Below are 57,671 nucleotides of genomic sequence, written 5' to 3' on the forward strand. Positions count from 1 at the left end.
TAGCGCGGGTTCGGCGGCGAACGCCACGCTCGTGAATCCTGAGAAGGCGACCTTGACCGGCGTAGGAGTCAGGTTCAACCCCGACTCCTACGAGAGCGCCCTCGACGGCGCGTACGTGGCGCTGCCGAACGACATTACCGCCGGCATGTCCAACCTCACCGTCGACTATGACGTGTGGATCGACCCGGCGAACGTCGGCGAGCACCAGATGTGGGGCTTCGGCCGCAAGTCCGGCTCGTGCGACGTCGACACCGGCGCCCAGGGCTCCATCTTCGCGTCGAACACCCAGCGGTTCCGCGTCGCGGTGGGTCCGGCGAACCTCCAACAGAACCGGGTCCGCATGCTTGAGGGAGCGTGGACGCATGTCACCTACACCCAGTCACTGAACTCGAACGGTACGAGCTGGACCGGCAGGCTCTACCTCGACGGCGTGCTGCACGCGACGTCGACGAACCTGACCACGGCGCCGTCGGTGAACGCTGCGGGGACCAACTGCAACTTTCTCGGTCGCTCGCAGACGTCGGGCCACTACTCGTTCCGCGGAACGATCCGGGACTTCCGCGTGTACGACCGGGCAGTGAGTCTCGACGAGACACTCGTCCTGGCGGAGAGGACCGTCTCCGATGGCGTTCGCGCCGACGCCGCCACCATCGACCTCGGCCTGACCAGTGCGGTCGTACGCGACATCGTTCTGCCCAAGGTGGGCTCCGTGGCGGGCTCGGCCATCACCTGGAGGAGTTCGGACCCGTCGGTCGTCGAGGTCTACACCCCGCCAGCCCTCGCCAGCGCACGCAAGGTTGCGGTGACCGGTAGGATCACCCGGCCCGCGCAGGGGCAGCCCGACGCGACAGCCACGCTCACGGCGACTGTCCGCAAGGGCGCCCAACAGGTCACCACACGGGAGATCCCCGTCGTGGTGAAGGCCGAGTTCGACGATGCGCAGGCGGTCGACCGTGACACCTTCGACCTGACCCTGTACGCCACCGACGACGTACGCGGGAACCTCGACCTCGCTGCCAAGGGCGAGTTCGGATCCACGATCGCCTGGAGGTCGACGACCGACCTCGTCACCCCGACGGGTGAGGTAACCCGCCCGGCCTTCGGCCATGAGGATGTTGCCGCCACCCTGACGGCGACCATCACCAAGGGTACGGCCTCGCAGACGAAGTCGTTCCCGGTGACCATCACCGCCATGCCGCGTTCCGAGGAGTACGAGCGGTACTTCATGGGGTACTTCAAGGGCGAGGGAATTGCCGACGGCGAGCAGATCATGTTCGCCACATCCAACGGAAACACCGCTCTGGATTGGACCGGTCTGACCGGAGGTCGGCCGTCCCTCATCTCCCAGCTGGGCGACCAGGGGCTTCGTGACCCGCACATCGTCCGCTCACCCAACGGCGACACGTTCTACATGATCGCCACCGACCTGAACTGGTACGACCAGGGTGGATACGCAATCAACGACACCCAGTACATCGAGGTGTTCGAGTCGCACGATCTTGTGAACTGGACCCCTCAGCGGCACGTGAAGGTCGCGCCCGACAACGCGGGCAACGCCTTCGCACCAGAGTCGCTGTGGGTTGAGGAGATCGGCGCCTACGTCGTGTTCTGGGCCCAGTCGCTGTGGAACGACCCCGTGAACCGCACCGGTCAGGGGAACGCGCAGATGTGGTACGCCACGACGCGAGACTTCCAGACGTTCTCCGCTCCCCGGGTCTGGCAGAACCCGGCCCCGCTGTCGCGGATCGACACGACCGCGATCCGGGTCGGTGATCACTACTACCGCGTGACCAAGAACGAGGCCGGCAACCAGGGCTCGGACATCTTCTCGGAGAAGCACACCGACTTCCTGGACAGCAACATCGACAACTGGACGTTGGTCGCGCCGGCTCTGGGGCGCACGACGTGGGTCGCCAACCAGGGGTACGAGGGACCGGTCATCTTCAAGGCCAACCCCGGTGACACCACCTGCCCCGGCCAGTTCTACCTCTGGGGTGACCGGTACACGAACGGTGGGGGATACCAGGCCGCGTGCCACGAGAACATCGAGGCTCCGACTTGGAACGCCAAGGCGATCACGATGACCAACGCGGGTGTCGTCCGTCCGCGTCACGGCACCGTTATCCCGCTGACCGTCCGCGAGTGGAACGACATCCGCGGGATCCCGAACAGCGACGTCACGACCACCACCGAGGTGGCTGTCGAGCCGTACGCGAGCGGGGCCCAGACGACCAGGGCCACCGTAACAGTCACGGCAGCTGACGGGTTCGAGACCGGCGGTCAGGTGCGGTTCAGCATCGGCTCGTGGTCGGAGCTCGCCCACCTGAGCGACGGCGCGGCCACCGTCACGCTGCCGACGGGTCTGCCCGCGGGTGCCCGGACGGTCAAGGCCGAGTACCTCGGCTTCGACTACCTGAAGGCGTCGGAAGGTACGGCGTCGTTCGAGGTGCCCTCCGGCCCGGCCGCCGTCAAGGTCCAGGCGAAAACCGCGCCGGCGTCGGTTGTCCGCGGGGACACGTTCAGATTGAACGTGACTGTTGGGCCGGCGGGCGGGCGGAAGCAGAACGCTCCGACCCCGACCGGCGAGGTCACCGTCACCTTCGGCGGCAGGGTGCAAGTCGTGCCACTGGCGGACGGCAAGGCCGTCGTCGAACTGCAGACCGCCGATCTGCAGCCCGGGGCCTACCGGGTCCACGTTGCCTACTCCGGCAACCCGACCTACCAGCCCTACGCCGCCAACTACCAGGAGTTGACGGTGCGGTAGCCAGCATAGGCACTCCGAGGCGTGCTGAGATGCGCCACAAGAAGGAGCGGGCGAGATCATTGATCTCGCCCGCTCCCTACTGCACGGCCCAGCAACCGGACTATGGAGTGATCATGCCCTTCTCGACGACCAGGTTGTAGTTCTCCCCGAACACGTTGAGTTCGTGGACTCCGACCTTGACGGTCTCGGTCGTACCCAGGACCTTCAGCCTGACTGCGTTCGTCAGCACCCGGTCGAAGGTGACGTAGTCAGCCGTGTACGCGGTGGAGTTCGTACTCCTGTCGACCAGGGGCCGCCACGTGTTGGTGGGGATATCCTTGTACTCCAGCGTGTACTGCACCGCGTTGTCCTTGGTGAACGTGCGCCCGAGCTCCTTCCACTGGATCTGCGCAGCGGAGATGTGGAAAACGGTCCCGAAGCCCCTGATGTACGTGGGCGCGGTATCGCTGTCAGCCGGCTCCCACCACGTGGATAGGGATCGGTCTCCTCCGTAGTACGGGTTGCGCCCGGGCGCATAGCTGCTTGCCCAGTACGCCTGGCTGTTGGTGGCCACATTGTAGAGTCCGACGTCGTCCCTGCCCGAGATCTTCTTCCCAGGGGCCAGTTGCGGCGTGTTGGACAACTCGCAATCGATTGCTCCCTGTTGCGGACCGGCGGGAATCACGTTGCAGATGTCCATGCCCAGTCGTCGCTCGAAGAACTCCTCGTACGCGATGACATAGGTGTAGAAGAACACCAGGTTGCCGGACTTGTCGAGTACGAAACTGCCGTGCCCGGCGTTCGGATATACCGCACTCGGGTGGTTGTTTCCGTAGCCGATCGGGTTCTGCTGAGTGACTTCGAACCCGGAAAGCGGTTTGTCCGACGTCATCACGCCGGTCGCGTACGTGGTGAACTCCGTGCCACCGGACGCGACCGAGAGGTAATACGTGTCCCCCACCTTGAACAGCTGCGAACCCTCCACGTACCCATGCGTGTAGGTCGCCTTGTTGTCACCGATGTGCTGCCACTCCTGGCGCGGATCAAAAGTCCAGAGCACGACCGGGTCGCTGATGAGCTGCCGAGGATTTTTCGGGTCGAGTTCGGCGCCCATGATCGGCGAGCCGATGTTGTACGTCAAGTACAGCCGACCGTCCGTGTCGAGGAAGAACTGCACGTCACCAACGCTCAGGGTCTGGCCGGTCGGGCGCAGGAAGTTCCCCATGCTGGTCCACGGCCCGGTGGGCGAGTCCGCTTGATAGACCGGCGTGTTGTTGCCGGCCATGTAGAACTTGTCGCCGAGCTGCACGACGGTTGGTGCGACCAGGCCCAGGTTCATCTGATGGGGCGTCCACGTAAGGTAGTCGGTAGTGGACCAGACAGTGCGGTTGTTGTTCGGTGCATTCTGCATAGCACCGGACGCATAAAGATAGATGGTCCCGTCGACGTTCAGCGCGGACCAGTCCGCCCCGGTCCGTGCAGAGTTCTCCGAAATCCTGGTGAAACCGACGGTGGATCGGCTCGCGAGAGCCCGCCCGGATGCTGCCGTCCACGTCTCCAGGTCCAAGCTGGCCGGGATTTGCGATGTGTTTGCGACATTCGTGTCCGTAGGCGGCATCGTCCCTACGATGTTGCGCACGGCCATCCCGGGCAGATTGATCGGGTTCACATACGTCTGGGCCATGTCGACACCGGCCAGTGGCACCTTGGCGGACGGGGTTTGAGGTCCGACGCCCCGCGCCCCCGGCTGCACGGGCTTCTCCGCCGAGGCCGGCACGATCGGCGTCAGTTGACCCACCCCCACTCCTACCGCGAGAGCAAGGCCAATAGCCGCTAAACCTCGACGGCGATTGCCGGCAGTCCTCTCAATAACCATTAGTCCCACCTTCCGTCTGGGCAGTATTAGCGCTAACAACGGGCAGAAGTGTCCGATTTCCGGGACAACCGGCCTGGCGTGGTTAATTGCTGGGTGTGAGGCATCCTTCGAAGGTGATCACGAAGGGTGGAGAAAGCTCGTCCACTCGACCAGTTGGGCTTCCAGCGCACACGTCCATCGGCTCGGTCTCGTCCAGCGGGGATCAGCGACCGGGCGGCTGTTAGCGCTAACAATGTTGCGATGATGTTAACGCTGCTATCTGGATCGTGTCAAGAGCGTCAATGTCACGTGACCAGGTTGGTCATGGTATTGGGCTGTTGAGGTGGTTGCGGCTGGGGTGGTCGGGCGAAAGAGGGCTGCGGATTCGACGCCGGCCTCATTCCCCTCACCCTCGGCGAGGTCCGCCATCTCCTGGCGCACCTGATCACCACCGCACGACCCGGACGCGCCTCGGTGACCCGATCACGTGCACGCTCATGGCAGCTCATCGCGCGCTACCAACTACCACGACAGCCGGATGAAGCGGGGCCGGCAATGCCGACCTGTTCTGGCTTGGTCAGGTCCAGGCGTGGTCGAGGGCCAGTGCCAGCCGCCTGGTCCACTGCTCGGCGGTGCCCGTAATTCCGGAGTACTCGTCGGTGAAGTTGGACCAGTCGACCTCCCAGGACAGCACGGTCTCGGCCCTGAAGGTATCGGCTTCAGCGCCGAGTTCCGGTCGCATGAGCTGGCGGACGAGCGATTGGTCAACGGCGGTGTGTTCCGCGAGCAGGACCGCATCGTAGAGGTCCTTGCCTTGCGGGTACATATCGGTGGCCAGCCACAGCAACTTCCATGCCAGCGCCAGCGAGGCGGGAGCCGCCAGTAACGGCTTGTCGACGTCGGGCAGGATCAGCACCTCTGGTGGGAGAGGAAGTCGTTCGCCGAAGACGAAGTCGATCTGTACGTGGCCATCCGGTGCCTCCGGGGTGCTGAACGGGATGAGCAGGCGGCGCCCGTCCGCGCGTTCGTACGTCCAGATGGCGGACTCGGTGATCCGGTCTGACCGTACGCCGGCGCCCGTTGCGGTCCGGATGGCGATCTTGATGTCATCGAGCAGCGTGCGGGCGTCGGTGCTGTCGCTGGTAATGGTGTGCGGGATGACGACGAAGTCGAGGTCACCCGGCTCGCGGGCGGCGTCGCCGACCCAGGCCGCCATGGTGACGCTGCCGCGCAGAACCAGATGCTGACCCCAGGTGGTGGTGGCGATGGCCGCCAAGACGTGATTCATGGCGGCGCGTCGGGCGTTGGTCCACAGCTGGCCGGTGGCCGCCACGAGGAAGTCGGGCTCACCGGCGCGGTAGGCGTTCGGGTACTGCTTCAGGGCTGGGTCGAACGCCGCCCGCTGGCGCACGGTCGAGCCGGCGGGTAGTGGCTGGTAGGTCGGCGGGTAGCCCGGGGAGTCGGCCGACGCGGACCTCATCCTGTCCTCGCGCTCCAGTGCCCAACCGCTCGCGCCCGCCGTGGGCGAGTCCAGCCAGCCGTGGTCGTGGTGGAGGTCGCTGTCGAAGACGACGTACTCCTGCTCCACCGTTGCGGGCTCGTGGCCCGCGACCCGCAGGGTCTCGACGAGCTCGTCTAACCGCTGCCTCGCCGTGGCGAGCCCAGCACCGTGACAGCGCTGGTTGACGAACCGCTCCTGCGCACCGTCCGCAAACTCCCGGCGGGCGTTGCGTGACAGCCGCGCCCCGTGCGGCGCGACCAGATCGGTGAGAGCCACCAGATCCGCCACCGCCGTACTGGGTAGCAGCAGTTTGACGTGATGCTCGAAGTACCGGCCACCCGACTCGGCTGCCACCTGCTCATCCGACTGCGGTACGCCGATACACCATGGCGCCGCCTCGATCTTTGAACGGCACGGGTATATCCCCGCCTCACGCAGTTCACGTTGCCAACGCTGCACCACGTCCTGCTGCTCGGTCAGCGTGCCTCGCCCCGTCAGGGTGAGCATTGGTTGAGAGACGTACGCGCCACGGTCGAGCACAATATGGACGAACTTCACGCCATGCTCGCTGGCGAACGCCCACAGCTTGTCGGCCTGAGAAGCGTGAGCCGTAATGTGGATTTCGAAGTCCCCCGATACCTCAAGCACCGGCGGAGTCTATGGCACGGCCCTCAGGCCGGAGAACTCGATTCCCGGAGCGGCAGGGCGGAGCACCGCACGCATGAGCACCAGATCGCTAAACGACAAGGTGCACCGGGGATTGGTCGATCCACCGCGTTCCGCCGGCCACCACGAACTGCCCGACCGGAACAGCGACCCCGCCCCGGCCTACCAGAACGCCTGATAACCGCTGTAACAGTGACGAAGTATTGGGGCAGGATCATCGGCCGTGACACTTGTCCTGCCGCCGCGCCTGACAGCCTCGGCTGACAGCTTGCGCGACGCCGCTCACCGACGCGGACTACGCACCGTCCAGCTCCGCACTTTCGAAGTACCCGCCGGGTTGCGTGCTGATCACCTTCATGCGGGACCGAGCTTCGCCGACGTCGTCGCACCGCTGCTCGGGATCGCACCCCTGGAGGCTGAACCTGACTGGCCTTCCTCGTGAACTTACCCGCCGCGAGATCATGCTGGTCGCCATCGGCGAGGCCTACGAACTCCGTCGACCGGCGTTCATCAAGTCGCCCAACGACAAGAACATCCCGGCGATGATCTACACCGATGGCTCCCGCCTGCCCGGCCCGGACGCTGTCGACCGGCGGACTCCAGTGCTCGTCAGCGACATCGTCGACTTCACCGCCGAGTACCGGCTACACCTGCTCGACGGTGTTGTCTACACAGGCAGCCAGTACGCCGCGCACGGCCGGTTGCACCTCGGCCCTCCGTCGACCGACGCGCTAGCCTTCGGCACCGATCTCATCGGCGGATACGGGCACACGCTGCCCTCCGCCATCGTCGTGGACGTAGGACTGGTCGACGGCTGCTGGGCGGTGATCGAGGCAAATGCCGCATGGGCCAGCGGCGCCTACGTAGCGGATCCAGATCTTGTCCTCGATGTCGTCCTCCGAGCGGCCAGCCCAACGGCTTCGGTCACCGCCCGCGACCGACAGTTCATCCGACGGCCTCAGCTGACCGCTGCGCTTTAGGCTCTGTGAGCGCCGCCTCGTCGAGTCGAAGCGGAACGTGGAACCGCTATCCCGCTACCCGCGGCGACACCGTCCGACACCTGCTCACCAGCGTCTCCGGCTGTCATGGTTGTTTGCTGGTTGACGAGATTTCACGGTGTCTTGTGGCCCCTGTGTGCCCCGGGACCCCCGCTACGACTTCCGGCGCCATTCGAGGCGACCTCGATGCGCCACACCCGGGGCGTCCCCTCGCCGGACGTACAGCACCTCGTCCTCAACCCACCAGACGTCGTCGACACGAAGGAAGACTGGGTCCTCCAACGTCAGGGCAAGAAGACAGCCGCCGGAGCTGCCGGGCAGCCCTTCCAGGTCATCCACCAACTCCATCCGACGTGCGGTGACGGGCTCGGTCCTCACGCCACCATTCTGCGGGGCCCGTGCAGCTCGGACGACTTGCCCCCAGGCAACGACCAAGGCCTTCTGAGCTGCGGCCCGAGCCCTGTGTACAGCACCTGGGAGGCAAGTCGAGCCCGACCGTCCGATTTTCGGACCTAGTCGGCAGTGGCCGCAGGTATTCGGGCGGGTCTTGCTTCCTTCCCGCTGCCTCGGCCGCCGACCGCGCGACCCTCGGGGCGGTCAGTAACGGCCGAGGTTCTGGCTGGGCGCCATCACGATGCGTGGAGATGCGTCCGGATGCAGCCACTCCAGTACCTGGAGCAGGTTGGACTGTGCCAACGAGACACAGCCGGCGGTACCGCCGCTCCCCATGACGTGCAGGAAGATGCCGCTGCCGCGGGCCGGAGTGGCTGCCCTCGCCGGGATGTTGTAGTTGATGACCGCGAAGTAGTTGTACTGCGGCACGGTCTGCCACAGCGCCTCGCTGTACCCGCCCGGGTTTGTGCCGTGCACGAAGCTGTTGTACGTGGACGAACTGGGATTCTCATCCCAGTAGTCGTTCGCCACAAGCTGGTGGTAGCTGTACTTGACGCCAGGGTTGGCCTGCACGCCGTACATGGTGGAGCCGATGCCATAGACACCTGTGGGCGTCGTGGGGACGCCCTCCACATGGCTGTCGCTGAACCCCTTGGTGCCGATCCGCGCGCTCATCATCCCGAACTTCGGCCGCCACACGCCGTTCACCTTTTCGAACGTCTCGAGGGACGCGACGCTCGTACCGTAGCCGCTGCTGTGGACGACGATGAGCTGGCGGGTGCTGCTCGGAATGGTGCGTAGCCGGGAGGCGATGTTGCTCTCCGCGGCCGGCGTCGCGGCCTTGCTCGTCGGGACGTGCGACGGCGACCGGCTGGGAGACGCCTTCGTGGACCGGCTCGCCGAAGGCGACGGAGACCGACTAGCCGAAGGCGATGAGGAGGGACTTGCGGAGTCAGTCTGTCCGGGAGCGCCGGTCACCGAGGTATCGACCGGAGCCGACCCGGCGTCCACCGTGCCGTTCCGGCCCGAAGTTGCGCAGGACGTGAGTCCGAGCCCGCCGAGCAGCGCCACCGCGATGGCACCGAACACTGCCCGCTTGAATGGCGTTCGCATTACTACTCCTCCAATGGTTCTTGATGTCCGCCAACCCGCTCGTCTGGCCGTAGGCGACCGCGACTCAGGGGGTAGCTCTTGCCACGTAATTGGTCTGGGGGCCGGCCGCTGGATTGCACGGACCACCGTCCGCCCGAGTTGTCTCGGGCGGACGGCTACCCGCTCAGCTCTGGGGGACCAGGCCGGCGTCGACCACGTACTCGCCGCCGTGCACCGCTTCGAACTCGGCGCGGGCGACGAGCAGGGTGAGCTCGAACTGGTACGACGTCACCATGTCCAACTCGGTGGCGTCGTCACCCACGTCGGCGACGGTCCGACCGTACGCGCCGACGAGATTTCCGCGTTAAAGGTCTCGCCCTCCGCCGGGTTCAGCACGTTGGCCATCATGAGGTCGACGGCCAGATCGGGCTGGAGTTTCCCGGCCGCCACCGCGTCGGCCGGAGCGAGCACCGCCGCGCCCCGAGGGCGAGGGGGGCGAGGGAGCTAGAGAAGGTACGTCGGATCGAGCGGGACAGGGAACGAGGTCGCATAAGTTCCTTATGTCGCAGGTGACGACCTCGCGAATGGCGAGGGCCGCGGTGTAGATCAACTGACTCCACCCATCCGGCGTCGTCGGTACGGCCGGCGTTACATGTGAGGGGCGGCGCTCGCCGGATCGAGAGCATCGTCGGCGACGGGGGACGACTCGGGCCAGCTTCGGCCGCCATCGTTGATGTCAACGAGTGACGTCAGGCTCGTGCGGACGACCCGTGCCTTGCAGAGATCGCGCGGCCTGTCGGTCAGCGTCCGTCATGGTCGTTGACCTGGACCGATCGCCGGTCGGTGCCGTCCTCCCCCGCCGCACGTCGGCCGGCTTGGCTGCACCGATGGCTGTACCGCCACCATGTGCTCGGGTTGCTAGAGGTACGGATTCGAGGCTTGAGGGTCCGGTACCCCTGACCGGTCAGTGCGCGATAGCTCCCTGCCGGTGGCTGTCTCAACGATCGCTAGACCATCATCTCGGTGGATCCAACTATGTTCCGTGTACTGCCACACCGTGTGGTCAGCGATCACGTCAGCCAGGCTCTCCCGGGAAACCACGTCGTAGCTTTCGGCGCCGTCATCGTCGACAAACATGTCGTGTCCCGGCTGATGCTTTACACCTGCGTCCCACCTGATGCTTGACAGTGGCCGTGTTCGGCTTCTTGATCGTGTGATGTTTGCAGGCGCATCGGCCCAATTCGTGTCCGCATCAGGCGTCGCCGGAGGTGGAGCCGGCGGTGTGTGAGCTGCGGCGGGAACACCCGCGGTGGGGTGCACGGCGAATCGCATTCGAGCTGGGTCGCAACGGCTGCCCCGGTCCGGTGCCGTCGCGGATGACGGTTTATCGGATCCTGGCCCGGCACGGACTGCACGTGGCCGTCAAACGCCGCCGTCTCAGGGCAGGTCTTGATCCGCGGCGCCAGCGCTGGCGGATACGTCTCCGCCAAAGCGGGTCAGGCTCAGCAGGGAAAGGCCACGCCCGCCGTGATGACCACGGAGGACCTCGTCAACCCCCGACCCCTCCTAACCTACGGTGGCCAGATGACTATCCGCCGCAAGGTCGGGTTCTCACTCGCTGGATGCCGCCAGGTACGCGATCAAGACGCCAGAGCCCCTGGTCATCGCGGCTCAACCTGGCCGCCTGAGTCGGCTGCGGAAACGCCACCTCACCGGGTTCCAGAGGTCGGCAACCAGCTCTTCTGTGGCGTCTCGGATCTCTTCACGGCACTCGTCGCTCGTCTCGAAGCCATACTCGCCCTCGTGTACCTCGTCGTAGGCGCGCCGCAGTGCTTCACCGTAGCGGTTGACGAGGCTCCTGGGCACTTTGGCGATCATGGCGAGGGACTCGACATTGGAGATCATCTTTCCATCTCGTGGTTCGGCCAACCCTGGATCCAGGCCTCGCCCGAGCTTGGATACCAAGCGGATCGTGAGTCGTAGAGACCTTCTCGGACGGCGGCCCGTGCCGCCCGACGCTCCCGAGCTTGAGTCAAGTAGGGCGTCACGATTGCTCCGAGGATCCCTGAACCCAGGGCCAGGAGGATGCTCAACCACATGCCGGCAGCGTAGGGACCCAAGCCAAGTCAACCTGCACCTGAGCCACCATCTCGTGGATGTTCGAGATCAGGCCCAGGTCGACCAGGTCACGGTCGCAGGGCTGCTCGGCCTGCTTCACCCAGGCGTGGTACGGCGAGGCGCCGATGTTGAGGACGTTGAGCAACAGAGCCTCGCCAGCGAGGTTGTTCATTCAGGAGCGGTTCGGTCGCAGGCAGGACCTGCAGGCACGGTATCGGGAATCCGTGTTCCCCCTTGTCGTGCCTGGGAGCCAGGCGAACCGACGTAGCACCTACCCGACATCCTGGCTGAGTTGGCAGGCCGGCCCGTCAACCTCAAGGAGGAACGATACCGCCGCCGGGTGACACGTCGCAGCCGCGTTTCTCCGATCATCGAGGGTGGGTGAGCCGCGTCCGAGGAGGTACGGACGCGGCCCGCAGCGCCACCGTCAGGCGTTCGGCAGCGGCTCGATGTTCTGGTTCACCCGGAACAGGTTCTCCGGGTCGTAGCTGGCCTTGACCGCCCGCAGCCGCTCGTAGGTGGCGGTGGTGTAGGCGCCACGGACACCCTCGGCGGTGGCGTCGGTGGCGGTGAGGAAGTTGACGAAACGACGTCCGCTGTCCCACGGGGCCAGGTTCTGGAGCAGCTTCGCGGCGTACGTGTCGACCGCGTCCGCCTGGTCGGGGCCGGCGATGGCCACGGTGTAGAACAGGAACGGAAGCTGGTGGTGGTCGATCGCGCTCGGCGACCCGCCGGGACGCGCCAGGGCACCGCCGAGGTGCCGGATCTCGACCAGCACCAGTGGGCAGTCGGCGCCCGATCCGGCCAGCTCGACGATGGCGTCGACCGCCTCGGCCGGGAACTCCCGCAGCAGCGCGGACCGGTCATAGACGGGGATCGGCGCGGGCGGGTCGGCGTGGATCGAACCGACCGCCGCGTACGGCATCTCGGCGACCGTGTCGATGATGCTCGGGGCGGCCGCACGCAGCGGCTCGACCAACGGCTCCGCGTCGGCGGCGGTGCCCGCGTACGCGATGCGGACGTGCACGGTCAACCGTCCCCGCAGCGGCTCGGGGACCTCGGGCAGGGGCGGCAGCCGGAGCAACGCGACCGAGGAGGTCATCTCGTCCGGGACCGTCGCGACCCACTCCCGCCAGGCGTTCAGCACCTGCGTGGCGTACTCACCGGGGAAGAAGAGACCACCGCCGTAGAAGTGCGGCAACGGTACGAGGTCGAACTCGATGGCGGTGACGACGCCGAAGTTCCCCTTCCCGCCGCGCAGTGCCCAGAACAGGTCCGGCTCGCTCGACGGGGTCACCTGGCGCAGCTCGCCGTCGGCGGTGACCAGGTCGATGGCGCGTACCCGGTCGGAGGCGTACCCGTACGCGCGGCCCAACGGGCCGAGCCCGCCACCGAGCGTGTAGCCGACCACCCCGACGGTCGGGGAGGCACCGTTGAGCGGCGCCAGGCCGAACGGCGCGGCCGCCGCCACAACCTGCTCCCAGCGGGTGCCGGCCTCGACCCGGGCAACCCGGTTCGCCTCGTCGATGGTGACGGCGTCCATCCGCCTGGTGGCGATCAGCACCGCCCCGTCCGAGGCCATCGGCGTTCCGTGGCCGGTGGCCAGGACGGCGACCGGCAGTCGCCGCCGCGCCGCGAAGCGTACCGCCGCCTGCACGTCCGCGGCGGCGACCGCCCCCACCACCACGGCCGGGCGGTGCGGGTGGGCGAGGTTGTACGCGGCGCACTCCCCCTCGTAGCCGGCGTCGCCGGGTAGGAAGACGGTTCCGGTGACCTCGGCACCGAGTTCGTCCGCCTCGTGGCGCTGAATCTGGACCCCGTCAGGCCGGGAAGATGGCGTGGGCATGTGCGCTCCAAGGTCGATCGTTTCGCGTCGCGTGTCGGAATCCGGCGACCGGGTGATCGCACCATCGCGTGATCTACGACTGATGGACGACGCGTGGATACGGCCGGCGGTGCCCCGCCGCTCCGGTGACTGGACCGCCCCACCAGGCACGTCAGGCGACAGCGCGTAACGCCGCCGGGTCGGCGTGGAGCGCCTGCGCGACCATCGCCAGTTCCCGGTGCAGTGCCCGCGCCACAGCCGGGTTCGCCTCGCCCTGGTCGATCGCGGTGAGCAGGTGCCGACGGCGCTCCGACAGCCACCTGCCGGCGGCCTCCCGGTCGCGGAAGGTGAGGCCAGCGCCGTCGAGCACCCGATTCCCCGACCCCAACGCACCGGCCGTGTCCAGGGCGTTGCACGCGCTGGCCAACAGGAAACCGACATACCTGGCGACTGCCGCGTCACAGGCGGCGATGCCGTCCTGGGAGAACGCCCGTTGCCGCGCCCAGGGCCGGATCAGGCCGAGGTAGTGGTAACGGCGTGAGCGGTCGGCCTCGATCAGGTGCAGGTCGGCGAGGGACTCGAGGGCTTCCACCGCGGTGTTCGGCTCGACGTCGAGGATCGCCGCCGCCGACATGATCGACACGTCCGGAGCATCGGCCAGGGCGATCAGCCGGAAGGCGCGGGCCAGCGTGTCGTCCAGCCGCCGGTACGCCCGCTCGATCGGGGCGGCGGCGATCCGGCAGTCCTCGAACATCGGCTGACCCGATTCACCGTTGAGGTACTTGTCCACGTACAGGTAGTGCTCGACGGCGGCCAGGCTGCCCCGGGGCCTGCTCGCGAGTCGCGCGGCCGCCATCCGCACCGGAAGCGGCAGGTACGAAAACTTCCCCGTCAGCCGGGTCACCAAGTCGAGGTCGTCGCTCACCCGGTCGCGGCCGGCGACCCGCTCGAAGAGGGCCAACGCCTCGTCCGGCTGCAGTACGTCCAGCCGCAGCCAGTGTGAGCTGGGCAGGTCGACAAGTCGGCGCTGACTGGTGACGACCATGGCGCACCCGGGCGACATCGCCAGCAGCTCACGAACCTGGGCACTGTTCCGGACGTCGTCCAGGACGACGAGTACCCGCCGGCCGCGAAGCATGCTCCGCCAGAGGGCCGCCCGCTGACCGACGAGGTCCGGCAGCTCACGGAGCGGGACGCCGAACGCCTGGAGCAGGAATTCCAGCACCAGACGCGGACCGACCGGCTGGCCGCCCTCGTCGGTCAGGTCGACGTAGACCTGCCCGTCGGGAAAGTGGCTTCGCACCGCGTGCGCCAGATGGACGGCGAAGGCGGTCTTGCCCACCCCGGGCAGCCCGTCAACGCCGAGCACCGTGGTCGCGTCGGGGCGGGTCAACAGGTGGACGGCGCGGGCGAGGAGGTCGGCGCGTCCTGTGAAGTCCGGCAGGTCCGGCGGAAGCTGGGACGGCGCCGAGAGCGGCCGGTCCAACGGCGGCCGATCGGCTGCCACGGCGTCCAACCCCCGGTCCGCCGCGAGGATCCGCTGGTAGAGGTCCCGCAGTGCCAGTCCCGGGTCGATGCCCAGCTCCTCGGCGAGGAGTCGCCGGGCGTCCTGGTAGACGTCGATCGCCTCGGCCTGCCGACCCGACCGGTACAGCGCCAGCATGAGCAGCTCGCGCAGCCGCTCGCGAAGGGGGTGCTCCGCGACCAGCTCGGCCAACTCGAGGGCCACCCGTTCGTGGCAGCCGAGCTGGAGGTCGAGGTCGAACCGCCCCTCGATCGCGGCCAGTTGCAGCGACCGGAGGCCGTTGCGGCGACCGTCGGCGAAGGACCCCTTGATGCCCACAAGCGGCGTGCCCTGCCATAGGTCGAGGGCGTCGCGCAGCTCGGTCGCCGCCCGCGCCAGGTCACCGGCGCGTTGGGCCTCCCGGGCCTGCGCAAGCCGGTGGCGGAACATGCCGAGGTCGAGGACCTCGGCCGGAACGCGTACGACATAGCCACCGGCGACCGAGTCGATGACCAGGGGCGACCCGTCGCCGCCCAGCACCTTCCGGAGCCGGTAGACGTAGGTCCGTACGGTCCCGACTGCCGTACGCGGTGGGTCGTCTCCCCATACGCCGTCGACCAGTGTCTCGGGCGAGACCTGCACACCATCGCTCAGCAGCAGGATCGCCAGGACCGCCCGCTGCTGCGGCGATCCGAGGTCTATTTCCCGTCCGTCCCGCCAGGCCCGTACCGGACCCAGCACCGCGAGCCGAAGTTCTCGTTCAGCAGCCACGCTCGTGCCCCCTCCACCGCCTGTCGGGCAGCTCGCCGGAAAACTGCCACGCACGCCCCGCCGGCCCGGCTGCTCCGCCGATCGCGGTGACCGCTTCCCCCGAAGCCGAACAAATTGGCCCTCGGAAGAGTAGATCCGGAGTCGGTACGGACCCGGCGAGTCCGGCACCGGCTGTGAGGTCAAACACGGGGAGTCAAGCGACCGGTCGGCGGCACATCGCGACGGTTGGTACGTTCCCGGCTCGCCGCTCGCCGCGGAGCCGTTGCGGCGCACCGCGCAGAGCTGCGAGGAGGAGACGATGAGTGCTGAAGCGGATGGGTACGTCCGGCGCGCGTGCGAACGGCGGGGACATCTCCTGGCGGGAGGTCGAGCAGCAGCGCTGGGGAGACCGTTGGGCGGAGTACCGTTCGCTCGTTTCGGATATGAGCCTGACAGTTGCGCTCGTTCCGGCCGAATGGCCAAGAGGCGTAGACCTAGCCGGAGACGGCGTGGGCTTTCAGGGCGGCCGGGATGGACCGGGCCGGGGCAAGGGTGTCGAACATCGACGCATAGAGGGCGTTGACCTGACGCTTGCCTGCTCCGGTAGCCGGCGCGCGAAAGTTGGCCACTGTCCACATGGTCGGAGAAGGGTTTCCTCTCGGTGAATACGGGAGTGCGGTGAGCTCTGGCGTGGCTGGGAGATCCGCGACAACATTCACGAAGCCTTCCTCACCCTCGCCTGCTCCATCATCTGTTGGCGCCGACTCCACCGCTCAGAGCTGAAAGTTGCTAGATAGACGCGGGAGCCTACGGTTGCGGGGTGAAGCTTGACTACTACTCAGCAGCCGAAGGCGTCGACGTCGCCAGTGGCCGGGCAGACCTTTGTCACCTCGCTGACCTGGTAGCAAGCGGAGGCGAGCTCAGCCTTGCGCCGTCTGCTCACCCGCGGCACCTACGGGGTGTGGTCATCGAAGCGGCGCAGGGCCTCGTCGCCATTGCTGTCGACGATCGCAGCTATCTCACCATCCATGGTGGCGCGGAAAGCCGGTCGCTCTTTGCCGACCTGCTACGCGATGTAGCCAACATGGACGACGGCGGCCACATTCACCTGGAGTACTTCGAGGGCCACCATTTCCTGGCACCAGACAGCGTGCCGCTCATCGTCAACAGTCCGCATGGCGGGATGCCTCGGCGCTGATCAAGCGGCGCCACGTACGAAACCACCCCACAACATCATTTCGTTAGGAGTTGTTAGCGGTTGATTCGTTGCTGAAGCGTCGCCGTAGGCCCGGCCGCGGATCCGGTTCGGACGTCCACACTTGCTGCCGCTTGTGTTGAAGCGCGCTTCAACACAGATCCTTGCTTGAGGCGCCTGGCGAGCGGGGAGAACCGCGAGCAGCCCCGCGAACGCATGAAGGAGGATTCAGACGTGGAACCCGAACCACCGCGCAGTCTGGAGCAACGTAAGCAGGACACACTGGCCCGCCTCAACCACGACCTGGACGCATGGGTCGCCTCAGCGGACCGGGACGGCAACGCCTACCTGGTGCCGCTGTCCTTCCTCTGGGACAGCGCGGCGTTCATCTTGGCGACAGCCGAGTCCAGTCCAACCGCGCGCAATATGCGTTCCTCTGGACGAGTGCGACTGTCGGTCGGTCCGACTCGCGACGTGGTACTCATTGAGGGCGCCGTCGAGACGTTCTCGCGCGAAACCGTGCCAGCCGATCTAGCCGAGGCATTCGCCACGAAACTCTGGGATGCGCGGGTCGGCACAACCCGCTACGCGTACTTTCGGGTGACACCTCGCCGGATACAGGCGTGGCGGGAGGAGAATGAGCTCGCCGGTCGTGACCTGATGCGTGATGGTCATTGGCTGGTCTGACGGCTAGCTCGCCGACCGCTCGCAGACGTCCGGACATCGGCTACTTGTTTCATTGACCTACGACCGTCCGAGGGCTGAGGAAGAGCTGGGCGGCGATGTCCCGGTTCGACGCGCCGCCGGCCGCCAGCCGTACCACCTCCCGCTCCTGGGGAGTGAGCGCACTCAACGGGTCCCCCGCCCTGCGCGGCGCGGCCGGCACGGGCCCGGCGGGCTGCAGAACACCGCGCCGGCGGCCGGGCCCGCGTCGCCGGATCGGGACGCGGCGACGGCGGGAGCCGGCCGACGCCCGGTGCCCGCTCCTCCCGGAGCGGGCACCGGGGCGCAGCGCGGTCAGATCGTCCGGCGCAGCCCGGCGAACTGCAGCGCGGCGAACCCGGCGACCACCACGGCCTGAGCGATCACGAGTGCGACGCCGAGGCCGGTCAGCGGGAACCAGCCGGCGACGAGCAGCTCGACGCTCGCGGCCACCCACGCGATGTTGACCGCGATCACGACAACCGCGGCGGGCCGGCTCACACCCGGCCTGGACGCGAGGGCGAGCAGGGCGGCCGCGAAGGCGATCAGGAACACGCCGACCGGGTAGAGGAAGGCGGCGGGAAGGCCGAACATCTGGCCGAAGATCGCCGCGGCGACGAGGTAGACGACTCCGTTGGCGCCCGAGCCGATCGCGTCCTGCTTGAGGGCGAAACGGAGCAGCTTGGCGTCGACGGTCTGGACGGGGCTGGCGATTGTGGTCATCTCGGAGGTCCCTTCGTGGTGCTGACGTGCGTCTGGTCACGAAGCTACGGAGGGTGCGGCCATGCCGAATCAGTCGTCGTGACGGTAGGTTCCAGTCGTGCTGCACGGTCGGTCCGAGGAACAGGCGGAGATCGACCGGCTGTTGGACGGCACCCGGGAGGGTCGGAGCGGTGCCCTGGTCCTGCGCGGCGCGGCGGGTATCGGCAAGTCGGCGCTCCTGGAGTACGCCGCCGATCGGGCGGCCGGCATGCGGGTGCTGCGCGGCGTCGGGATCGAGTCCGAGGCGGCCCTGCCGTACGCCGCACTGCACCTGCTCCTGCGCAGCGGGTTCGACCGGATCGACGCGCTGCCCGACGCCCAGGCGACCGCGCTCAGCGGTGCGCTGGGCCTGCGCGACGCCCCACCGGAGAGCCGGTTCCTGGTCGGTCTCGCCACGCTGAGCCTCCTGTCCGAGCTGGCCGGGGACCGCGCGCTGCTCTGCCTCGTCGACGACGCGCAGTGGTTCGACCAGGCGTCCCTCGACGCCCTGTTGTTCGCGGCGCGCCGGCTCGAGGCTGACGGCGTCGTCATGATCTTCGGCGCTCGTCCGGAATTTCCGGCCACCGGCCTGCCCGAGCGCCGGCTGAGCGGCCTCGACGGCGCCGCGGCCGCCGCGCTGCTCCCCGCCGACCTTCCGCCGCAGGTGCGGGAACGCCTTCTGCAGGAGTCGGCCGGCAACCCGCTGGCGCTCGTCGAATTGCCGGCCGCGCTGACGCCCGAGCAGCGCGCCGGGCGGTTGTCGCCGGTGGGTGCGATGTCGGTGGCCGACCGGGTCCGGGAGGCGTTCCACGCGCAGATGAGCGGGCTTCCCGAGCCCGCGCGCACCGCGCTGCTGATCGCGGCGGCGGACGGCTCGGGTGAGCTCGCGACGCTGGTCGCCGCCGGCGCGTCGCTCCCAGGGCTCGAAGCGGCCGAGGGGAGCCGGCTGATCGGGATCAACGGTTCGACCGTCGGCTTCCGTCATCCTCTGATCAGGGCCGCCGCGTACCAGAGCGCTCCGCTCACCGAACGCCTCGCCGCGCACCGGGCCCTTGCCGACGCCCTGACCGGCTCGGCCTCACCGGACGCCGCCGACCGGCGTGCCTGGCACCTGGCCGCCGCCGCGCTCGGTCCGGACGAGGACGTCGCCCGACAACTCGAGGAGGCGGCGAGTCGAGCCCGTACCCGGGGCGGGCACGGCGCGATGGCGGCCGCGTACCAACGCGCCGCCGAGCTCAGCGTCGATCCGGTACGCCGGTCCGCCCGGCTGGCCGCCGCGGCGCTGGCGGCGAGCGACGCCGGCCTGACGGGCCGGGCCGCCGCACTCGCCGACAGCGCCACGCCGGACGTGGACGACCCGGCGATGATCGTGGCGCTGACCCAGGTCCGCGCGCACCGCGAGGTGGAGTTGGGCACCCCGCTGGCGGCCGGCCGGATCATCCTGGACGCCGTCCCCCGCGTCGCGGTCCACGCCCCCGATCAGGCCACCTGGCTGCTGGTGGAAGCCGTCCGCTGCGCCTGGTTCGCCGGTGACGTCCCGCTGGCGGCGCAGGCGGCCGCGATGCTTCGTGAGCTGCCCGCCACCGGTTCGCCTCTGGTCGACCAGGCGGAAGGGCTGACCCGGTTGCTGGGCGGCGACTTCGCCGCTGGGTTGGCGCTCCTCGGCGCAGGGCTCGACCTGTCCGGGCTCGGGGTACCGGGGCTGACCTTCGCTGCCGGCGCCTGCCTCGCGGCGGGCCGGGCCACCCTCGCCGACGAGATCGCCGGACGGGTCGCGGCGGACTGCCAGCAGAGCGGGATGATCGGCTGGCTGGCGTTCGCGCTGCAGGACCAGGGGTTCGCCCAGGGCCTGCTCGGCCGGTACGGCGATGCGATGGCGACGCTCGACGCGGGGCTGCGGCTGGCGCGGGACCTGGGCCACGAGCACCGGGTCCTCCACCTCACCTGCTGCCTCGCCTGGGTCCTCGCCGACCAGGGAGACGTGCCGGGGTGCCGGGAGAAGGCCGAGGACGGTGTCCGGCGCGCCGACGACCGCGGGTTGGTGCTCGCCGCGACCATCGGGCGTTGGGCGCTCGGCAGGCTGGAGCTCGGCCTGGGAAACGCGGACGCGGCGCTGCGGCACCTGGCGGCCATCCCGCCGACGGGTTTCGGGGTTCTCTCCGCTGCAGACCAGGTCGAGGCGGCCGTGCGCAGTGGCCGGCCGGACCGGGCCGGGGAACCGCTCGAGCGTTATCTGACCTGGGCGCGGCACGTCGGTCAACCGGCCTCGGACGCGGTCGCCCTCCGCTGCCGGGCCCTCGTCGGCCAGGACGAGGCCTCCTTCGCGGATGCCGTTCGCGTCCATGAGCGCGACGAGCAGCCGTACGAGCAGGCGAGGACACGGCTCGCCTACGGTGAATGGCTGCGACGGTCCCGGAGGCGGGCGGACGCCCGTGTGCAGCTACGCGGCGCGCTGGAGATCTTCGACCGGCTCGGCGCGGAGTTGTGGGCCCGCCGGGCCCGTGCCGAGCTGCGCGCGACCGGGGACGTGCCGGCCGCGCCGCGCAGGGCGGGGGACCCGTTGAGTGTGCTCACTCCCCAGGAGCGGGAGGTGGTACGGCTGGCGGCCGGCGGCGCGTCGAACCGGGACATCGCCGCCCAGCTCTTCCTCAGCCCTCGGACGGTGGGCTACCACCTCTACAAGGCGTTCCCCAAGCTGGGCATCACGTCGCGATCCCAGCTGGCGGCGATCGCCCGCTCCGCGGTGGTCGACGGTGCCGGGCGGCGTCGGCCAGCAGCGGAGTGAACCGCTGCTCCCACCGGTACACAGTGACGTGGTCGACCTCCGCGCCGCGCTCGACCAGCAACTCCTCAACGTCCCGGTAGGACAGGCAGTTGCGCAGGTACCAGCGGACCGCGACGACGATCACCTCGGACGGGAACCGGAAGCCGGCGAACGCCGACTCCGGAGGCAGGCACGGATGAGCGGGGCCGATGGCATTACCGCTCAAGCCTGCCTCGATCGTGCCAAGCGCCCAATGCAACAGCGCCCCCACGGATCATCCGAGATGGACATACGTTCAGTCACATCGACAAATGTCACCGGGATTGGACGTCGTGCGTCAGGAACACCGCGGTCGCGGGCGTGCGCCAACGAAGCACCAGCTTCGGAAGCTTGTCAGCCCTTACCGCATTGTATACTGTACTCTCCATAACGTATACGCCCTGTCCGCGCGAGAAGGGAGCAGTTCGTGCGAGTTGCCGTGCTCGGAGCTGGCGCCATCGGCGCATACGTCGGCGCGTCCCTGTGCCGCGCCGGAGTCGACGTCCATCTGATCGCCCGCGGCGCGCACCTGGCCGCGCTGCGGGCCGGCGGGGTCCGGGTACTCAGCCCCCGGGGTGACTTCTCCGCACACCCGCACGCAACCGACGATCCGGCCGACATAGGGCCGGTGGACTACGTGTTCCTCGGTCTCAAGGCGCATTCCTACGCCTCGGCCGGACCGTTGCTCGAACCGTTGCTCGGTCCGGAAACCGCCCTCGTGGCCGGGCAGAACGGCATCCCGTGGTGGTACTTCCACAAGCTCGCCGGACCGTACGAGAATCACCGGATCGAGGCGGTCGACCCGGACGGCCGGACGTCTGAGGTGATGGCACCGGAGCGGGCGATCGGCTGCGTGGTGTATCCGGCGACCGTCATCGAGTCACCGGGGGTGATCCGGCACCTGGAGGGCACCCGCTTCTCCATCGGCGAACCGGACGGCTCGGTGTCCGACCGCTGCGTACGGTTCAGCGAGGCGATGATTGCCGGTGGTCTGAAGTGTCCGGTCGAGCCACGGCTGCGCGACGACATCTGGATCAAACTGATGGGCAACGTCTCGCTGAACCCGATCAGCGCCCTGACCCGGGCCACGATGGTGGAGATCTGCGAGTACTCCGGCACCCGCCGGGTGGTCGAGCAGATGATGGAGGAGACTCTCGATATCGCCAGCCGGGTCGGCAGTACGCCCGAGATCTCGATCAGCAAGCGGATCGACGGCGCCCAGCGGGTCGGCCACCACAGGACCTCGATGTTGCAGGATCTCGAGGCCGGCAAGGAACTGGAACTCGACGCCATCGTGGCGGCCGTGGTGGAGATGGCCGACATCACCGGCGCTCCGGCGCCGACCCTGCGGACCGTCCATGCCGCCACGGACCTGTTGGCCAGGACCACCGCCAGGCAGACCGCGAGCCCGACGATTCGGGCGGCCTAGCCCCGGCCTACCGGAGCAGCTAGACGGCGGGTCCGGGGGCAGCCGCCGCGAACGCCGCCTCCCCAACCTTGCGTACGCAACATCGGTCGCATACTGTATGCACCACCTCCTTAACCTTGCCGCCGAGGCCACACCGGGATCCGTGCCGGCAGCCACGACGGGACGCCGGCGTCCCGGGCGCACCGATCCCCCGTCCCGTTCCGGCAAGTCCGCCCATTCGCAGGACACCCGACGCCCTGGAGACTCCCGCGCCCCTGAAGTACGGGAGCTTTCCGACCCACGCCTACTACCCGGAGGTCTGATCCATGGCCAAGATTCCCTGCATGGACGCGGTGGTCTCGGTACTCGCGTCGGAGGGGGTAGACATCGCGTTCGGCTGTCCCGGCGCGGCCATCCTGCCGCTCTACGCCTCGCTGCGGCGCAGCAACATCAGGCACCTGATCGTGCGGCACGAGGAGGGCGCGACCCACATGGCCGACGGCTGGGCCCGCACCAACGGGCGCGTCGGGGTGGCCATCGGCACGTCCGGGCCGGCCGGCACCAACATGATCACCGGGCTCTACACCGCCCAGGCGGACTCCATCCCGATGATCTGCATCACCGGCCAGGCACCGACCAGCAAGCTGCACCAGGAGGCGTTCCAGGCGGTCGACATCGTCGAGATCGCCAAGCCGGTGACCAAGTGGGCGGTGCAGGTCAAGGAGGCCGCGCAGGCGCCCTGGATCTTCCGGGAGGCGTTCCGCATCGCCCGCTCCGGCCGGCCCGGACCGGTCCTCATCGACCTGCCGCTAGACGTGCAGCGGCAGGAGATCGAGTGGGACTCCACGATCGACGCCCCGCTCCCGGTGCCGCGGGTCGAGCCGCACCTGCCCCGGGTGGAGCGGGCCCTCGACATGCTGCTGGCCGCCGAACGGCCGCTCATCCTGGCCGGTGGTGGGGTCATCCTCGGCGAGGCCACCGACCTGCTGCGCGAGGTCGCGGAGACGCTGAACATCCCCGTCCAGGTCACCCTGATGGGCAAGGGCTCGCTGCCGGAGGACCATGACCTGTTCGCCGGCATGACCGGTATCCAGACCACCCAGCGGTGGGGCAACGCGTCCTTCCTGGAGTCCGATCTGGTGCTCGCACTCGGCGCCCGGTTCGGCGACCGGCACACCGGCGACCTGGAGACCTACCGGGGCGAGAGGAAGTTCATCCACGTCGACATCGAACCGACCCAGATCGGCAAGGTCTTCGGCCCGGACCTCGGCGTCGTCTCGGACACCAGGGCGTTCCTCGCGGCCCTGCTCGACGCGGTCGAGCGGCGCGACAAGCACAGGGACCGAACGGAATGGGTGTCCCGCATCCGCGAGCTGCGCGGAACGCTGCGCCGCCGGGACGACTTCGACGCGGTTCCGATCAAGGCGCCGCGGGTGTTCAGGGAGATTAACGAGTTCTTCGGCCCGGACACCTACTTCGTCACCGCGATCGGCCTCTATCAGATCTGGTCGGGGCAGTTCCAGAATGTCTTCAAGCCCCGGCACTACCAGGTCTGCGGCCAGGCCGGGCCGCTGGGCTGGGAGATTCCGGCGGCGATCGGCGTCAAGTCCGCGCTGCCGGAAGCCGAGGTGGTCGGCGTGGTCGGCGACTATTCGTTCCAGTTCCTGGTCGAGGAACTCGCGGTCGCCGCCCAGTACAACATCCCGTTCGTACTCGTCATGTTGAACAACGAGTATCTCGGCCTGATCCGCCAGGCCGAGATCGGCTACGACATGAACTACGAAGTTGATATCCACTACGACGAGTACGGCACCGACAACGTCAAGGTGATGGAGGCGTACGGCTGTTCCGGCCGCCGGGTGACCCAACCCGGCGAGATCGCCGACGCGCTCGCCTGGGCCAGCAAAGAGGCGAAGCGGACCAGTCGTCCGGTGCTGGTCGAGGTCATGGTCGAACGTGAGGCGAACACGGCGCACGGCATCTCGATCGACAAGATCAATGAATTCGAGCCGGTGCCCGAGATCGAATACCGGGACGGCGTCGCGGGCTGACCCGATGCCGGACATCGGGTCGCACCGATGTCGGATCCTCCCCCATCGCCTCGAATGCCACACCGGGGCGGGCGGCGTGCCGTCCGCCCCGGTGTGGCGGCCACAAAGGGCAGCCGCGAGCGGCACGGAAAACATTCTGCGGGGCAACCGGACCGGGGCCCGAGATGCGCGGCGGGGAAACGTCCTACCCGCCGACGCAAATTGAATTTGGACGACTGTATGCTATAAACACTCGGGCGCGCTGGTGTCCGATTGAACTGTCGCAGCCGGAGGTAGTCGATGACCGATCGGAGGGGCTCGACCTCGCCAGCCGCTGGCGGCGTCGGGCGGACCGCGCGCCAGCCGCTGGAACGGCCTGCGCCGCTACGCCAGGCGGTCTACGACGCCATCGCCGAAATGATCATCCGCCGGGAGATTCGACCCGGCGAGCACCTGGTCGAAAGCGAGCTCGCGGCCCAACTCGGTGTCAGCCGGCAGCCCGTCCGGGAAGCCCTGCAGCGATTGCAGAGCGAGGGCTGGGTCGATTTGCGACCCGCGCTCGGCGCCTTCGTGCACGTGCCCACCGAGGAGGAGGCGGACCAGTTGCTCGCCACTCGTACCCTGCTCGAGACGGAGTCCGCGCGGCTGGCCGCCAAGCAGGCCACGCCGGAACAGGTCGAACGGCTGTGGGAGCTGCAGCGCACCGGGGAGAAGGCGCTCAGCGACGACGACCAGGAGGGCCTGGTCGAGGCGAACGCTGCCCTGCACGCGTACGTGGTGTCGATGTCCGGCAACAAGGTGCTGGCCGAACTGATCGCGATGGTGGACCGCCGGGTGCGCTGGTACTACGCGCCCATCGCCCGGTCCCGCGGCCGGGAGGCGTGGGACGAGCACGCGGCGTTGATCGAGGTGATCGCCAGCCGGAACGGCCGGCGGGCCGCGGAGATGATGCGGAAACACACCGAACACACCCGGGAGAGCTACCACAAGCGGCGCAAGGAGGCCGCTGAGCGGGAAGCCCTCGGCTGACCCGCCCCGGCCGCGTCAGCGGCCCACCTTCGCCGCCCCGGGCCGCTGCGGCCTGCACCGCCGCTCCAGCCGTCTCCCCCGCCCACACTCTCGTGTCGCTCGGCTTACGCGCGCTGGCGGCAGGGCGCAAGGAGTCGTGAGCGCCGCCCGCCACCGCGACGTCGCGGGGCGAGTGTCCCGGGAGGCCCGGCCGCCATCCCGTCGAGGCAGGGGATCGCCCGCGCCTGGCCGGGCGTGGCGACCGCGGCGTTCGCCGAACCTCGGCTACGCGCGCCCGTCGACCCGAGCGTGTGCCTGGCCGCGAGCGAGCGGGACAGCGCGTCAGGCGGGCGAACGCCTCAGCATGGCCCGCCTACCGCGACCCGCCCCACCGGGCGCGACCCGGCCAACGCCACCCCACGCAGCGCTCGTCGACCAGACCCGCACCTCCGCCGGGTCCGCGCACGCCAAGGTGCCCGCCCGCGAAAGCGTCTGCTCACTGCGGCGATCGCATCCGCGCCCCGCGGGACGGGCGCCTCGGTAGGCCGGACCAGCCCACCGTCACCTGCCGGGTACGAGGGGAACTGTCACTTGTCCATGGTCTGGTTCATCGTGCCAGGGCGTACGCGTCCGGGTCGATCCAGACGTTGATCAGAGACGGCAGGCCAGACTCCCGGGCCCGCGCAGCGCCGGCGCGATGTCGGCCGGGTCGGTCACCTCTTCGCCGTACCCGCCGAGCATCCTGGCGAACTCGGAGTGGCGTACGTCGCCGAGGGTGTTGCCCAGGGCTGGCGTCGGAGTGCTGGCGAGGCAGTCGCTTCTCGCACGCCGTGGTCCTTTACAGGCGGATGGATTTCTTGTTCATGAACTCCTCGATGCCGGCCGGGCCGAGTTCCCTGCCCATCCCGGAGCGCTTGATCCCGCCGAACGGCAGGTCGGCCTGCGACCCACCGGCGCTGTTCAGATACACCATGCCGGACTCGATTTGCTCGGCAACCTGGCGCAACCGGTTCGGGTCGGTGCCCCATACGCTGGCGCCGAGCCCGAAAGGCGAGTCGTTCGCGATCGCGACCGCTTCCTCCTCGGTCTCCGCGCGAAAGACCAGCACGACAGGGCCAAAGATCTCCTCGTGGTAGGCGTCCATCTCGGGGGTCACGTCCGTGAGCACGGTGGCCTCGAGATAGGCGCCGGGCCGGTCGATACGACGCCCACCGGTGCGTAGCGTCGCGCCCTGCCGGACCGCCTTCGCGACCTGACCGGCCACCTCGTCGGCCGCCGCGACCGACGCCAGCGGCGGCAACTTCGTCGCGGGATCGGTGGGGTCGCCTGGCACGAAGGTCTCGGCCACATGCTTCGTCAGCCGGTCGACGAACTCCTCGTAGATGTCGGCGAGCACCACCATCCGCTTCGGCGCGTTGCACGACTGGCCGCAGTTGCGCATCCGGGCAGTCGCGGTGGCCTTCACCGTCTTGTCCATGTCGTCGGTGTCCAGCAGAATCAGCGGGTCGGAACCGCCAAGCTCCAGGACGGCCTTCTTCAGATTCTTTCCGGCCTCGGCGGCGACCGAGATGCCCGCCCGCTCGCTGCCGGTCAGGGAGACCCCCTGAATGCGGGGGTCCGCGATCATCCGGGGGACCTGCGCGCTGGACGCGTAGATGTTCACATACGCGTCCTCAGGCACCCCGGCGTCGTGCAGTATCCGCTCGATCGCGGCTGCCGACCGCGGGCAGGTCGAGGCATGTTTCAGCAGGATCGTGTTGCCGAGGATCAGGTTCGGCGCCGCGAACCTGGCGACCTGGTAGCAGGGGAAGTTCCACGGCATGATGCCGAGCAGCGCCCCGATAGGGTTCTTGGTGATGACGGCCTCGCCGCCCCTGATCTGCAGCGGCTCGTCGGCCAGCAGCGAAGGACCGTTGTCGGCGTAGTACCTGAGGATGTCGACAACCACGCCGACCTCACCGCGACCCTCGTTGATCCGCTTGCCCATCTCCAACGTCATGATCCCCGCGAGCTCGTCGGCGCGCTCGGCGAACAGGTCCGCCGCCCGTGAGACGATCTTGGCTCGCTCGGCGACCGGCCGACGCCGCCACGACAGGTACCCGCGGTGGACGCGATCGATCGCTTCAACGACCTCCGCGTCGGTCGCGTTCTCGATCTTCTCGATCAGTTGACCTGTCGCTGGGTCAGTAACTGTGTACATAGCCAAGCCCTCCGTTCTCTACCAACACTGCGCCGGCACTGTGGGTAAGGGGGGTAGCCGATCGTCCTCACCGCTGGACCGTGATGCCCTTGGGGTTGAGGTGGGCGATGTTGCCGCTCTCGGTTCCGTCGGTGGGGTCGATGACGCAGTCGATGAGCGCGGGCTGGCGCAGCGCCAGGGCCTCGCGCAGGGCGGCGGCGACCTCCGCCGGCGTTGTCGCCCGATAGCCCCTGCCTCCGAATGCGGCGATCATGAGATCATGGCGGGCCCTGAGGACGGTCGGTGCCGGGTCTGCGGACGCGGACGCACCGTCGCCGCGGTAGACGCCGCCGTTGTTCAGCACGACCGTGACGACGGGCAGGTTGTAGCGGCAAATCGTCTCTAGCTCCATGCCGCTGAACCCGAACGCACTGTCGCCCTCGATGGCGACGACCGGGTCTCCGGTCTCGACCGCGGCGGCGACCGCGAAACCCATGCCGATGCCCATCACGCCCCAGGTGCCGCTGTCCAAGCGGTGCCGCGGCACCTGCATACCGATCGTGTTGCGCGCCAGGTCCAGTGCGTTGGCGCCCTCGTTGACGACATATACCTGCGGGTTCTCCCGCAGGACATCGCGGATGGCCTGCAGCCCGCCCAGGAACTTCATCGGGTGTGCCGTTTCGGCGGCCTTGAGGCGCTTGGCCATCTTGCCGACGTTCTCCGCAGAGCGGGCCGAAAGCTCGTCCCGCCACTGTGCCGGGACCGCGATCTGGCCAGGTTTGGTCCGTTCGATCAGGGACTGCATCACCGAACCGACGTCACCGACGAGGGGCGCCGCAATAGGCTGGTTGCTGTCCAGCTCGGTGCTGGCGATGTCCACCTGGATGAACTTGGCGTCGGAACTCCACTGCGGTGCCTCGCCGTGTCCGAGCAGCCAGTTCAGCCGCGCACCGACGAGCATCACGACGTCGGCCCGGCGCAAGGCTAGTGACCTGGTGCTGGCTACCGACTGCGCGTGGTCGTCGGGCAGCAGTCCCTTCGCCATCGACATGGGCAGGTAGGGCACGCCGGTAAGCTCGATGAACTGGCGGATCTGTTCGTCCGCCTGCGCGTACGCAGCGCCCTTGCCGAGCACGACGAGCGGCCGCTGAGCGCTCGCGAGCAGTTCGATCGCGCGGTCCAGGGCCGCGGGTTCGGGCACCTGACGCGGTGCCGGGTCGACGACCCGCCACAGTGACGCCGCGCCCAGATCCGCATCGATGACCTCACCGAGGACCGCGGCCGGGATGTCGAGGTAGACCCCTCCCGGTCGTCCGGACACGGCAGTGCGGATCGCGCGGGCCACGCCGCGGCCGATGTCTTCCGCCCGGTGTACGCGGTATGCCGCTTTGGCAAACTGTCGAGCCGCCGCCAGCTGGTCCATCTCCTCATAGTCGCCCCGCTGCAGATCGACGAGGTGCCGCTCGCTGGAGCCGGAGATCTGCACCATCGGGAAGCAGTTCACGGTGGCGTTGGCAAGGGCTACCAGCCCGTTGAGGAATCCCGGAGCGGACACCGTCAGGCAGATTCCCGGCTTTTTCGTCAGGAACCCGGCCGCCGCCGCCGCGTGCCCCGCGGCGCTCTCGTGCCGGAAGCCAATGAAGCGGATGCCGGACGCCTGCGCCAGGCGGGCCAGGTCAGTGATGGGGATGCCGACGACGCCATAGATGGCGTCAACCTCGTTGAGCTTGAGCGCATCGACGACGAGATGGATCCCGTCGGTGAGTTTCTCCGCACTTACGACGCCGCCAGCTTCTGATTCTCGGACGGAAGTGATGGTCATGATCAGAGTCCTCCATCATGGTCGTGGACCTCTGCATACAGTATTCATCTGCCGGTCGATCGTCGAGGGTGGCCTGGCCGGCGACGGCGACGACGACGGGCATTGCGCCGGAGCGCGCACGGGAAGCGACGTCCCTCCCCTATTTACTGTCCTCTAAGACTGCATACCGTATGTGGTAGGCAATAATCCTGGACCATGTGACAGCAGGTGTCTAGGGGGCTGCAAGACGTTTTCCGCGCAGCCGGCGGCGACACCGGTCGCCCAACACGCCGCCCGATGACCTCCGCACCTCGCCTGACCTGCCCAGTCACCTCTGCACGGCCACCGTTGGCGGTCGCCCGGCAACCCGGCACGCTCGCCCGACGGCGGGAGTCCCCGGCCGCCTGGGCGGCACTCGCAGCCGGGCGCGGTCGGCCGGGCCAGGTGGCTTTGGTCACTAGATCGTCTTTTGTATACCGAAGCTTGTATCCTGAGAGGGGCTGGTTGAGACGAGCACGAAGCAGGTTTGTGGTGAGAACTCGCGGGGTAAGCCACCACTGTGGAACGTTGATTCCCTTGTCACCGCGCTGTCGAGGCGCAACGACGCGCCCCCGGCCCGCCCGCCGCGGCTGGTGCTCCGCTCGTCACCAGACCAGCAAGAGACCGGCCGCCACCGCATGCACGGTGTCGACGGCCGATCCGGCGACCCGAGACGTGCCCGGCCCCACCGAGCACACCCGGGTGTCCTGCCGGACCACGGGGCCGTCCAGCCGTAGCCGTCGACCCCGTGCGCACGGTCCCCGGGAAGCGTCGTTTCCCGGGAAGTCCCAACAAGTCAGAGGTGATGTCATGACCATGCGGCGAACGTTCGCGCAATCCCTGATCCGGCTCACGGACCGGCTGGCCCTGCCCGCCGGGTCTTCCGCGGACGGACGCTCCCTCGGCCTCGGCCTGGCGACCGCGCTGGAGGCCCAGCGTCGGGCCGCCCGACCGACCGATGCGGAGATCGAGCGATTCCTCCGGGGCTCCGCCACGGACGGGGACCTCACAAAGGTCTGACCACCCGCCGGAGGTCCCGCCGGCCACACTGCCCCAAGGACCTCCGGCGGAGCCGGACCAGCACCGGGTCGTCCCTCGGGAACGATCCCCGAAGGACGACCCGGGACCGGCAGGGAACACCAGATGCCTCAGTGCGTCGGCCGGTCTGCGACCACAGGCTCCTCGGCTCCTGCCGCCGCCTCCGGCCCCGCGCCCACGGGCGGGCCGGCGGCCTGCCCGACTTGATCCCGTCGTGACTTCGCCAGACTCGCGACGGTGGTGACGACCAGGGTGCCGACGATGACGCCGAGCGAGACCGCGATCGGTACCTCGGGCGCCCAGTCGAAGCCGTCGTGATGCAGCGCCTCCAGCATGAGCTTGACGCCGATGAAGGCGAGAATGAACGCCAGCCCCTTGCTGAGGTACACCAACCGGTCCAGCAGGCCACCGATCAGGAAGTAGAGTTGCCGCAGCCCCATCAACGCGAACGTGTTCGCGGTGAAAACCAGGTACGGCTCCTGGGTCAGCCCGAAGATCGCCGGAATTGAGTCGAGCGCGAACAGCAGGTCGGTGGTACCGATGGCGACCATGACGATCAACATCGGGGTCACCAGCAGCCGTCCGTCCACCCGGGCGAACACCGAGGAGCCCCGGTACGTGTCCGTGGTGGGCAGGATCCGCCGTGCCGTACGCAGCGCGACGTTCTCGGAGAACTCGTCCTCCTGCTGCGGCCCGACCAGCTTGATCGCGGTGTAGATCAGGAACGCGCCGAAGAGGTAGAACAGCCAGTCGAACCGGGTGATGGCCTGGGCGCCCACGGCGATGAAGAAGCCCCGCATGACCAGCGCCAGCACGATGCCGATGAGCAGCACCTTCTGCCGGTACTGCACAGGCACCGCGAACCGGCTCATGATGATGACGAAGACGAACAGGTTGTCCACGCTGAGCGAGTACTCAGTGAGCCAACCGGCGAAGAACTGCCCGCCGTAGCCGGTGCCGGCGGTGGTCGTCAGGACGATCCCGAAGGCCACCGCGGCGAGCACGTAGAAGGACACCCAGGCGACGCACTCCCGAAATGACGGGTCACGAGGGTTCCGGGCGACCAGGTAGAAGTCGACGGCGATCATCACCAGGAAACCGATAATCGTTACGGCCCACACCCAGACCGGCAGATTCATGACTCTCCCTTGGAACGAAGCAGGGGCGGGCGGCCCGGACTCCGCGCGACGGCACGGGTCTGCCGACGGCTCTCCCGGGCCTTCCACTGCGCCTCCGCGTGACGCAGGTAGAAGACATACAGCCGCTCGGCCCGCGGGTTGCGGTGCCGGATGCGCCGCAACCAACCCGGCGCGATCCGCTCGTGCAGCCAGCTGAACCCGATCGCAAAGCCGAGGCTGACGATCGCCTGGTAGGCGAGAAACCCGAGGACGTCCGGCGGCAGGGCCGGCCGGCCCGCGATGAGCAGGCCGGCCAGCCCTTCGTGCAGCAGCCGGGCGAGGGGGAACCCGACGAGCCAATAGAGCGCCGCCGGGGCGAACACACCCGGCGAGATCACGCCGGACGCCAGCAACAGTCCGAACCCGCCGCCGAAGAGCGCCAGCGGCAGGCCGAGCGCCACGCCGGCGGTGACCGACCAGCCGACGGGCTGGCCCACCAGCAGGGCCAGTCCGACGACGGCCACCCCGGCGATCACCCCGATGCCGGCACCCGGCAGGGCGAGTTCGCCGGACTGACGCAACCGGTTGCCGCTCATATGACCACGCCGAACTCGATCAGGCTGTAGACCAGCATGCCGAGGTAGAACAGGGCACCGAAGCCGATCACCAGGTTCTGCACGATGCCCGGGCGAATCGGCTTGGGCAGCATCCGGTTGTTCACCAGCAGCAGCACGATGCAGTACGCGCCCATCGCGAAGGTGGAGAGGAACGCCAGCACGTCGAGGATCGCGCCCGGACCGTCGGCCGGGCCGAAGTTCAGGATCAGGATGCCGAACGCGATGACCCCCCACAGGAAGCCGGCGTAGAGCTTCGACATGCTGAACCGCTTCGCGCCGGGTACGAAGTGGTACGTCATGTCGGCCTGGCCCCGGGAGAACGAGTCGAACAGGCCGAGGGTGGCGTTCAGGCCGATCAACGCGATGAATCCGAGGAAGACCCCGTGCAGGACCGGCGCGCCGGCCGAGGCGAAGGCATCCGCCATCGCGGTCAGCGACGCCTCCCGGTCACCACCGCGGATCACGTCACCGACGTTCGGGTTCTCCCGCGCGGCGGTCTGGGCGAGCACGGTGAACGAGATGGTGACCAGCATGGTGACGCCCCAGAAGAGCAGCACGGCGTCGAAGGTCACCCACCGCCGCCAGGCCCGCCACTTCTTCATCTCCTGCGGGTTGTCGGTGTCGAACATGAAGCCACGCGAGGGCATGACCTCCTGCTCGCCAGCGTGCCGCAGGCCCCGGATCTTTGGGATGTGTGCGCCCATGCCGGCACCGGAGTCCCGCAGGTGCAGCGTGTACCACATCTGCTGCATGCCGGACGGCCCCGCGAACGCGATCGCGCCGACCAGGACCGGGAACCACGCCGCCGACATCGCCTCGTCCGGGAGGTAGCCGAACTGGAACATGCCGCTGAGCGTGCTGGTGACGTCGCTCCACCGGCCGACCAGCGAGGCCGCCACCGACGTACCGATCACGAGCACGCCGATGAGGATGCCCAGCAGGCCCTCCAGCAGCGGGTAGATGACCGATGCCAGGCTGAACACAATGCCCACCAGGATCAGACCGATACAGGCCGTGACGACCCAGGGTATGCCGGTCACTTCCTCGAACGCCGCCGCGCCGGTCGACAGATGGCCCGGCCAGATGTAGACGAGGATCGCCACCGCGAAGAAGAACCACATCAGTGGTTTGAACACCCGGGCAGCGCCGAAGAAGATGCTCTCCCCGGTAGCCATCGCGTACCGGGCCATCTCCAGCATGACGAACGCCTGCAGCGTCACGCCGATCAGGAACAGCCAGCGGATCTCCGGGCCGAAGACCAGGACCAGGCGGGGCCACATGTACGCCTCGCCCATGCCCACGCCGAGCGCGACGAGGAACACGGTCGGGCCGAGTAGATGGATCGACGGCGGCGCCTCGGGCAGTTCTCGGATGGGCATCGGTTCGAGCTTGCCGGCCCGCCATACTCGCTCGTCGGCCGCGATGCCGGTACCGGCGCCGGCCCGTTGCTCGGGAATGGCGCCACCGGTTGGTGGCGGTGCGTCGGTTGTTTGTTGGCCGGGATTAGGGGTGTGCGAAGTGTCCACGCTGGACCTCCTCGGGGACCTGTGGGGATGTCAAACCCTTCAGGACGGTTCCGGGTCCGACAGGTGTACCCGTTCGACCCCTGGAGCGGGAGCGTTCGACGTGTCGCTACTCGCCACTCCAGTGGCCTGCCGTGGCACGGTCACACACTGCTCAGCGATCGACCGACTCGCCGTCGGCAAGCAGTCCGGCGGACCGGGCCCAACGGTATTTCGCACCGAGGACGGCGACCGGCTTCTCCGTGGTGTACGGATAGGCGACGATGCCGTGCCGGTACAGGTGTTCGCTGGCCTCCTCGACCTCCACGTCGCCGGCGAGCGAGGCGACGACGGGCTTGTGGATGCCCTTGCTCCGGAACTCTTCGACCACGTCGACCACCAGCTCGGCGAAGACCATCGGCGGGGTGACGATGGTGTGCCAGTAGCCGAGGATCAGCGAGTGGATGCGCGGGTCGGCGAGGCCGAGTGCGATGGTGTTTCGGTACGTCGACGGCGGCTCGCCGCCGGTGATGTCCACCGGGTTGCCGGCCGCACCGAACGGCGGGATGAACGTGCGGAACGCCTCGTCGAGGTCCGGCGGGATCTCCATGAGGGTCAGCTGGTTGTCCACGCAGGCGTCCGAGAGCAGCACGCCGGAACCGCCGGCGCCGGTGATGATGACGACGTTCTCGCCCTGCGGGGTGGGCAGCAGCGGGATGCCGCGGGCGTACTCGAGCAGGTCGTTGAGACCCGGCGCGCGGATCACGCCGCTCTGCCGCAGGATGTCGTCGTAAACCTTGTCGTTGCCGGCCAGCGCGCCGGTGTGCGAGCTGGCCGCCTTGGCGCCCTGGTCGGTACGACCGGCCTTGAGCACCAGGACCGGCTTGGTCGCCGACACCCGCTTGGCGGTCCGGGCGAACGACCGGCCGTCCTTGAGATCCTCCAGGTGCATCGCGATGAGCTGCGTGTTCGGGTCGCTCTCGAAGAACGTCAGCAGGTCGTCCTCGTCGATGTCCGCCTTGTTGCCCACCCCGACGATCGAGGAGACCCCCATCCCGGCGGACCGGCTGAACCCAAGGATGGCCATCCCGATGCCGCCGCTCTGCGAGGAGAGCGCCACTCCGCCCTTGACGTCGTACGGTGTGCAGAACGTCGCGGAGAGGCGCTCCGGCGTGTAGTAGTAGCCGTAGATGTTCGGGCCAAGGATCCGTACGCCGTACTGGCGGGCGATCGCGACCACCTCGGCCTGCAACTCGTGGTTGCCGGTCTCACCGAAGCCGGACGGGATCAGAATTGCCCCGGCCACCCCCTTGGCGCCGACCTCGGCCAGCGCCTGCGGGACGAACTTGGCCGGGATCGCGAAGACCGCGACGTCGACCGGACCGGGTACGTCGCCGATGCTGCGGAACGCCTTGCGGTCCAAGATCTCAGTGGCCTTGGGGTTGATGGGGTAGATCTCCCCCTGGTAGCCGCCGTTCACCAGGTTCCGCATCACCGAGTTGCCGATCTTGCCGACTTCCGCGGAGGCACCGATCACCGCGACCGACGCCGGCCGCATGATCCGGGTCATGCTGGCCAGGATCTCCTCGTCGGAGAAGCGTTCCGGCTGCTCGGCGGCGCGCGGGTCGACCAGGATCCGGACGTCCACCGCGGTCGCCCCGGTCGCGGTCGCCAGCACCGGGTTGAGGTCGACCTCGGCAAGCTCCGGGAAGTCGGTGACCAGGTGGGAGAGCCGGACGATGAGGTTGGCCAGGATCACCCGGTTGGCCGGCTCGGCACCGCGTACGCCGCGCAGGATCTCGGCCGCGGCGATCCCGTCGATCATCGACAGCGCGGTTTTCGTGTCGGTCGGGGCGAGTCGGAACGTGACGTCCTTGAGCACCTCGACCAGCACGCCGCCGAGTCCGAAGGCGACCAACTTGCCGAAGGTCTGGTCGGTGACCGTGCCGACGATCACCTCGTGGCCGGCGTTGAGCTGCTGCTGCACCTGCACGCCGACGATCTTGGCGTCGGTGTTGTACGTCGCCGCGTTCGCGATGATGGTGTCAAACCCGGCGGCCACCTCCGCCGCCGTCGCCAACCCCACCAGCACGCCGCCGGCTTCGGTCTTGTGCAGGATGTCCGGTGAGACGATCTTCAGGACCACGGGCAGGCCGATCTCCTCGGCCAGGGCCGCCGCGTCGGCGGCGGTGGTGGCCAGCCCTTCGCGTGGCGTGGCGATCCCGTACGCCTCGACCACCAGCCGGCCCTCGGGAGCGGTCAGCGAGTTGCGCCCCTCCGCATGGGCCTGGTCGAGCACCCGCCGCACGGTCTTGCGGTCGTAGCTGACGTCGTTCAATGACATGTCATCGTCTCCTTTGGAACGCCTCCGCCACGTTCCGGCGGATCGGGCAATCGCGGTTTCGAAACGGCGGACCGGGTGATTCACGGCGTTCGTCAGATGGCGCCCGAGACGCGAAGCTCGTTGATTTGCTCCTCGGTATAGCCGAGGTGGCCGAGCACCTGCTGGGTGTGCTCGCCGAGCAGTGGCGAGCGCTCGACGTCGACGTGCGAGTCGGAGAGCTTGATCGGATTGCCGACGGTCTTGTACGGGCCGCGTTCGGGGTGGTCGACCTCGACCACCGAGCCGAGGTCGGCCAGGGTCTCGTCCTCGATCAGTTCTTTGGTCGACAGGATCGGCCCGCACGGGATGTTGTAGGCGTTGAGCTTCTCCATCACATCTTGCTTGGAGTGCCGCTCGGTCCACTCCTCGATCAGCGCGAACACCTTGTCGAGCTTGGAGAGCCGCACCTGCGGTGTGTTCCACGCCGGATCGTCGGCGAGCTCCGGCCGGCCGATGAGCTCGGTGATCGGCTGCCAGCCGACGGGCTGGATGATCACGTAGATGTAGTCGTTCGGCCCGCCCGGGGCGCAGCGTACGGCCCAGCCGGGCTGGCCGCCGCCGGAGGCGTTGCCAGAGCGGGGCACCGCCTCGCCGAAGCTGTCGTTGGGGTACTCCCCCAGCGGCCCGTGGGTCAGCCGCTGCTGGTCACGCAGCTTGACCCGGCACAGGTTGAGTACCGCGTCCTGCATGGCGACCTGGACCCGCTGGCCGCGCCCCGTCTGGGTGCGCTGGTACAGCGCGGCCAGGATGCCGGCGACCAGGTGGATGCCGGTGCCCGAGTCGCCGATCTGGGCACCGGTGGCGGTCGGCGGCCCGTCCTCGAAGCCGGTGGTGCTCATCGCCCCGCCCATCGCCTGGGCGATCACCTCGTACGCCTTGAAGTTCGCGTATCGGCCGGGCCCAAAGCCCTTGATGGAGGCGTACACCAGGCCGGGGTTGATCTCCTGTAGCCGCTCCCACGGGAACCCGAAGCGCTCTACGACGCCGGGGCCGAAGTTCTCCACCAGTATGTCCACTTCGGACACCAGCTTGGCAAAGACCTCCTTGCCCTTCGGGTTCTTCATGTTGAGCGTGATACTCCGCTTGTTGGCGTTCAGCATCGTGAAGTACAGGCTGTCGACGTCGGGGAGGTCGCGCAGCTGGGTACGGGTGATGTCACCCTGCCCGGGAGCCTCCAACTTGATGACGTCCGCGCCCAGCCACGCCAGGATCTGGGTGGATGAGGGACCGGACTGTACGTGCGTCATGTCGAGGATTCGAACGCCCTCGAGTGCCTTACCCATGAGCAACCTCCTGTGCGCGAATCGACGTGCGTTGCTGGTCGTGAAGTCGCGTCTGTCGCCGCTGCCGTGGACCTATGCCCCGACCCCTCCCCCAAACTTTTGGGGATTGCATACCGTATGGGGTAGGCAATATCGTGGCGCATGTAACAGTGAAGTGTCTAGGGGATAGCGGGACGTTTTCGCGGAAGCCTTCGGTGGACCGGCAGACCGGCCCCGATCACCGGCGCGGACCAGGCTCGACGACGTCCGACGCGGCGGACCACCGCCCACGTCCGCCCGCACCACCCCTGCGTCCCACCTCCACGTCCGGTCCCGATGTCCCGCTACCGGTTTCTGCGCCCCACCGCGCTGGCGCAAAACTCCACCGAATGTTGAGAAGAAGGGAGGCCCGGTGGATCTGTTGGAGCACCAGGCACAGGAACTCTTCGCCAAGCACGGCGTACCGGTCAGCCGGAACCACGTCGCCACGACCCCCGACGAGGCCTACGCGGCCGCCGCCGAAATCGGCGGCCGCGTGGTGGTGAAGGCTCAGGTGAAGACCGGCGGCCGGGGCAAGGCCGGCGGGGTCCGGCTGGCCGACGGCCCGGACGCAGCGTGCGAGGTCGCGGCCGCGATCCTGGGCATGGACATCAAGGGGCACACCGTCCACAAGGTCCTGGTCACCGAAGCCAGCGAGATCGTCGACGAGTACTACGCATCGTTCCTGCTCGACCGGTCCAACCGTGCCTTCCTCGCCCTCGTCTCGGCCGAAGGCGGCGTCGACATCGAACGGGTGGCCGCCGAGAAGGCGGACGCGCTGGTCCGACTCCAGGTGGACCCGGCCGGCGGACTCGACCGGGACAGCGCGCTGCGGCTGGCCGCCGACGCCGGCCTGCCGGAGGACCTCCACGGCGACGTGGCCGAGATCCTGCTCCGCCTCTGGGACGTGTTCCGCAAGGAAGACGCCACCCTGGTCGAGATCAACCCGCTGGCCCGGCTCGCCGACGGCACGGTGAGGGCGCTGGACGGAAAGGTGACCCTCGACGACAGCGCCCGGTTCCGCCAACCCGGGCACTCACAGTTCGTCGACGTCAGCGCCACCGACCCTCTCGAGGTCAGGGCCGCCGAGAAGCACCTGAACTACGTCAAGCTCGACGGCGAGGTCGGCGTCATCGGCAACGGCGCCGGCCTGGTGATGAGCACCCTCGACGTGGTGGCCTACGCCGGCGAGCAGTATGGCGGGGTCAAGCCAGCCAACTTCCTCGACATCGGCGGCGGGGCCTCGGCCGAGGTAATGGCGAACGGCCTGGAGATCATCCTCGGCGATCCCGACGTACGCAGCGTCCTGGTCAACGTCTTCGGCGGGATCACCGCCTGCGACGCCGTCGCCAACGGCATCGTCCGGGCGGTCGAGCTGCTCACCAGTCGAGGCGAGACGATCAGCAAGCCCCTGGTCGTCCGGTTGGACGGCAACAATGCGGCGGAAGGGCGGCGGATCCTCGCCGAAGCCGCGCTCGACGGCGTACGGACCGAAGACACGATGGACGGTGCGGCGCGGCTCGCCGCCGAACTGGCCGGCAAGGGGGCATGACAGCCATGGCAATCTTTCTCACCGAGAAGAGCAGGGTGCTGGTGCAGGGCATCACCGGCAACGAGGGGACCCGGCACACCCGACGGATGGTCGCGGCCGGCACGAACATCGTCGCCGGGGTCACCCCGGGCAAGGGCGGCCAGGACGTCGACGGGATCCCGGTCTTCGACAGCGCCACCGAAGCGGTCCGGGCGACCGGGGCCGACGTGTCGGTGGTCTTCGTGCCGCCGCGGTTCGCCAAGGCCGCGGTGATCGAGGCGATCGACGCCAGGCTGAGCCTGGCGGTTGTGCTGACCGAGGGCATCCCGGTGCACGACACCGCGACGTTTTGGGCATACGCCCGGTCCACCGGCAACGCGACCCGGATCATCGGGCCGAACTGCCCGGGCCTGATCAGCCCCGGCCAGTCCAATGCCGGCATCATCCCGGCCGACATCACCAAGCGCGGTCGGATCGGCCTGGTCAGCAAGAGCGGCACGCTGACCTACCAGATGATGTACGAGCTGCGTGACTTCGGCTTCTCCACCTGCGTCGGCATCGGCGGCGACCCGATCGTCGGGACCACTCACATCGACTGCCTCCAGGCGTTCGAGGATGATTCCGAGACCGACGCGATCGTGATGATCGGCGAGATCGGCGGGGACGCGGAGGAACGCGCCGCGGCGTATGTCAAGGCCAACATCAGCAAGCCGGTGGTCGGTTACGTCGCCGGCTTCACCGCTCCGGAAGGCAAGACGATGGGCCACGCCGGCGCGATCGTCTCCGGGTCGTCCGGGACCGCCCTGGCCAAGCAGGAGGCCCTGGAGGCAGCCGGGGTCAGGGTCGGCAGGACGCCGTCCGAGACCGCCGCACTGATGCGCGAGACGTTGCTCGCGCGCTGACCGGCCGCCGGTTGACCGTGGGCCTCCGGGCGTCCGGGGCGTGAGTCCGGCGCCGGTCCGGGCGGAGTCCGACACCTCCGTCCGGACCCCGGCCCGGCTCGCCGCCGACCCGGCGATCAAGGAATCGGTGCCAGCGCGACCGGCATCTCGCGTCACCGATCCCTTCATCGCCATAGTTGGGCTCGGGGTCAGGTGGTGGTCAGCCGGTGGCAGAGGTGCGGGCGCGCTGGGTCAGGCGGTGTGCGCCGGCGTAGACGTTCATCGACGCGCCGCGCAGGAAGCCGATCAGGGTCAGCCCGGCGTCCTCGGCCAGGTCCGCGGCGAGCGAGGACGGCGCGGAGACCGCCGCCAGGGCCGGGATGCCGGCCATCACCGCCTTCTGCACCAGCTCGAACGAGGCTCGCCCGCTGACCATCAGGATGCTCTCGCGCAGCGGCACCTGGCCGTCGCGCAGCGCCCAGCCGACGACCTTGTCGACCGCGTTGTGCCGGCCGACGTCCTCCCGCAGGCAGCGCATTCGCCCGTCGGCGGAGAAGAGTCCCGCGGCGTGCAGGCCCCCGGTGCGGTCGAAGACCCGCTGTGCGGTGCGCAGCGTGTCGGGCAGCGTGCTGACCACAGCGGCATCGATCCGTAGCGGGTCGTCCGCGACCGACCACACCGCCACCGTACGCACCGCGTCGAGGCTGGCCTTGCCACAGAGCCCGCACGACGAGGTGGTGTAGAAGTTACGTTCCAGCGATGGGTCCGGCGGCGCCACGCCGCCGGCCAGCACCACGTCGACCACGTTGTAGGTGTTGATCCCGTCCACCGTGGCGCCCGCGCAGTACCGGATGCCGGCGATGTCCTGACCGTGACGGACCACACCCTCGCTCACCAGGAACCCTGCCGCCAGGTCGAAGTCGTCGCCCGGAGTCCGCATGGTCACCACCAGCGAACGCCCGTTGACCCGGATCTCCAGGGGCTCCTCGGCCGCCAGGGTGTCGACCGGCTCAGTGACCACGCCATCGACGATCCGGACCACCCGACGCCGACTCGTTACCCGTCCCATCCCGCCACCACCTCCTCGTCAACCACCGTCCAGCGTCACGAATGCCGCCGGGCGGTGCCCATCGTTGCGCCGGGCGAACGTCGCCCACCCGACGGTCGGCCCAGGTCGGCCCGCTGCCGCCCCCGCCGCGACCGCGCTCGTCAGAACCGGTGGACGACCGGCGAGGGCAGTGGTACGACGGCCCGGCCCGGCTGGCGCATCCAACGGGTCAGCGCCGCGCCGAGGAGGCCGAAACACCCGGCGACCACGAACGGTACGAAGGAGTCCGGGGTCGTCACGACAAGCCCGGCGAGCAGGATCCCGCCCGGCCCGCCGATCGCCTTGCCGGTGTAGACGATCCCGTAGTTCGCTACGGTCGCGTCGTCCCCGAACCAGTCGCGTACCAGGCTCACCAGCAGCGAGTAGCCCGCACCGGTGCCCGCGCCGGCGAGCGCGGCGAAACCCACCACGGCCACCGGGTGGTTGCCGTTCGTCGCCGCGGCGAGCAGGCCGAACTGGGCCACGCCGCCGACCAGCAGGGAGAGGCCGAGGGTGACGCGCCGGCCGATCCGGTCGGAGAGCGAACTGGTCACCGCCCGCCCGACGCCGTTCGCCGCGGCCAGCACGCCGATCGCGGCGACCAGGGTCAGCGACGGCAGGCCCTGGGTGTACGCGGCGCCGGCGAGATAGGCGATGTCGAACAGCGCCATGGCCGCGGTGAGCACCACGACCACGAACATCATCGGCAGCATGCCGCTGCGGACCGCCGCCCTCGGTGGGAAGGGCCGGGCGGCGGGGCGGTTGCGCGGGATGCTCCGGTTGAGTCGCCGGTCGACCGCCCACCGCTGCGGGTCGATGTGTGCCGGCCACCAGTTCTTCGGCGGCTTGCGCATCAGCAGGCCGCAGAGCGCCACGACGGCGAACACGGTCAGGGCCGTGCCGTCCAGCAGGGCCGTACGGTTCGCCGGGGCGAGGACGTGACCAGCGAGGACAACGAACGGGATTGCGCCATACCCGAACGCTGCGCTCACCACCGCAACCCTGCCGGCGATCCGCTCGGGGAACCACTCGGTCACGGTGGCGATGCAGGTCATGTAGACCAGGCCGGCACCGACGCCGCCCAGCACCGAGTAGCCCAGCAGCACGGCACGCAGGTCGCCGCTGTGTGCCAGGGTGACCAGGGCGGTCAGGCAGCAGGCCGCCCCGGCGAGCATCGGAACGGCGAGCCGTCGCCGCTGCCGCCGGTACAGCCATCCCCCGAGCGGCGAACTCGCCGCCTGGCAGACGACCCAGAGCCCGAGCACGGCGAAGGCCTGCCACAGACTCCAGCCGTTCGCCGCGGCCAGGGTGGGCAGGGCAGCGCCGAAGCCGTACTGGAACAGGCTGACCGCCAACATCGCGGCCCAGGGCAGCCCCACCATCCACGCCCGGGACCGGCCCAACAGGGCCTGGTCGCTCTCGCCGACCCGGTAGCGCCGACCATAGAAGTCGGTGATCTCGCGCACCGCTGTGTCGCTGGTGGAGCCGCTCATCTGGTGCCTCCAAACGATTACTGTATACTGTATGTTGGCTTCACTATTCTCTCCCATGGGACGCACGGGTGTCCAGATCGAGCAGCGGAGCGAGGTGGCGTCATGAGCGAGCCCAACGAGCGAGTCCGCATGCCACGTACGACGGACCCGCATGGTGCCGGCGAACGAAGAGAGGCGGCTTCATGAGCATCCTGGACGACTGGACCCGGCAGGCGATCGACGAACTCGGCCTCGACCCGGCGGTGTTGGACCAGCGGCTGGTGCTGGACGTCGCGCGGGACGTGGCGCACGGCGTAACCCGCCCGGCGGCCCCACTCGGCACGTTCCTGCTCGGCGTGGTGGTCGGCCGGGGCGCCACCCCAACGGCCGCCGCGGCGCAGCTGACCAAACTCGCGCAACAGTGGCCGGAGCGGGGTCCCGGGCAGTGAGCGGCATCGGCTGGCAGCAGGCCCGACATCTCGCCCGGTCGGCGGGCCGCCCGCTCGACCGGGTCGCCACGCCGCTGACCGACGCGGTCGGCTCCGCTCTCGCGACGCCCCTCGTCGCACTCTCCCCGCTCCCGGCCTACGACGCCGCCGCCATGGACGGGTACGCCGTCGCGGGCGAGGGCCCGTGGTCGATCGTCGGACGGGTGCTGGCCGGCGACCCGGGCCCGCCGAGCGCGTTGCCGGCCGGATACGCACTGGAGATCGGCACCGGGGCCGTGGTGCCGAACGGGGCCGACGCCGTACTGCCGTACGAACAGGCGACCCGTCGGGGCCGGATGGTGGCCGGCGAAATCGAGTCCGGCAGGCACGTACGACGCCGGGGAGAGGACTGCCCGGCCGGCCTTGAGGTGCTGCCCGCCGGCACGGTCGTCACCGCCGCGGTGCTCGGCCTGGCAGCCAGCCTCGGGCACGATTCACTGACGGTGCACCGGCGTCCCCGCGTCGGCGTGGTGATCACCGGGGCCGAGCTGCGCACCGCCGGACTACCGGCACCGGGTCAGGTCCGCGACGCCATCGGGCCGATGCTGCCCGGCCTGGTCCGGGCCGCCGGTGGCGACCTGACCCGGGCCACCCGGGTCGCCGACGAACCGTCTTTGCTGGTCACCGAGTTGCGGCGACCCGACGCCGACGTCCTGGTGGTCTGCGGGGCCACCTCGGCCGGAGCCGGCGACCATCTGCGCGGCGCGCTCGAGACGCTGCAGGCTCGGGTGCCGGTGCGGGGCGTGGCGTGCCGCCCCGGCCATCCGCAACTCTTCGCCATCCTGCCGGACGGTCGGTTCGTCGTCGGGCTTCCCGGCAACCCGTACGCGGCACTGGTCGCCGCGCTGACGCTGCTGACACCGTTACTCGGCCGGCTGGCCGGGCGCGCCGTCCCGCAGGCGGTGACCGCCCCGCTGGCCGGACCGGTGACCGCGCACGACCGGAACACCCGGTTGGTTCCGGTGGTCCGGGTCGGCTCCTCGCTACTCCCGGTCGGCCACGACCGGCCTGGATCGCTGTGGGGAGCGGCCCGCGCGGACGCGCTCGCCGTGGTCCCGCCGGGTTGGGACGGCGCCGAGGTGGAATTGCTGCCACTACCAGCCGCGGAGCCTGGCGTTCCGGCACCAACGCCGGACCACGCGCTTGCGGCCACCACCGCGGCGAACCGGGTGCTTCCGGCCAGCACCGCCGAGGCGGCCGAGGCGGGACGAGGACCGGTGCCCAACGTCCGGCGGTGAGTCAGGAGCGGCCCGGATCAGACCGGCGGAACGGGCGTGCGGAGTATGTTGCCGGATTGGCGCACGGGGGTCCGTCGGGCGGAGCTACCGGCTCAACGGGCGGCCGGACGGGTCGATCCATTCGGCGGCCAGCACCGCGGCGATCTCCTCGACCAGCTCGGCGGCCCGACCGAGACAGGCCTGCGGGTCCGGTTCCAGGTCGGTGAGCGGATAGGCCGCCCGGATCCCGGCGGCCCGCAGTTCGTCGGGCCCGAGGCCGACCTGCCCCGCCACCGCCACCGCCGGCACGCCGGCCGCTCCGGCCGCGATCGCCACCCCGATCGGCGCCTTGCCATGCAGGCTCTGCGCGTCAAGCGACCCCTCCCCGGTGACCACCAGGCCGGCTCCCGCAACAAGCTTCCCGAAGCCGAGCAGGTCGAGCAGCAGCTCGATGCCGGGCCGGAACCGGGCTCCGAGGAAGGCCAGGGCGGCGAAGCCGACCCCGCCCGCCGCGCCGGCCCCCGGGCGCCCGGCAACGTCGACGCCCAGCTCGGCCGAGACCACCTTCGACCAACGGGCCAGGCCAGCCTCCAGGACGGCGATATCGGCTCCGGTCGCGCCCTTCTGCGGGCCATAGACGGCCGCCGCGCCGGCCGGCCCGAGCAGCGGGTTGTCCACGTCGCTGGCGAGGACGAACCGGGCCCGCCGGACCGCCGGGTGTAACCCGGCCAGGTCGACCCGGTGCAGCCGGCGCAGCGCCGCACCGCCAAGCGGCAGCTCGGCACCCCGGTCGTCGAGCAGCCGTACCCCCAGCGCGCCGACCAACCCAGCACCGCCGTCGGTGCTGGCACTGCCGCCCAGCCCCAGAACGATCTCCCGGCAGCCGTGGTCGAGTGCTGCCCGGATCACCTCCCCGGCGCCGTAGCTGCTCGCGTCGAGCGGGCTGGCCGTCCCCGCGCGCAGCCGCCGCTGCCCGCACGCGTCGGCGAGCTCCACCACGGCCACCCGGTCGGACCGGGCGAACGCGGTCCGCACCAGGGTGCCGGTTGGCCCGGTCGCCAGGACCGGCACCCGGCGGAAGCCCGCCGAGATCGCCGCGTCGAGGGTGCCGTCCCCGCCATCGGCCACCGGGAAGCCGCGTACCTCCACCCGCGGGCGGGCCTGGCGCAGCCCGGCGGCTAGGTGGTGGACGACCTCGGCCGCGGTGAGCGAGCCCTTGAATTTGTCCGGCGCCAGCAGTACGTAGCTCATCGCCGCGGGGCGCGGGTCAGGCGGCGGAGCGGCCGGAGAGCTGCTCGACCAGCTTGAGCAGCGCGCTGTGGTCGAGGCCGCCGTCACCCTGTGCCTTGAGCGCGGCGATCAGTTGGGCGACCGCGGAGCCGAGCGGGATCACGACGCCAGCCTCCCGGGCCGCGGAGGTGACGATGCCCATGTCCTTGTGATGCAGGTCGACCCGGAAGCCCGGCTGGAACTGCCGGGCCAACATTCCGGCCGCCTTGCGGTCCAGGATCCGGTTGCCGGCCAGGCCACCGGCCAGCACCTTGACCGCCGCCTCGGTGTCCACCCCGTGCGCCTCGAGGAAGACGATCGCCTCGGCGACGAGCTCGATGGTCCCGGCCACGATGAGCTGGTTCGCCGCTTTGACCGTCTGGCCGGCGCCGTGCGGTCCCACGTGCACGATCGTCTCGCCGAGCACGTCGAGGACCGGCCGCGCCGCCTCGAAGTCGGCGGTCTCGCCGCCCACCATGATGGAGAGGTGGCCCTCGACCGCCCCCGCCTCGCCGCCGCTGACCGGCGCGTCCAGCACCCGTACCCCACAGGTCTTGCCCGCCTCGGCGACCTGCCGCGCGGTCTGCGGCAGGATGCTGGTCATGTCGATGTAGAGCTGGCCGGGGCATGCGCTGGCCAGGATGCCCTGCTCGCCGAGCGCGACCGCCTCGACGTCCGCGGAGTCCCGCACCATGGTGATGACGATGTCCGACTTCTGCACCAGCTCGACCACCCCGGAGGCAGGCTGCCCACCGACCCGGGTCAGCGCCTCGGTCCGCTCCGGGCTGTGGTCGTAGCCGATGACGTCGTACCCGGCGATGATCAGGTTGGTGGCCATCGGGCGACCCATGATGCCGAGGCCGATGAAACCCACGGTGGTCATGTCAGCGATCTCCTTCGTTGGTCGGGTCAGCCCCGGCGGCCCGGCGTTCCCGGGGCAGCCATTCGAAGCTGCGCTCGCTGGGTCCACTCGGCACGTACTCCAGGCCCACCCAGCCGCGGTAGCCGGCCTGTTCGAGCCGGCCGAGGTGGCCGTCCAGGTCGATGTCGCCGGTGCCTGGTTCGTGGCGGCCGGGGGCGTCGGCGATCTGGACGTGCCCGACCCGCTCGGTGTGCTCGGCGATCACCTTGGACAGGTCGTCCCCGTTGACGGTGAGGTGGTACAGGTCGGCGAGAAACGCCAGGTTCGTCACTGCGCGTTCGGCCCGCATCAGGTCAAGCACGGCGATCGCGTCCGCCGCGGTGCGCAGGGGGTACGGCTGCGGACCGCTCACTGCCTCCACGAGCACGGTGCCCCCGATCTGGGCCACCGCGGCCGCCGCGGCGGCGAGGTTCTCCACCGCCACCTCGTCCTGCCCGGTCGGGTCGGCGTCGGGCAGCCGGTTGCCGTAGAGGGCGTTGAAGGATCGGCAACCGGTGGCAGCGCCAATCGCGGCGACCAGTGAGACGTTCTCGCGGAACTCGGCCGACCGGGCCGGCAGGGACACCAGGCCGCGATCGCCGCCGGGCATGTTCCCGGCGAAGAAGTTGAGGCCGACGAGCTGGACGTCGGCAGCACGGATGGCGTCGATGAACGCGTCGACGTCGGCCGAGGGCGGCACCGCCTCGGCGAACGGCCACCAGAATTCGACCGCGTCGAATCCGGCGGCTTTCGCCGCCGCGGGACGGCGCAGCAGCGGCAGTTCGGTGAAGAGGATTGAGCAGTTCACGTCGAAGCGGAGGCGGTGTGTGGGCACTGGCCCTCCCTAGCGGTTCGCGTACTTCGTAGTCTGTATGCAGTATGGAGGCACGTCAAGGCGTGGGCCGACCGAACCGCGTCGCGGCCCGGCGCCACGCGCCGGGCCGCAATCGTCACCTGTCGAGCAACCGGGCGGCGGCGAGAGCGAGCGCATCGAGCGCTTCCGGCTCGGCCTGCACCCGCCGGAGCAACTCGGCCCGCATCCGCGGATCCCAGAACGCGCGGATGTGCTCGGCGATCGCCTGCGCCGCGTCGTCGGGCGCCCGGTGGTGGAAATGCACGGCGATCTCGTTGGCCATCCTGACCTGTGGCGACATCACTTTCAGTCCACCATCGCCGCTAGCCGGGTCTCGGCGTGGGCCGCCTCGACCGGGGTGGCCGGGCTCTTGAGAGCGACCTGGACCGCGGTCACCTTGTATTCCGGACAGTTGGTGGCCCAGTCGGAGTTCTCCGTGGTGACCACGTTCGCGCCGGTGACCGGGTGATGGAAGGTCGTGTAGACCACCCCGACCGGCATCCGGTCGGACAGCACCGCCCGCAGCGAGGTGGCGCCGACCCGGCTGGCCAGGCTGACCTCGTCACCGTCGCCGATGCCGCGGACCTCCGCGTCGTGCGGGTGGATCTCGAGTACGTCCTCCGGGTGCCAGGCCACGTTTCCGGTACGCCGGGTCTGCGCCCCCACATTGTACTGGCTGAGGATCCGCCCAGTGGTCAGGATCAGCGGGAACTTGCGGGTGCTGCGTTCCCGGGTCGGCACGAACGGCGTCTGCACGAACCGGCCCTTGCCCCGGACGAAGCCGTCGAGGTGCATGATCGGCGTGCCCTCGGGCGCGTTGGCGTTGCAGGGCCACTGCACGCTGCCCAACTTGTCGAGCTTTTCGAAGGAGACACCGGAGAACGTCGGGGTGAGGGCGGCGATCTCGTCCATGATCTCGCGGGGGTGGTCGTAGTGCATCGGGTAGCCCATCGCCTGCGCGATCTCGGCCACGATCTGCCACTCGTGCTTACCGGTCTTGGGCGCCATCACCGGCCGGACCCGGTTGATCCGGCGCTCCGCGTTGGTGAACGTGCCGTCCTTCTCCAGGAACGAGGTCCCGGGCAGGAACACGTGGGCGTACTTGGCCGTCTCGTTGAGGAACAGGTCCTGCACCACGACCAGGTCCATCGCCGCCAGCGCGGCGGTGACGTGCGTGGTGTTGGGGTCGGACTGGGCGATGTCCTCACCCTGCACATAGATCGCCCGGAAGCTGCCCTCGATGGCGGCGTCGAACATGTTCGGGATCCGCAGCCCCGGGTCGGGCAGCAGGGTGCTCCCCCACATGTTCTCGAAGACCGCGCGTACGGCGTCGTCGGAGACGTGCCGGTAGCCGGGCAGTTCGTGTGGGAACGAACCCATGTCGCAGGCGCCCTGCACGTTGTTCTGGCCGCGCAACGGGTTGATGCCGACGCCCTCTCGGCCGATGTTGCCGGTGGCCATGGCGAGGTTCGCCATCCCCATCACCATGGTCGAGCCCTGGCTGTGCTCGGTGACGCCGAGACCGTAGTAGATCGCGCCGTTGCCCGCGGTCGCGTACAGCCGGGCCGCCGCACGCAGTTCCTCAGCCGGCACTCCGGTGAATTCCTCGACCGCCTCTGGGCTGTTCTCGGGGCGGGCGATGAACTCCGCCCAGGCGTCGAAGTCCTCACACCGTTGCGCCACGAACTCCCGCTCGACGAGGCCCTCGGTGAGCACGACGTGGGCCATCGCGTTGACCACGGCGACGTTCGTGCCCGGCGCGAGCTGCAGGTGGTGTGCCGCCTCGATGTGCGGCGAGCGCACCAAATCGATCCGGCGCGGGTCGACCACGATCAGCTTCGCGCCCTCGCGGAGCCGGCGCTTCATCCGGGAGGCGAAGACCGGGTGGCCATCGGTGGGATTCGCGCCGATCACCATGATCACGTCGGCCTTCGCGACCGAACGGAAGTCCTGGGTGCCGGCCGACGTGCCGAAGGTCTGCTTCAGGCCGTACCCCGTCGGGGAGTGGCAGACCCGGGCGCAGGTGTCCACATTGTTGTTGCCGAACGCCGCGCGGATCATCTTCTGCACCACATACACCTCTTCGTTTGTGGTGCGCGAGGAGGTTATGCCGCCGATCGCGCCGGTGCCGTACCGCGCCTGGATGGCGCGCAGCCTCCCGGCGGTGTACGAGATCGCGGTCTCCCAGTCCACCGGACGCCACTCGTCGGTGATTCTCTCCCGGATCATCGGGGTGAGCACGCGGTCCGGGTGGGTGGCGTAGCCGAACGCGAACCGGCCCTTGACGCAGGAGTGCCCCTCGTTGGCGCCGCCGTCCTTGAACGGCACCATCCGGACCAACTCGTCGCCGCGCAACTCGGCCTTGAACGAGCAGCCCACCCCGCAGTACGCGCAGGTCGTCACCACGCTGCGGCTCGGCATTCCGAGCTGGATCACCGACTTCTCCTGCAACGTCGCCGTCGGGCAGGCCTGCACGCAGGCGCCGCAGGAGACGCACTCGGAGTCCATGAACGGTTGGCCGCCGGCGGAGACCTTGGAGTTGAACCCCCGCCCCTCGATGGTCAGTGCGAAGGTGCCCTGGACCTCGCCGCAGGCCCGCACGCAGCGCGAACAGGAGATGCACTTGGACGCCTCGAAGTCGAAGTACGGGTTGCTGGAATCGGTCTCCTCGGCGAGGTGGTTGGCGCCGTCATAGCCGTACCGCACCTGCCGCAGGCCGACCGCGCCGGACATGTCCTGCAGTTCGCAGTCGCCGTTGGCAGAGCAGGTGAGGCAGTCCAGCGGGTGGTCGGAGATGTACAGCTCCATCACGCCCTGGCGGAGCTTCTCCAGCTTGGGCGTCTGGGTCCGTACCTTCATGCCCTCGGCGACCGGGGTGGTGCACGACGCGGGGGTACCCCGCCGGCCGTCGATCTCCACCAGGCACAACCGGCAGGAGCCGAACGCCTCCAGACTGTCGGTGGCGCACAGCTTCGGGATGTCGATCCCGCTCAGCGCCGCCGCGCGCATCACGGACGTGCCCTCGGGCACGGTCACCGGCATGCCGTCGACCTCGACCGAGACTGTCGCCGGGCCGGGCTTCGCCGGGGTGCCGAGGTCGTGTTCCTTCAGCAGGCTCATGGTCGCGCCTCCTCATAACGTGCGGTGAAGTCATCGGGGAAGTGCTGCAGGGCGCTGCGTACCGGCATCGGCGTCAGCCCGCCCATCGCACAGAGCGACCCCTCGGTCATCAGCTCGCACAGATCACCCAACAGGGCAAGGTTTCCGTCGGGGTCCTCGCCGCCGACGATGCGGTCGATCACTTCCACGCCGCGTACCGCGCCGACCCGGCAGGGCGTGCACTTGCCGCAGGACTCCTCGGCGCAGAACTCCATCGCAAACCGCGCCATCGCCGCCATGTCGACCGTGTCGTCGAACACCACGATGCCGCCGTGGCCGAGCATCGCGCCGGCCGAGGCGAACGCCTCGTACTCCAGCGGCAGGTCCAGGCCGGACTCCGGCAGGTAGGCACCGAGCGGACCGCCGACCTGCACCGCGCGGACCGGCCGCCCGGTCCGGGTTCCGCCGCCGTACCGCTCGATCAGGTCGCGCAGCGTCATGCCGAACGCGGTCTCGAAGACGCCGCCCCGGGCGATGTTGCCGGCCAGCTGGAACACCTGGGTGCCGCGCGAGCGTTCGACGCCCAGGGCCTGGTAGGCCGGGGCCCCGTCGGCGAGGATCGTCGGGACCGAGGCCAGCGTCAGTACGTTGTTCACCACGGTCGGCTTGCCGAACAAGCCGGTGATCGCCGGGATCGGCGGCTTGGCCCGGACCATGCCGCGCTTGCCCTCCAGGCTCTCCAACATCGCGGTCTCCTCGCCGCAGATGTACGCGCCCGCTCCGACCCGTACGTGCATGTCGAATCGGACGCCGGAGCCGAGCACGTCGACGCCGAGCCAACCACGGGCGCGGGCGATATCGATGGCCTGACGCATGGTCCGGACCGCGTCCGGATACTCCGAGCGGATGTAGATGTAGCCCTCCTGGGCGCCGACGGCGTACGCGGCGATCGTCATCCCCTCGACGAGGGTGAACGGGTCGCCCTCCATGAGCATCCGGTCCGCGAACGTTCCGCTGTCACCCTCGTCGGCGTTGCAGCAGACGAATTTGTCCGGGCTGGCGGTGTCGGCGACGGTCTTCCACTTGATCCCGGCCGGGAAGCCCGCGCCGCCCCGGCCGCGCAGGCCCGAATCGGTGACCTCGGCGACCACGTCGTCGGTCGACAGCCGCAGCGCCCGGCGTAGGCCGGCCATACCGCCGTGAGCGAGGTAGTCCTCGGGCGAGAGTGGATCGGTGATCCCGACCCGGGCGAAGCAGAGCCGGGTCTGGTCGCGTAGCCACGGCAGCCGGGCCACGACGCCCTGGCACAACTCATGGTCGGCACCGTCGAGCAGCCCGGCCGCCACCAGGTCGCCGACCTGGTCCGGATCGACCGGTCCGTACCCGATCCGTCCGCGTTCGGTGACCACCTCCACCAGCGGCTCGAGCCAGAGCATGCCGCGCGAGCCGTTGCGGATCACCTGGATCGGGCGGCCGGCGGCCGCGGCCACCCGCTTCAGCTCTGCGGCGACCAGGTCCGCGCCCACCGAGAGTGCGGCGGAATCGCGGGGTACATAGACCGTGACCGGCGCTGTCATGCTCTCTCCGCTTCCGTGACCAATAGTGCGTCCAACCGGCTCGGGCTGAGCCGTCCCTGCACCCGCTCGTTGATCTGACCGGCCGGGCCGAGTGCGCAGTTGCCGAGGCAGAAGACTTGCTCCAGGGTGACCGACCCGTCCGGGGTGGTCTGTCCGAGCTTGATCCCCAACACCTGTTCGACGTGCGCCACAAGTTGCTCCGCACCCACGGACTGGCAGGCCTCGCCCCGGCAGAGCTTCACGACGGTCCGGCCGGCGGGCTCGGACCGGAAGTCGCTGTAGAAGGTGATCACTCCGTGCACGTCGGCCCGGGAGAGGTTCAGCTCGGCCGCCAGTACCGGCACGACATTCTGGTCGACGTAGCCGAACTCGGCCTGGATACGGTGCAGGATCGGCAACAACGCCCCCCGATCGCCGCTGTGCGCGGCGACCAGCGCGCGCACCCGATCCGCCACCGTGCCGGGACCGTCCACGGCAAACCACCTCCACTCGCGCCGATCCATCGACCTAAACCATACGGTGTGCTGGATACGGTATGCAATACGTGCGTCCCCCGGGCATCGACTACCGCTACCGTGCACCCGCTCCATCGGCGTGCGGTCGATGGCCTGCTCGTCGACAAGAAGCCACTGGAAGAACTGCTGCAGCCCCTTGTGCTTGTTCAGCGCGGTGGACGCGGACCGCGTGTCGATCATCCAGGCCTGGAACACCTCCACGTGCGCCCGCGTCACCGCGGACGGTCGTCAGCCGCATCATCGGCGTCCGAATCCGGGGACAACTCCCCCAGATACCGACCCAACTGCGCGGCAGCGAGGAGGCAGTTGTAGCGAGTGGTCTCCGGATAGTTCCCGGCGCGCAACGACCGGTCCCAGTCTCGAAGGAACCCAACCCAGGCCCGAGACAGCCCGACGGAGAGCTTCCGAGGCAGGGCGAGGGTACCGATGGCTGGTTGAGGTGAGGCTCCGGTAAGACAAGCAATCGACCAAGAAAGATGCTCCACCGGGAGCCTCGTTGCTGTCTTACCCCTCTTCGATCGCCCTGTCCAACCGCACGCTCAACCACCTCGCCGGCCTGATCCGCACCCACCGCCACCAGCACCGCTCACACTGGCGCCGCCTCAACCCCGGCCAGCAAGCCCTGCTCGCGCCGGCGCATCTACGCAACGGTGACCCGTTCACCCGGCTCGCCGCCGGGTTCGGCGTCGGCACCGCGACCGCCTGGCGCTACGTCCGCGAAGCGATCACCCTGCTCACCGCCGCAGCAGACGACCTAACCGCCGCCATGGCCCGGATCCGCCGGCTGGCCTACGCGATCCTCGACGGCACCCTGATCCCGATCGACCGCGTCGCCGATCAGAAGCCGTACTACTCCGGAGAACACAAGCGGCACGGCGTCAACGTCAGGTCATCGCCGACCCGGCCGGGCGCCTAGTCTGGGCCTCACCGGCCCGGCCCGGCGCCGTCCACGACCTGACCGCCGCCCGCACCCACGACATCGTCAACACGCTGACCAGCGAACAAGTGATGACCTTCGCCGACCGCGGCTACCAAGGCGCCGGCGGCAGCCTCCGGACACCGTTCAAACGGCACCGTCGACGGCAACGACTCTCGCGCCGGGAGAAAGCGGTGAACCGGGCCCATGCCCGCATCCGCGCGCTCGGCGAACGCGCCATCGCCACCCTCAAAACCTGGCGTCTGCTGAGCAAACTGCGCTGCTGCCCACGCCGCGCCACCGCGATCGTGCAAGCCATCCTGGCCCTACACCACATCGAGAACCCGACCTACGGCAGTTGAAGCGCTCACTAGACCGGGACGAAGGTGGCGGCCAACACCCGCCAGTTGCCGTCCTCACGCACCCACAGCCGGGTGTAGCGCAACCGCGCGGACATAACGGCACCGCCCTGAACGGCAGCCACCGCAGCGACCGTGCGGGTCACCCCGGTCTCACCGTCTTCCTGGACGTCGAGCGACTCCTCCACCAGGTTAGTGATTCGCAGGGCACCCGAGCGGTAGCTCTCCAGGTCATCTTCCTTCGTAAAAATCGTGCCGTCCGGTCCAGCACCCACGACCTGGGGGTGCAGAAGCGCGTCGAGGGACTCGACATCGGCGGCGCGCTGAGCCGCTTGGAGCTGCCGTTCCGCAGTATGGAGATCCATCCACCGATCCTCTACAGCGCCCCGCAACAAGACAAGCGGGTTCGCTCGCGGCAGAACGGCAATGTCAGCCCAGTACGGCGTTCGCGGCACAACCGAACTTCGGCATGACCCGGTCGGCCACCCGAGAGGGTCCTCTACCTTGCTCCGAAACGAGGAACCATCCGTGCTGCGCGAACCAGTTGGAAAGTGCTCAATAAAAAGAGACCTCCCGCAGGTCACTGACCTGCGGAAACCCTCTCGCTGTCGAGGCGGCCGGATTCGAACCGACGACCCCTTCTTACCAACAGTAACCGAATCAAGCTTGTCATTGCTTGCCGAAAGTGGTCGCTGAGCTGCGGAGACACCGCCAGGCGCTCATCGCTCCTTGTCACCCTTCGTCAAAGATTGGGCGGGGTTTTCGGGGGGGGGGGGGTAAACGGGGGTCCCACACAGAACCCCGCCAGGTCTGATCGCCCCCGCTGGCCCTACCACCGTGTCGCGCCCGCCTCACGGCATGGGTGCTGACCGAATCTGTGGCAGCCCTTCCTCGGTCAGCGCAACCGTCAGCGGAACCTCACGCGACGGATCGCTCTCGATGCTGGCCCGCAACGACCGGTGCACAGGGCACTCGCACGACGGATGCAGCGGATCCGGACACCGGGCAAGAGCAACGTTCAGCTGTTGAAGTCCGTCAACGGCGACCGGCCACGACCAGCCCATGTCCCACGGCTCCTCCCACGGCTGGTGGAAACAGTCATGATCGAAGTACACGAGAAGGCCCGCCCCACACAAAGGACAGGCGGACAGGCTTCTCCAGCGGTAGTTGACCTGGTGCCCGGGAGTACCGTGCGGCACGCCCCAACTGCCGATACGAACAACGGTGCGCTGGTCCGCCCGGCAGGCGATGCAGATGCGCATGGCTAACCCTCCTCCACCGTCTGGCGACATCCACCACAGAGATCGACGCAATCACGGACGCCGTCAACCCAGCAGCGCACAGCGTGTCAAGGGAGGCAAGACATCGACGCGACCATCCACCGATACGGGTACCAGTCGCGGCCGGTCGCCACGATGCCGACCCCGGCCTCGATGATGTGAATCCAGCACAACCTCGAGGAGACTCGACCCCGAATCCATGACCGCCGGTCGGCAGTGGGCATGGCTCACCGTGACGCATCTCCAACAGTGCTGGCCCGCTTTCTGCACCGTGGTCCCCGACCTTCAGCTTGGGCCTGCGCAGCAGGGCGGTGGCGGTCTTCAGCTTTCGAATCGAGGGAGGGTTGGCGGCTGTCGTGGTGTCATCGGCCGCGAATCGCATCGACACGTCTACCGCGCTACGCGCCTCACGACCGATTCACATTCGCGTGCGGTCACGCCCAGATTGGTCTTGACTGCCTGTCCCCTTACCGACGGCTAACCTCGCACGTGCAGGCCGAAGCCCTTGCGGCCTGGCACTTCCAGGCCCTCCTTCAACCGCAGCGACGGGATCTCGTAGTCACCGAAGTTCTGGCGCCGGAACGGAATCGGCTCGGTCGTCTCCAGCGACAGCAGCCGCTCCTTCCACGCCTTCGCGGCGTCCTCAAAGTCGCCGCCGGTGATCTTGTCGGTGCCGTACAGCACGAACGGCGGCAGCACCTCCACGCCCGGGTAGTAAAGGATCCCGTGGTGGATCGGGAACAGCAGGTCCTCGATCGGGCCGTTGATCCCGCGATCGGTGTAGTGGGACTCCGGGCCCCCGACGGTCACCGACAGGATCGCCCGCCGCCCCTGCAGCGTCCCCTCACCGAAACGCTCGCCGTACCGGGTCTCGTCGTGCACTCCGACGCCGTACGCGAAGCGGAAGGAGAACACCCGGTCCACCCAGCCTTTGAGGATCGCCGGCATCGTGTACCACCACATCGGGAACTGGAAGACCACCGTGTCGGCCCACAGCAGCTTCTCCTGCTCGGCCGCCACGTCGGCCGTGAGCGCGCCGGCGTCGGTCGCCCCGCCCGAACTTGGTATCACCTGCAGCGGGCTCGTGGCGTGCTCGCCGAAGTCCGCCGCGTCCACCACGGCCTTCCAGTTCATCGCGTACAGGTCGCTCACCCGCACCTCGTGCCCGGCTGTTTCGAGCGTGGACACGGCGAGGTCCTTCAGTGAGCCGTTCAGCGAGCGCGGCTCGGGGTGGGCGTAGACGATGAGCGTCTTCATGGCTGTTCCCTTCAACGAGGTGTGTCGCCATAGATGCTCGGCCGCCGAGGCCGCGTCGTTCAGGGGCGGCTCTTCCATCGGACGGGACTTCCTGGTAATGGCAGGACCACGTTCACGTGCGTTACCCGAGTCATACTGGGGGCATGGACGATCTCGCGGGCTTCCTGCGCACCCGGCGCTCCCGGATCGACCCTTCCGCCGTCGGCATCCCCACCGACAGCCGCCGTCGTGTCGAAGGGCTGCGCCGCGAAGAGGTCGCGCACCTGTCCGGGGTCAGCGTCGACTACTACGTACGCTTGGAGCAGGGCCGGGCCACCCAGCCCTCTGAGCAGGTCCTCGACGCACTCGTCCGCGTTCTCGGCCTCGACGAGACCGAACGCGGGCACCTGTACCGGCTCGCCCGGCAGCGCCGCCGCCGCGCGAAGTCGCCCAGCGGGCGCCTACGGCCGGAGTTGCTGCGCGTACTCGACCTGGTCACCGACGCGCCCGCCCTGATCATGGACCACCGGCTGGACGTGGCCGCCGGGAATCGCCTCGCCAGGCTCCTCTACGGCCGGGAGATGCCGGGCTTGAACACCGCTCGGCACATCTTCCTCGAGGAGGCCGAGCGCGGCCTGTACGCCGACTGGGAGAAATGCACCCTCGACGTGGTCGGGCACCTGCGCTTGGCGGCCGGGAAGTACCCCGACGACCCACGCCTGGCCTCGCTTATCGGCGAGCTGGCAATGGGCAGCGAGCGCTTCCGCCGCCTCTGGGCCCGCGCGGACGTGAGCGCCCGCACACATGGACGCAAGGCGTACCGGCACCCGCTGGTCGGACTACTGGAACTGCATCAGGAGAACTTCGCACTGCCGGATGAATCAGGCATGGAGTTGCTAGTCCTGTCGGCGACATCGGGGAGTTCTACCGAAGACGGGCTGCGCCTGCTGGGCGCGCTTAGTAGTGACGGTAACCCCACAGGGAAAGGCTCACGGGTAACGAATGCGTCATGAGCCGCAATATGCCGTTGCAGCGGCGATGGTGGTTGACCGAGTATCTTCGCGGATGCGTTTGGCGGTGCCTGCGCGCCACCAACGTGCATTTTGATGGTCGGTGTATGCGGAAGATCGCTCCAACAGTCACGCTAGAATTACGTAGCCGAGAAGGTTTCGACGAATTCGATTGATACCTACTTTACGGTGCGCGATAGTTAGCGGGCGACATGCTCATCTGCCGCTCGGGTGGGCTGGCGTTCATCGCCGGTGGTGACGCACGGTGATGTATGACTACCTCTCCTGCTTCGGGGCCCAGTGTCGTAGCTGCCGATCAACTCGTTGTGCGCGCCGCAGCGTCGGCCTTCCTGGGTCACTACCGTGGGCAGACTCGCGTCCATACCGAGTCGGACCTGCTAGGTTTCCTGCGACTGGTGCAGCAACCACGACCTTGGCCCGCTGGCCGCGGCGCGGGTGGATATCGAGCGGTACGTGCGCTGGCTGCAAGACGTCCGCCGGTACCAGCCCTCGACGGTGTCGCGGCGCCTGTCGGTGGTGGTCGGGTTCTATCGGGTCTGCGTCATCGACGCCATCCTGGCGCACTCGCCAGCCGACTACGTCCGTCGACCCACCGTGCCGACTGAGTCACCGACCCTCGGACTGGGGCACCTGCAGTTCGAATCCCTCA

The 57,671-nt window shown here is 68.8% G+C and carries 47 protein-coding genes and 2 pseudogenes (2 of these 49 cut by a window edge); 17 read left to right on the forward strand and 32 right to left on the reverse strand.

Annotated features, from left to right (window positions below; translation table 11 throughout):
• Positions 1–2,764, forward strand: partial view of an immunoglobulin-like domain-containing protein gene (locus tag ACQEUX_RS12345; protein WP_433045856.1) — the 3' portion only. Its footprint begins 53 nt before the window's first position; only the last 2,764 of its 2,817 coding nucleotides appear in the window; its start codon lies off the left edge, out of view; the stop codon is at positions 2,762–2,764.
• Between the two features lie 100 nt (positions 2,765–2,864).
• Here ACQEUX_RS12345 and ACQEUX_RS12350 read toward each other — a convergent pair whose 3' ends face one another.
• Complete coding sequence (locus ACQEUX_RS12350) at positions 2,865–4,541, reverse strand: family 43 glycosylhydrolase (RefSeq protein WP_433045859.1); 1,677 nt, start codon at positions 4,539–4,541, stop codon at positions 2,865–2,867.
• A 634-nt stretch (positions 4,542–5,175) separates the two neighbouring features.
• Positions 5,176–6,747, reverse strand: coding sequence for a nucleotidyl transferase AbiEii/AbiGii toxin family protein (locus tag ACQEUX_RS12355; protein ID WP_433045862.1), 1,572 nt, complete (start codon positions 6,745–6,747; stop codon positions 5,176–5,178).
• A 479-nt stretch (positions 6,748–7,226) separates the two neighbouring features.
• On the opposite strand from ACQEUX_RS12355, the gene ACQEUX_RS12360 reads away from it, so the two are divergent.
• Positions 7,227–7,745, forward strand: coding sequence for an ATP-grasp domain-containing protein (locus ACQEUX_RS12360; protein WP_433045865.1), 519 nt, complete (start codon positions 7,227–7,229; stop codon positions 7,743–7,745).
• A gap of 171 nt (positions 7,746–7,916) precedes the next feature.
• On the opposite strand, the gene ACQEUX_RS12365 is transcribed toward ACQEUX_RS12360, so the two are convergent.
• The 3 genes from ACQEUX_RS12365 to ACQEUX_RS12375 form a co-directional block, all read right to left on the reverse strand.
• Positions 7,917–8,141 (reverse strand): hypothetical protein, encoded by a 225-nt coding sequence (locus tag ACQEUX_RS12365; protein WP_433045868.1) that lies wholly within the window; start codon positions 8,139–8,141, stop codon positions 7,917–7,919.
• Positions 8,142–8,360: 219 nt separating this feature from the next.
• Entirely contained in the window at positions 8,361–9,227 is an 867-nt protein-coding gene (locus ACQEUX_RS12370) for a L,D-transpeptidase family protein (RefSeq protein ID WP_433045871.1), read from the reverse strand.
• A 205-nt stretch (positions 9,228–9,432) separates the two neighbouring features.
• Entirely contained in the window at positions 9,433–9,570 is a 138-nt protein-coding gene (locus tag ACQEUX_RS12375) for a hypothetical protein (protein WP_433045874.1), read from the reverse strand.
• Positions 9,571–10,468: 898 nt separating this feature from the next.
• Between ACQEUX_RS12375 and ACQEUX_RS12380 the strand changes: the two genes are divergently transcribed.
• Positions 10,469–10,936, forward strand: a complete 468-nt coding sequence (locus tag ACQEUX_RS12380; protein ID WP_433045877.1) for a helix-turn-helix domain-containing protein — start codon at positions 10,469–10,471, stop codon at positions 10,934–10,936.
• Here ACQEUX_RS12380 and ACQEUX_RS12385 read toward each other — a convergent pair.
• The 5 genes from ACQEUX_RS12385 to ACQEUX_RS12405 form a co-directional block, all read right to left on the reverse strand.
• Complete coding sequence (locus ACQEUX_RS12385) at positions 10,920–11,153, reverse strand: hypothetical protein (protein ID WP_433045880.1); 234 nt, start codon at positions 11,151–11,153, stop codon at positions 10,920–10,922. The genes ACQEUX_RS12380 and ACQEUX_RS12385 overlap by 17 nt on opposite strands.
• A gap of 184 nt (positions 11,154–11,337) precedes the next feature.
• The gene (locus tag ACQEUX_RS12390; protein ID WP_433045883.1) at positions 11,338–11,538 is read right to left on the reverse strand and encodes a hypothetical protein; all 201 of its coding nucleotides are present in this window, start codon (positions 11,536–11,538) and stop codon (positions 11,338–11,340) included.
• 255 nt (positions 11,539–11,793) lie between these two features.
• A complete protein-coding gene (locus ACQEUX_RS12395; protein WP_433045886.1) occupies positions 11,794–13,212 on the reverse strand; it encodes an FAD-binding oxidoreductase in 1,419 nt (472 codons plus the stop codon).
• A 151-nt stretch (positions 13,213–13,363) separates the two neighbouring features.
• Positions 13,364–15,466, reverse strand: coding sequence for a BTAD domain-containing putative transcriptional regulator (locus ACQEUX_RS12400; protein WP_433045889.1), 2,103 nt, complete (start codon positions 15,464–15,466; stop codon positions 13,364–13,366).
• Between the two features lie 473 nt (positions 15,467–15,939).
• Positions 15,940–16,074, reverse strand: a complete 135-nt coding sequence (locus ACQEUX_RS12405) for a hypothetical protein (protein ID WP_433045892.1) — start codon at positions 16,072–16,074, stop codon at positions 15,940–15,942.
• A 191-nt stretch (positions 16,075–16,265) separates the two neighbouring features.
• Between ACQEUX_RS12405 and ACQEUX_RS12410 the strand changes: the two genes are divergently transcribed.
• A complete protein-coding gene (locus tag ACQEUX_RS12410) occupies positions 16,266–16,643 on the forward strand; it encodes an Imm32 family immunity protein (protein ID WP_433045895.1) in 378 nt (125 codons plus the stop codon).
• Between the two features lie 231 nt (positions 16,644–16,874).
• Complete coding sequence (locus ACQEUX_RS12415) at positions 16,875–17,327, forward strand: pyridoxamine 5'-phosphate oxidase family protein (protein WP_433045898.1); 453 nt, start codon at positions 16,875–16,877, stop codon at positions 17,325–17,327.
• Positions 17,328–17,376: 49 nt separating this feature from the next.
• Here ACQEUX_RS12415 and ACQEUX_RS12420 read toward each other — a convergent pair whose 3' ends face one another.
• Both ACQEUX_RS12420 and ACQEUX_RS12425 read right to left on the reverse strand, forming a co-directional pair.
• The gene (locus ACQEUX_RS12420; RefSeq protein ID WP_433045901.1) at positions 17,377–17,526 is read right to left on the reverse strand and encodes a helix-turn-helix domain-containing protein; all 150 of its coding nucleotides are present in this window, start codon (positions 17,524–17,526) and stop codon (positions 17,377–17,379) included.
• A gap of 131 nt (positions 17,527–17,657) precedes the next feature.
• Positions 17,658–18,065, reverse strand: coding sequence for a hypothetical protein (locus ACQEUX_RS12425; RefSeq protein WP_433045904.1), 408 nt, complete (start codon positions 18,063–18,065; stop codon positions 17,658–17,660).
• A gap of 97 nt (positions 18,066–18,162) precedes the next feature.
• Here ACQEUX_RS12425 and ACQEUX_RS12430 point away from each other — a divergent pair, with 97 nt between their 5' ends.
• Positions 18,163–20,868 (forward strand): ATP-binding protein, encoded by a 2,706-nt coding sequence (locus tag ACQEUX_RS12430; RefSeq protein ID WP_433045907.1) that lies wholly within the window; start codon positions 18,163–18,165, stop codon positions 20,866–20,868.
• Here ACQEUX_RS12430 and ACQEUX_RS12435 read toward each other — a convergent pair.
• Positions 20,840–21,037, reverse strand: a pseudogene (locus tag ACQEUX_RS12435) (IS6 family transposase); the annotation flags it as partial. The gene ACQEUX_RS12430 and the pseudogene ACQEUX_RS12435 sit on opposite strands and share 29 nt — an antisense overlap.
• Positions 21,038–21,313: 276 nt before the next feature.
• Between ACQEUX_RS12435 and ACQEUX_RS12440 the strand changes: the two are divergent.
• The 3 genes from ACQEUX_RS12440 to ACQEUX_RS12450 all read left to right on the forward strand — a co-directional run bounded on the left by ACQEUX_RS12440 (position 21,314) and on the right by ACQEUX_RS12450 (position 25,353).
• Positions 21,314–22,315, forward strand: coding sequence for a 2-dehydropantoate 2-reductase (locus ACQEUX_RS12440; protein ID WP_433045910.1), 1,002 nt, complete (start codon positions 21,314–21,316; stop codon positions 22,313–22,315).
• 305 nt (positions 22,316–22,620) lie between these two features.
• A complete protein-coding gene (gcl, locus tag ACQEUX_RS12445) occupies positions 22,621–24,345 on the forward strand; it encodes a glyoxylate carboligase (RefSeq protein WP_433045913.1) in 1,725 nt (574 codons plus the stop codon).
• A 279-nt stretch (positions 24,346–24,624) separates the two neighbouring features.
• Complete coding sequence (locus ACQEUX_RS12450; RefSeq protein ID WP_433045916.1) at positions 24,625–25,353, forward strand: GntR family transcriptional regulator; 729 nt, start codon at positions 24,625–24,627, stop codon at positions 25,351–25,353.
• 817 nt (positions 25,354–26,170) lie between these two features.
• On the opposite strand, the gene ACQEUX_RS12455 is transcribed toward ACQEUX_RS12450, so the two are convergent.
• On the reverse strand, positions 26,171–27,532 hold the full coding sequence (locus ACQEUX_RS12455) for an NAD-dependent succinate-semialdehyde dehydrogenase (RefSeq protein ID WP_433045919.1): 1,362 nt from the start codon (positions 27,530–27,532) through the stop codon (positions 26,171–26,173).
• A 67-nt stretch (positions 27,533–27,599) separates the two neighbouring features.
• On the reverse strand, positions 27,600–29,333 hold the full coding sequence (oxc, locus tag ACQEUX_RS12460; protein ID WP_433045922.1) for an oxalyl-CoA decarboxylase: 1,734 nt from the start codon (positions 29,331–29,333) through the stop codon (positions 27,600–27,602).
• Positions 29,334–30,161: 828 nt separating this feature from the next.
• Between oxc and ACQEUX_RS12465 the strand changes: the two genes are divergently transcribed.
• Entirely contained in the window at positions 30,162–30,371 is a 210-nt protein-coding gene (locus ACQEUX_RS12465; protein WP_433045925.1) for a hypothetical protein, read from the forward strand.
• Positions 30,372–30,499: 128 nt separating this feature from the next.
• On the opposite strand, the gene ACQEUX_RS12470 is transcribed toward ACQEUX_RS12465, so the two are convergent.
• The 5 genes from ACQEUX_RS12470 to frc all read right to left on the reverse strand — a co-directional run bounded on the left by ACQEUX_RS12470 (position 30,500) and on the right by frc (position 37,292).
• A complete protein-coding gene (locus ACQEUX_RS12470; protein ID WP_433045928.1) occupies positions 30,500–31,528 on the reverse strand; it encodes a TerC family protein in 1,029 nt (342 codons plus the stop codon).
• Entirely contained in the window at positions 31,525–32,103 is a 579-nt protein-coding gene (locus tag ACQEUX_RS12475) for a hypothetical protein (protein ID WP_433045931.1), read from the reverse strand. The genes ACQEUX_RS12470 and ACQEUX_RS12475 overlap by 4 nt, the downstream gene beginning before the upstream one ends.
• Positions 32,100–33,650 carry an Nramp family divalent metal transporter gene (locus ACQEUX_RS12480; RefSeq protein WP_433045934.1) on the reverse strand — a complete coding sequence of 517 codons (1,551 nt, stop codon included), beginning with the start codon at positions 33,648–33,650 and terminating at the stop codon, positions 32,100–32,102. The genes ACQEUX_RS12475 and ACQEUX_RS12480 overlap by 4 nt, the downstream gene beginning before the upstream one ends.
• Before the next feature lie 151 nt (positions 33,651–33,801).
• Positions 33,802–35,970: an acetate--CoA ligase family protein gene (locus ACQEUX_RS12485; protein ID WP_433045937.1), complete on the reverse strand. Its 2,169-nt coding sequence runs from the start codon at positions 35,968–35,970 to the stop codon at positions 33,802–33,804.
• Between the two features lie 92 nt (positions 35,971–36,062).
• Positions 36,063–37,292 (reverse strand): formyl-CoA transferase, encoded by a 1,230-nt coding sequence (gene frc / locus ACQEUX_RS12490; RefSeq protein WP_433045940.1) that lies wholly within the window; start codon positions 37,290–37,292, stop codon positions 36,063–36,065.
• A gap of 391 nt (positions 37,293–37,683) precedes the next feature.
• On the opposite strand from frc, the gene sucC reads away from it, so the two are divergent.
• A complete protein-coding gene (gene sucC / locus ACQEUX_RS12495; RefSeq protein WP_433045943.1) occupies positions 37,684–38,862 on the forward strand; it encodes an ADP-forming succinate--CoA ligase subunit beta in 1,179 nt (392 codons plus the stop codon).
• A gap of 5 nt (positions 38,863–38,867) precedes the next feature.
• On the forward strand, positions 38,868–39,743 hold the full coding sequence (gene sucD, locus ACQEUX_RS12500; protein ID WP_433045946.1) for a succinate--CoA ligase subunit alpha: 876 nt from the start codon (positions 38,868–38,870) through the stop codon (positions 39,741–39,743).
• 199 nt (positions 39,744–39,942) lie between these two features.
• On the opposite strand, the gene fdhD is transcribed toward sucD, so the two are convergent.
• Both fdhD and ACQEUX_RS12510 read right to left on the reverse strand, forming a co-directional pair.
• Positions 39,943–40,791, reverse strand: a complete 849-nt coding sequence (gene fdhD / locus ACQEUX_RS12505; protein WP_433045949.1) for a formate dehydrogenase accessory sulfurtransferase FdhD — start codon at positions 40,789–40,791, stop codon at positions 39,943–39,945.
• A 140-nt stretch (positions 40,792–40,931) separates the two neighbouring features.
• On the reverse strand, positions 40,932–42,302 hold the full coding sequence (locus tag ACQEUX_RS12510) for an OFA family MFS transporter (RefSeq protein ID WP_433045952.1): 1,371 nt from the start codon (positions 42,300–42,302) through the stop codon (positions 40,932–40,934).
• Positions 42,303–42,484: 182 nt separating this feature from the next.
• Here ACQEUX_RS12510 and ACQEUX_RS12515 point away from each other — a divergent pair, with 182 nt between their 5' ends.
• Both ACQEUX_RS12515 and ACQEUX_RS12520 read left to right on the forward strand, forming a co-directional pair.
• On the forward strand, positions 42,485–42,730 hold the full coding sequence (locus tag ACQEUX_RS12515) for a DUF6457 domain-containing protein (RefSeq protein ID WP_433045955.1): 246 nt from the start codon (positions 42,485–42,487) through the stop codon (positions 42,728–42,730).
• Positions 42,727–44,007, forward strand: a complete 1,281-nt coding sequence (locus ACQEUX_RS12520; protein ID WP_433045958.1) for a molybdopterin molybdotransferase MoeA — start codon at positions 42,727–42,729, stop codon at positions 44,005–44,007. Before ACQEUX_RS12515 ends, ACQEUX_RS12520 begins: the two co-directional genes overlap by 4 nt.
• Positions 44,008–44,091: 84 nt before the next feature.
• On the opposite strand, the gene ACQEUX_RS12525 is transcribed toward ACQEUX_RS12520, so the two are convergent.
• The 7 genes from ACQEUX_RS12525 to ACQEUX_RS12555 all read right to left on the reverse strand — a co-directional run bounded on the left by ACQEUX_RS12525 (position 44,092) and on the right by ACQEUX_RS12555 (position 52,401).
• The gene (locus tag ACQEUX_RS12525; RefSeq protein ID WP_433045961.1) at positions 44,092–45,237 is read right to left on the reverse strand and encodes a glycerate kinase; all 1,146 of its coding nucleotides are present in this window, start codon (positions 45,235–45,237) and stop codon (positions 44,092–44,094) included.
• A gap of 16 nt (positions 45,238–45,253) precedes the next feature.
• The gene (locus tag ACQEUX_RS12530) at positions 45,254–46,138 is read right to left on the reverse strand and encodes a 2-hydroxy-3-oxopropionate reductase (RefSeq protein ID WP_433045964.1); all 885 of its coding nucleotides are present in this window, start codon (positions 46,136–46,138) and stop codon (positions 45,254–45,256) included.
• Position 46,139: 1 nt separating this feature from the next.
• Complete coding sequence (locus tag ACQEUX_RS12535) at positions 46,140–46,991, reverse strand: hydroxypyruvate isomerase family protein (protein WP_433045967.1); 852 nt, start codon at positions 46,989–46,991, stop codon at positions 46,140–46,142.
• A gap of 115 nt (positions 46,992–47,106) precedes the next feature.
• The gene (locus ACQEUX_RS12540) at positions 47,107–47,310 is read right to left on the reverse strand and encodes a formate dehydrogenase subunit delta (RefSeq protein WP_433045970.1); all 204 of its coding nucleotides are present in this window, start codon (positions 47,308–47,310) and stop codon (positions 47,107–47,109) included.
• A gap of 5 nt (positions 47,311–47,315) precedes the next feature.
• Entirely contained in the window at positions 47,316–50,129 is a 2,814-nt protein-coding gene (fdhF, locus tag ACQEUX_RS12545; RefSeq protein ID WP_433045973.1) for a formate dehydrogenase subunit alpha, read from the reverse strand.
• Positions 50,126–51,685, reverse strand: a complete 1,560-nt coding sequence (locus tag ACQEUX_RS12550) for a formate dehydrogenase beta subunit (protein WP_433045976.1) — start codon at positions 51,683–51,685, stop codon at positions 50,126–50,128. Before ACQEUX_RS12550 ends, fdhF begins: the two co-directional genes overlap by 4 nt.
• Complete coding sequence (locus ACQEUX_RS12555) at positions 51,682–52,401, reverse strand: formate dehydrogenase subunit gamma (protein WP_433045979.1); 720 nt, start codon at positions 52,399–52,401, stop codon at positions 51,682–51,684. The genes ACQEUX_RS12550 and ACQEUX_RS12555 overlap by 4 nt, the downstream gene beginning before the upstream one ends.
• A gap of 295 nt (positions 52,402–52,696) precedes the next feature.
• Between ACQEUX_RS12555 and ACQEUX_RS12560 the strand changes: the two are divergent.
• Positions 52,697–53,478: pseudogene (locus tag ACQEUX_RS12560) on the forward strand (transposase family protein).
• An 8-nt stretch (positions 53,479–53,486) separates the two neighbouring features.
• Here the strand turns inward: ACQEUX_RS12560 and ACQEUX_RS12565 are convergent.
• From ACQEUX_RS12565 to ACQEUX_RS12575, 3 genes are all read right to left on the reverse strand, one after another.
• The gene (locus ACQEUX_RS12565) at positions 53,487–53,840 is read right to left on the reverse strand and encodes a nuclear transport factor 2 family protein (protein WP_433045982.1); all 354 of its coding nucleotides are present in this window, start codon (positions 53,838–53,840) and stop codon (positions 53,487–53,489) included.
• 486 nt (positions 53,841–54,326) lie between these two features.
• Entirely contained in the window at positions 54,327–54,737 is a 411-nt protein-coding gene (locus ACQEUX_RS12570) for a hypothetical protein (protein ID WP_433045985.1), read from the reverse strand.
• A gap of 495 nt (positions 54,738–55,232) precedes the next feature.
• Positions 55,233–56,012, reverse strand: a complete 780-nt coding sequence (locus ACQEUX_RS12575) for an NAD(P)H-dependent oxidoreductase (protein ID WP_433045988.1) — start codon at positions 56,010–56,012, stop codon at positions 55,233–55,235.
• Between the two features lie 143 nt (positions 56,013–56,155).
• On the opposite strand from ACQEUX_RS12575, the gene ACQEUX_RS12580 reads away from it, so the two are divergent.
• The gene (locus ACQEUX_RS12580; RefSeq protein ID WP_433045991.1) at positions 56,156–57,004 is read left to right on the forward strand and encodes a helix-turn-helix transcriptional regulator; all 849 of its coding nucleotides are present in this window, start codon (positions 56,156–56,158) and stop codon (positions 57,002–57,004) included.
• A 471-nt stretch (positions 57,005–57,475) separates the two neighbouring features.
• A protein-coding gene (locus ACQEUX_RS12585; protein WP_433045994.1) for a hypothetical protein crosses the window boundary here: on the forward strand, positions 57,476–57,671 show its start. It continues 299 nt past the right edge of the window; 196 of the gene's 495 nt are visible here — the first part of the coding sequence; it begins with the start codon at positions 57,476–57,478; its stop codon lies beyond the right edge, outside the window.

The sequence above is a fragment of the Micromonospora sp. CA-259024 genome, assembly GCF_050936255.1.
GTDB lineage: Bacteria > Actinomycetota > Actinomycetes > Mycobacteriales > Micromonosporaceae > Micromonospora.

Excerpts from the sequence above, each read along its gene's own strand:
- ACQEUX_RS12395 (WP_433045886.1), bottom strand. The coding sequence starts at position 13,212 with ATGCCCACGCCATCTTCCCGGCCTGACGGGGTCCAGATTCAGCGCCAC.
- ACQEUX_RS12570 (WP_433045985.1), bottom strand. The coding sequence starts at position 54,737 with ATGCGCATCTGCATCGCCTGCCGGGCGGACCAGCGCACCGTTGTTCGT.
- oxc (WP_433045922.1), bottom strand. The coding sequence starts at position 29,333 with ATGACCATCACTTCCGTCCGAGAATCAGAAGCTGGCGGCGTCGTAAGT.
- ACQEUX_RS12470 (WP_433045928.1), bottom strand. The coding sequence starts at position 31,528 with ATGAATCTGCCGGTCTGGGTGTGGGCCGTAACGATTATCGGTTTCCTG.
- ACQEUX_RS12425 (WP_433045904.1), bottom strand. The coding sequence starts at position 18,065 with ATGACCACAATCGCCAGCCCCGTCCAGACCGTCGACGCCAAGCTGCTC.
- ACQEUX_RS12465 (WP_433045925.1), top strand. The coding sequence starts at position 30,162 with ATGACCATGCGGCGAACGTTCGCGCAATCCCTGATCCGGCTCACGGAC.
- ACQEUX_RS12360 (WP_433045865.1), top strand. The coding sequence starts at position 7,227 with ATGCTGGTCGCCATCGGCGAGGCCTACGAACTCCGTCGACCGGCGTTC.
- ACQEUX_RS12385 (WP_433045880.1), bottom strand. The coding sequence starts at position 11,153 with ATGATCTCCAATGTCGAGTCCCTCGCCATGATCGCCAAAGTGCCCAGG.
- ACQEUX_RS12565 (WP_433045982.1), bottom strand. The coding sequence starts at position 53,840 with ATGGATCTCCATACTGCGGAACGGCAGCTCCAAGCGGCTCAGCGCGCC.
- ACQEUX_RS12525 (WP_433045961.1), bottom strand. The coding sequence starts at position 45,237 with ATGAGCTACGTACTGCTGGCGCCGGACAAATTCAAGGGCTCGCTCACC.
- frc (WP_433045940.1), bottom strand. The coding sequence starts at position 37,292 with ATGGGTAAGGCACTCGAGGGCGTTCGAATCCTCGACATGACGCACGTA.
- ACQEUX_RS12530 (WP_433045964.1), bottom strand. The coding sequence starts at position 46,138 with ATGACCACCGTGGGTTTCATCGGCCTCGGCATCATGGGTCGCCCGATG.
- gcl (WP_433045913.1), top strand. The coding sequence starts at position 22,621 with ATGGCCAAGATTCCCTGCATGGACGCGGTGGTCTCGGTACTCGCGTCG.
- ACQEUX_RS12485 (WP_433045937.1), bottom strand. The coding sequence starts at position 35,970 with ATGTCATTGAACGACGTCAGCTACGACCGCAAGACCGTGCGGCGGGTG.
- ACQEUX_RS12575 (WP_433045988.1), bottom strand. The coding sequence starts at position 56,012 with ATGAAGACGCTCATCGTCTACGCCCACCCCGAGCCGCGCTCGCTGAAC.
- ACQEUX_RS12515 (WP_433045955.1), top strand. The coding sequence starts at position 42,485 with ATGAGCATCCTGGACGACTGGACCCGGCAGGCGATCGACGAACTCGGC.
- ACQEUX_RS12580 (WP_433045991.1), top strand. The coding sequence starts at position 56,156 with ATGGACGATCTCGCGGGCTTCCTGCGCACCCGGCGCTCCCGGATCGAC.
- ACQEUX_RS12475 (WP_433045931.1), bottom strand. The coding sequence starts at position 32,103 with ATGAGCGGCAACCGGTTGCGTCAGTCCGGCGAACTCGCCCTGCCGGGT.
- ACQEUX_RS12550 (WP_433045976.1), bottom strand. The coding sequence starts at position 51,685 with ATGACAGCGCCGGTCACGGTCTATGTACCCCGCGATTCCGCCGCACTC.
- ACQEUX_RS12540 (WP_433045970.1), bottom strand. The coding sequence starts at position 47,310 with ATGTCGCCACAGGTCAGGATGGCCAACGAGATCGCCGTGCATTTCCAC.
- ACQEUX_RS12390 (WP_433045883.1), bottom strand. The coding sequence starts at position 11,538 with ATGAACAACCTCGCTGGCGAGGCTCTGTTGCTCAACGTCCTCAACATC.
- fdhD (WP_433045949.1), bottom strand. The coding sequence starts at position 40,791 with ATGGGACGGGTAACGAGTCGGCGTCGGGTGGTCCGGATCGTCGATGGC.
- fdhF (WP_433045973.1), bottom strand. The coding sequence starts at position 50,129 with ATGAGCCTGCTGAAGGAACACGACCTCGGCACCCCGGCGAAGCCCGGC.
- sucD (WP_433045946.1), top strand. The coding sequence starts at position 38,868 with ATGGCAATCTTTCTCACCGAGAAGAGCAGGGTGCTGGTGCAGGGCATC.
- ACQEUX_RS12455 (WP_433045919.1), bottom strand. The coding sequence starts at position 27,532 with ATGTACACAGTTACTGACCCAGCGACAGGTCAACTGATCGAGAAGATC.
- ACQEUX_RS12510 (WP_433045952.1), bottom strand. The coding sequence starts at position 42,302 with ATGAGCGGCTCCACCAGCGACACAGCGGTGCGCGAGATCACCGACTTC.
- ACQEUX_RS12450 (WP_433045916.1), top strand. The coding sequence starts at position 24,625 with ATGACCGATCGGAGGGGCTCGACCTCGCCAGCCGCTGGCGGCGTCGGG.